Raw genomic sequence first — 50,436 nt, forward strand, 5'->3', positions numbered from 1 at the left:
GATCTGCACCGCCCACAACCTCTGCAAACTGGCCAAGGCCGCAACATGAGCCAGAACATCCCGCTGAACCCATTGCACAAATGCAACAAAAATCAGATTATCCAGACAGGCTCCTAGAGAGGCGCGCAGTCGAGTGAGATCAGTCCGCATAATTTGCTCCCTCCCGGCCGTCATTCCGGCGAATGCCGGAATCCAGCTTTCTTTCAACGCGTGCTGACGCAAAGCGGGATTCCGGCCTTCGCCGGAATGACGGCATAAGAGGAGCATAAACGGTATTCTGATTTCAGTTGAACGCCCGATGCTCCAGCAATTTGAACATGTCGTCATATCCCAAGATGGAGCGTGACGGAATCGGACGCTCCATGCGCAACAATGCATAGGAACAGAAATCAACCAACTGAATGAAATAGGAATCCTTCGAATCCTTGAAGATCGGATCCTCTACAATGCGTGTGACAGGTATGTTGCGCGTAGGCGTGTCACTCTCTTGCCATCCCCCGCGGTTGCTTGGGATGGGGTTGTGAATGCGCATTCTCCGGATGCGTCGGGTGAACTCCACCTCTTGACCCTCGTCACAGAAAAGCAGCACATGCTCCCCGTGCGCTTCCGCTGTCCTGTTGATGCGGTTAACGAGTCGTTCAAAGGCATAAAGCTCGTTGGAATTTATGCTGGCGAAGAGCCTAAACTTCCCACACCCCGCGACAAAGACAAGTACCTCACGAAAAATCGCAGCACGCTGCGACTTGGACAGCGGCCGGTCGGCAATCTGACCCTTTCCGGAGGCAAACTTCCAAGCATGCAACTCCTGAGACAAAAAGATCCCGTAGTCTTTGCGCAATCGCCTGCGAAAGTCCCTTACGGCAGAGAAAACAGTCGGCCAGCGTTCTCCCCTGAGTATCAGGGCAGAGTAGATGAATACACTGTTCTGTTCTTTGGATTCATCGATATAGGCAAACCACATTGGCTTGGTCCTGACAGCCTGGGGGAGTCAGGAAAAGTGCCGCAAGGGCGCCTGTCAACTCCGTATTCGAATACAGCCCTCAAGAAATTTCACAATGGCCGACGCGCCCGGATGGCCTGCGTGAGTGTGCCTTCGTCGAGATAGTCCAGCTCACCGCCCACCGGCACGCCATGGGCCAATCGTGATGCGGCGATGCCCAGCGTCTTCACGCGCTCGGTGATGTAATGCGCGGTGGTCTGGCCCTCGACGGTGGCGTTCAGCGCCAGCACGACCTCCTTCACCTGCGCCTGACCCGCACGCTCGATGAGGGAGCCAATGGCGAGGTCCTCCGGCCGGACACCCTCGATCGCCGACAGCGTGCCGCCGAGCACATGATAGAGGCCTGACCACGCGCCCGCGCGTTCCAGCGCCCAGAGATCGCCAACCTCTTCCACCACGCAGATGGTGGTGCGGTCGCGCCGCGCGTCGGTGCACAGCGTGCAGGGGTCAACGGTGTCGACATTGCCGCACTCGGTGCAGACCGTCACCTTCTCCCGCGCCTCCGCCATGGCCAGCGCCATGGGGGCCAGAAGCCGCTCGCGGTTCTTGATCAGGAACAGCGCCGCGCGGCGGGCCGAGCGGGGGCCGAGCCCCGGCAGTTTCGCCAGCAGCTGGATCAGCCTCTCGATTTCGGGTCCCGTCGTGCGGCGCGACATCAGAAGGGCAGCTTGAAGCCGGGCGGCAGCGGCAGCCCGCCCGTCACCGACTTCATCTCTTCCGCCATCATGGCTTCAGACTTGTTCCTGGCGTCAGTGTGCGCGGCGAGGATAAGGTCCTCGAGGATGTCCTTCTCCTCCGGCTTCATCAGCGACGGGTCGATCGACAGCGCGGTCATGGCGCCCTTGCCGGAGAGCGTCACCTTGACGAGGCCGCCGCCGGACTGGCCGGTGACGGCCGCCTGCTCCAGCCTGGTCTGCATCTCGGACATGCGGGACTGCATGGCCTGGACCTGTTTCATCATATCACCGAGGTTCTTCATCGCTCTCACTCATGCCGGGGGGCGGAGGGCTGTCATCGGGCAGCTTGACGTCGATGATTTCCGCCCCCGGGAAACGCTTCAGCACCGCCTGCACGTCCGGGTGTTCGCGCGCGGTGAAAAACAGATTGTCCCTGGCCTCCTGGCGCTGGCGGGAGACGGGCTTGTCGCCGCCGTCCTTCGCCACCATCACGATCCAGCGCATGCCGGTGAAGGCCTCGAGCTTGCGGCCGATCTCGTTGGCGAGCCCCGCATGCGCGCCCGGTTCAAGCGCCAGCTCAAACTGGCCCGGCGCCACGCGGATCGGGCGGATCAGGGTTTCAAGATCGGTTTTCAGCTTGATGTCACGCTTCTCGGTGGCGAGCGCCACCAGATCCCCGAAGCTCGTGAAGGCGCGTGTCTCGGTGGGCGCGGGGACCTGCGGCTTGACCGCCAGCGCCCCTCGCGACTCGACTGGAGCCCCGGACGTATCGCGAAGGAGTTCGCGGGCGCTCACCGGCGCCACGCGCTCGGAGGACTGCGGCTGCTTGACGATCTTGGCGAGTTCCTCGCCACCGGGAAGGTCCGCCGCGTGGCACAGGCGGATCAGCACCATTTCGGCCGCCATCAGCGGGTCGGAGTGAAGCTCCGCCTCGCGGATGCCCTTCAGCAGCATGGACCAGGCGCGCGTCAGATGCGCGATGCCGCATGTCTGCGCATGACCGGCGCCGCGGGTTTTCTCCGCCTCAGTGCGCGAGGAATCCGCGAGAGCGCCCTCCTTCACCACCTTCAGGCGGGTGACCCAGTGAACGTAATCGGCAAGGTCGCCAAGGATGGTCGCCGGGTCGCCGCCGTCCCGGTGCTGCGCCTCGATCTCCCCGATCGCCCCCTTGGCATCGCCCGCCATCACCGTCTCGAAAAGGCCGATAATGCGGGAGCGGTCCATGAGGCCCAGCATGGCGGCAACATCCGCCGCCTTCACCTTGCCCTCGCCATAGGCGATGGCCTGGTCGAGCAGCGACAGGCCGTCACGCACCGAGCCTTCCGCCGCGCGCGCGATCATGGCCAGCGCATCGGCTTCCGCCTCAACACCCTCCCTCACCGCGATGGCGCCGTAGTGCGACGCGAGCAGGGCGGCGTCCAGCCGCTTCAGGTCAAAGCGCTGGCAGCGGGAGAGGATGGTGACGGGAACCTTGTTGATCTCGGTGGTGGCGAAGATGAACTTCACATGCGGCGGCGGCTCTTCCAGCGTTTTCAGCAGCGCGTTGAAGGCGTTCTTCGAGAGCATGTGCACTTCGTCGATGATGTAGACCTTGTAGCGCGCGTGGACGGGCGCATAGCGCACGCTGTCAATGATCTCGCGCATGTTGTCGACGCCGGTGTTGGACGCGGCGTCCATCTCGATCACGTCCATGTGGCGCGATTCGAGGATGGGCTCGCAGTGCGGGCCCATCTCCGGCATGTCGATGGCCGGCCGGCCGCCATAGTTCAGCGCGCGGGCGATCAGGCGGGCGGTCGTGGTCTTGCCCACGCCGCGGACACCCGTCAGCATGAAGCCCTGGGCGATGCGGCCCGACGCGAAGGCATTGGTGAGGGTGCGCACCATCGCCTCCTGGCCGATGAGGTCAGGGAAGGTGCGCGGGCGGTATTTGCGGGCAAGAACGCGATACCCTGCCGCGTTCGCGCCGCTCTGAGTGTCATCCATGGCGGGCTTCCGCGGGGCAGCTTACATCTGGCCTATTCTTGCCGTCAAAGTGCATTCCACCTTAACGGAATATGCCATGAGGGTGGGAGGCTGGACGGGCAACCCGTTCCTGTCTCGTTGGGGCTGCTTCCTTCCGGACCTGACCCGGTTGGCGAGCGGCACGTCCGCCGCCAACCTCCCGCGCCCCATATGGGCGCTTGGGGAACAAAAGGCAAGCACTGCGCTTGCAAAGCGCCCGGCGCGGCGGCATTCTGTGGTTTCTTCAGCGTCCCCGCCCGGCGGGGATTTCAGGGAGTGTTTCCGCCATGTTCAGGAAGATCCTCGCCCCACTTCTGGGCCTCCTTGGCCTCGCCGCTCTGTCGATCAACGCCTCGGCCTCCGACCCCTATGGCACGGACAAGGACGGGGTGAAGGTCTGGAAGCCCTATGTGGTCGAGAAAAACTGCGCCGACGGGCTGTTTGAGTGTACGGCCCGGATCGACTATGCCCCCTTCCAGCGCTCCATGGTGGCCCGTTCCGGCAGCTACTGGTACCAGAAACCCTTCCTGGTCCACCGCTATGGCGATTTCCGCCCGCAGGCCGGTTCGAGCCATGATGCATGGTGCAGCGCGCGCTACCGCACCTATGACCCGGCCACCGGCACCTATGTGGGCCGCGGCTACAAGCGCCATCGCTGCATCAGCCCCTGAGCGCCAGGCGACCAGGCGTGATTGACCGGCGGCCACGGCCTGACCGGAACATGCGCCAGATCAAAAGCTTGAGCATGATCCTGTCGCAAAAGCGGTTCCACTTCTGCGGATCATGCTCTATCTCTTTGCCTGGTCGCATTTTCGACGGTCAACCTGTCAACTTGACCTGAAAATGCTTTATGAGACGGCCATGCCGCTGCTGCCCATCATAACCCTTCCCGACGAGAAGACGCTCCGCGAGGTGTCGAAGCCCGTGGCAGCCATCGATTCCCATGTGAAGAAGCTGTGGGACGACATGCTGGAAACCATGTACCGCGCCCCCGGCATCGGCCTTGCCGCCATCCAGGTGGGCGTGGCGCAGCGCCTCCTCGTGATTGACCTGGCCAAGGACGGCGAGCCCAGGGCGCCGGTCTTCGTCGCCAATCCGGAGATCATCTGGTCAAGCGAGCAGAAGAGCGACTATGAGGAAGGCTGCCTCTCCATTCCCGAATACTACGAGATGGTCACCAGACCCGCCGAGATCAAGCTACGCTACCTCAACCGCCAGGGCGAGCCGAACGAGATGCACGCCACCGGGCTGATGGCCACCTGCCTGCAGCACGAGATCGACCACTTGAACGGCATCCTGTTCATCGACCATATCTCGCGGCTGAAGCGCGAGCGGGTGATCAAGAAATTCCAGAAGGCCCAGAAGCTCGGAAAGCTCTGAGCATGCGCCTCGTCTTCATGGGCACGCCGGACTTCGCGGTGGAAACGCTGAAGACCCTGATCGCCGCCGGGCATGACATCGCCTGCGTCTATTCCCAGCCGCCGCGCCCGGCGGGCCGCGGCATGGCGGAACGGCCCTCGCCGGTGCAGGCTTTCGCGGCAGCACGGGGCCTCGGGGTGCGCACGCCCGCATCATTGAAGTCCGCCGGGGAACAGGCCCGCTTCGCCGCGCTCGATGCGGATGCCGCGGTCGTCGTTGCCTATGGCCTGCTGCTGCCCAAGCCCGTGCTCGATGCGCCGCGGCTCGGCTGCTTCAACGTCCATGCCTCGCTGCTGCCGCGCTGGCGCGGGGCCGCGCCCATCCAGCGCGCCATCATGTCGGGCGACAAGGAGTCCGGCGTCACCATCATGCGCATGGAAGAGGCATTGGACACCGGGCCGATGTGCAAGGTGGGAAGACTCGCGATCACGCCCATGACAACGGCCCAGACGCTGCATGATGATCTCGCGGCGCTTGGCGCGCGGCTGATGGCCGACGTGCTGGCGCAGCCGGACATCACCTCCGCGCCGCAGCCCGCCGGGGGCGTGACCTATGCGAAGAAGATCGACAAGGCCGAAGCCCGCATCGACTTCACGAGAAGCGCGCAGGAGGTGAGGAACCAAATCCACGGCCTATCGCCCTTTCCCGGCGCCTGGTTTGCCGTGAAGGGCACGCGCATCAAGGCGCTGCTCTGCGAAGTGACCGGCGGCAGCGGCACGCCCGGCACCTTCATTGACGAGGCGCTCACCATCGCCTGCGGCTCTCGCGCCATCCGCCTCCTCAAGCTGCAGCGCGAAGGCAAGGGCGCGATGGAGGCCGCGGATTTCCTGCGTGGCTTTCCCATCGCTGCAGGAACGGAGGCCGCCTGATGCCGCGCTATCGCCTCACCATCGAATATGACGGAGGGCCCTTCACCGGCTGGCAATCCCAGGCAGGCGGCACATCGGTTCAGGACGTGCTGGAGCGCGCCGTCGCCACCATCAACGGCGGGCATTCCATGGTCTATGGCGCGGGCCGCACCGATGCGGGCGTTCACGCGCTGGCGCAGGTGGCGCATGTGGACCTTGGCAAACCGTGGGACACATTCAAGCTCCGCAATGCGCTGAACGGCAACATCCGCGGGATGCCGGTGAGCGTGCTCGAAGCCGAGGAGGTGCCGGAGGATTTCCACGCGCGCTTCTCCGCCACGAGGCGCCATTATCTCTACCGCATCCTGAACCGCCGCGCGCCGCCCGCGCTTGACCGCGGCAAGGCGTGGTGGCTGCCGGTGGACCTCGACGCGGATGCCATGCATGAGGCCGCCCAGCACCTTGTCGGCAAGCATGACTTCACCACTTTCCGCGCCGCGCAGTGCCAGGCCAATTCGCCGGTGAAGACGCTCGACCATTTCGAAGTCGCCCGCTATGGCGAGCTGATCGAGATCAGGGCCGACGCCCGCTCCTTCCTGCACAATCAGGTGCGCTCCATGGTGGGCTCGCTGCGCCTCGTCGGCGAAGGCAAGTGGACGCCGCGCGACGTGAAACGCGCGCTCGACGCCGCTGACCGCGCGGCCTGCGGCCCGGTGGCCCCGCCGGACGGCCTTTACCTGCTCCGCGTCGGCTACAATTCCGCCGAGAAATAATCCGCGATGATGCGGCCGTAGATCGCCTGCGTGGCGCGCAGCTCGCCGATGGCGATGCGCTCATCCGTCTGGTGGATCGTCGCGTTGGTGGGGCCGAATTCCAGCACCGGGCAATAATCCTTCACGAAACGCGCGTCCGACGTGCCGCCGCTGGTCGAGAGCCTGGGCAGCAGGCCCGTCTCGTGCAGCACCGCATCCTGAACGAGGCCCACGAAGCGGCCGGGCTCGGTGATGAAGGCATCGGCACCCTCGGTGGCCGACACCGACCACGTGCCGCCCATCCCGGATTTCACCACCGCGATCTGCCCCTCCACCCATTGTTTCAGCGAGGCGAAACTGTGCTCGGTCGAGAAGCGGATGTTGAACTTGGCCGTGGCGCGCGACGGGATGACATTGCCCGCCGGATTGCCCACATCGAAGGTCGTCACCGCCAGCGTCGAGGGATCGAATCGATCGTTGCCCTCGTCCAGCCTCGCCGCCGCGATGCGGTCAATGAAGCGGGCGAGCTTGGGGATGGGGTTGTCGGCCTTGTGCGGATAGGCGGCGTGGCCCTGCTTGCCCTCGACCGTCACCGTAAAGCTCAGGGAGCCGCGGCGGCCGATCTTGATGGTGTCGCCAAGCCTGTCCACGCAGCTCGGCTCGCCCACGAGGCAATGGTCCGGGATATGGCCGTTCTCACGCATCCATTGCAGCACCTTCACCGTGCCGTTGATGGCGGGACCCTCCTCGTCGCCGGTGATGAGAAAGGAGAGCGAGCCCCTGAACTTGCCCGCCGTGCGCACGAAATCGATGGCGGCGCCGACAAAGGCCGCGACCGAGCCCTTCATGTCGGTGGCGCCGCGGCCATAGACGAAGCCATCGGCAATGTCGGCGGCAAAGGGCTGATGCGTCCAGCTCTCCACGATGCCTTCCGGCACCACGTCGGTGTGGCCGGCAAGGCAGAGATGCGGGTTGCCCGTGCCAATGCGCGCGAAGAGGTTCTCCACATCTGGCGTGCCCGCCTCGCGGAAGATCAGCCGCTGGCAGACGAAGCCGTGCATCGACAGCTGGTTCTCGAGGTAGGTGAGCGCACCGCCCTCGGCGGGCGTCACGGACTTGCAGCGGATGAGGTCCTGCAGCAGCGGAACGGGATCGGTGGGGGTGTTCTTCATGGGGGATTTTTGAGCATCGCAGGCATGGAAAGAAGCTGCGGCTTCAGTCGCGCAGCAATTCGTTGATCGAGGTCTTGGAGCGGGTCTTCTCGTCCACCCGCTTGACGATCACCGCGCAGTAGAGCGATGGGGACGGCGAGCCGTCGGCATAGGGCTTCTGCGGCAGCGAGCCCGAAACCACCACGGAATAGGGCGGCACCTTGCCCATGTGAACCTTGCCGGTGTCGCGCTCGATGATCTTGGTCGACTGGCCGATGAACACGCCCATGGAGATGACCGAGCCCTCGCCCACGACGACGCCTTCAACGACTTCCGAGCGCGCGCCGATGAAGCAATTGTCCTCGATGATGGTGGGGCCGGCCTGCATCGGCTCCAGCACGCCGCCGACGCCGACGCCGCCCGAGAGATGCACGTTCTTGCCGATCTGGGCGCAGGAGCCGACCGTGACCCAGGTGTCCACCATTGTGCCCGTGTCGACATAGGCGCCGAGGTTGACGAAGGACGGCATGAGGATGGCGCCGGGCGCCACATAAGCCGACTTGCGGACGACTGAGTTGGGCACCGCGCGGAAACCCGCGGCCCGGAAGTCCTTCTCCACCCAGCCGTCGAACTTGGAGGGCACCTTGTCCCACCAGCTGGAGCCGCCGGGACCGCCCGAAATCATCGCCATGTCATTGAGGCGGAAGGAGAGCAGGACAGCCTTCTTCAGCCACTGGTTCACGCGCCACTCGCCGTCCTGCTTCTCGGCGACGCGGGCCGTGCCGGAATCGAGCAGTTCAAGCGCGGCCACCACAGCGTCGCGCACCGCGCCCTTGGTCTCGAGGTTGACCTTGTCACGGGCCTCCCAGGCCTGTTCGATGGTGCTCTGAAGATCGGTCATGGCTGTACCCCTTCGGTCCTGGCTTGGTCTGTCGCGGTGGCTTTCGCCAAAAAGACTTGCGCGGTCAAGGCCGGCTTTTGCGGTCGCCCGCCAATCCCGCCAAAAAGCTGGCGAGGTCGTCGGTGACGTGGTGAATGTGCTCCTGCGCCGTGCCGCCGGTCTGCATGTTCAGGTGCTCGGCGTCCTTGTTCCCGGGGCTCACCACCAGCACAGTCGCCATGCCCAGCGCATGCGGGGCCTCCAAATTGCGGGCAATGTCCTCAAACATGGCGGAGGCCGTGGGGTCGATGCCGGTCTGGCCGATGAACTTGAGGTAGGGCTCCATCTCGGGCTTGGGGATGAAGTCCGAATGCACGATGTCGAAGATGCCGCCGAAATGACGCGTGATGCCGATGCGGGCCAGCACCTTTTCGGCATGGGCCACCGTGCCGTTGGTGAAGATCAGCTTGCGGCCGGGCAGCGCATGCAGCGCCTCGTCCAGCGCCTTGTTGGGCGGCACCGGCGAATGGTCGATGTCATGCACGTAATCGAGGAAGTCATCCGGCGTGATGCCGTGCTCGGTCATCAGCCCACGGAGCGTGGTGCCGTACTTATAGAACATCTCCTTCTGGCGCCGCCTGGCCTCGGCGTGGCCGATGTTGAGCAGCTTGGCTAAGAAGTTTCCCATCCTCACGTCGATCTGGTCGAACAGCCGGCAGGAGGCCGGGTAGAGCGTGTTGTCGAGGTCGAAGACCCAAGTATCTACATGAGAAAAACCGTCGACGCCGGCGAAGCCCCTCATGCGCCGGTCCGCGAAATGCGCGTTCCCACGCCATGAGGCGTCAAGAGTTCGAGCAGCACCGAATGCGGCACGCGGCCATCGAGGATGATGACGCCTTCAACGCCGGACCTCACCACATCCGCCGCGCTCTCAACCTTGGGGATCATGCCGCCGGTGATGGCGCCATTGGCGATGAGCTCCAGCAGGTCCCCCACCTTCAGCTCGCTGATCAGGTTCTTGCCCTTGTCGAGCACGCCGGCGACATCGGTGAGGAGGAGCAGGCGCTTGGCATGAGTCGCCGCGGCGATGGCGCCCGCCGCCGTATCGGCATTGACGTTGAGGGTCTCGCCGTCGATGCCAACTCCCACGGGCGCGATCACCGGAATGGCGTCGGACTTCATGATCGTCTCGAGAATGCCGGTGTTGATCTTGACCGGCTCGCCGACGAAGCCGAAGTCGATCTCGACCGTTGTGCCGGTGGCGGGATCGGTCTTCTCCCTGGTGAGTTTCCGGGCGATCATCAGATTGCCGTCCTTGCCGGAGATGCCCACGGCACGGCCGCCCGCCTGCTGGATGGAGGCCACGATCGACTTGTTGATGGAGCCCGACAGCACCATTTCGACGACCGACATGGTGGCCTCGTCGGTCACCCGCAGCCCCTCGCGGAACTCGGGCTGAACGTCCAGCTTGTCGAGCATCTTGTTGATCTGCGGTCCGCCGCCGTGGACGACAATGGGGTTGAGGCCGCAGACCTTCAGCATCACCATGTCGCGCGCGAACTGATGCGCGAGCTTCGGATCCACCATGGCGTGGCCGCCATATTTCACCACGATGATCTGGTCATCGTAACGCTGCAGAAAGGGCAGCGCCTCGGAAAGGATGCGGGCCGTCGTGGCGATTTCGTCCATGGAATTTCCCCGTCAGTCCCGCAGCGTCCTACAGGACATTCATTCCGGTTTCAAAGGCCTAAAGCAGCCCCGCGATCTCCGCCCGGAGCTCCGGGATGCCGAAGCCCTTTTCGCTGGAGGTGGCGTGGATTTCCGGGAAGGCCGCGGGGTGCTTCTTCACCGCGGCGGCAACCATATCCTTGACCTTGCCGAGCTCGGCCGGCTTGATCTTGTCGGTCTTGGTCAGCACCACCTGGTATGTGACGGCGGCCTCGTCGAGAAGGCCGAACATCTCCTCATCGGCCTTCAGGATGCCGTGCCGGCTGTCGATCAGCACGAAGGCGCGTGTCAGGCCGGGGCGGCCGCGGAGATAGCCCCTCAGCACCGCCTGCCACTGCTTCACCTCGTGCTTCGGCGCCTTGGCATAGCCATAGCCCGGCATGTCGACCAGCGTCAGCGCCTCGTTCACCTCGAAGAAGTTCAGTTCACGGGTTCGGCCTGGCGTGTTGGAGGCGCGGGCAAGGCCGTTGACGCCCGTCAGCGCATTGATCAGCGACGACTTGCCGACATTGGAGCGCCCGGCGAAGGCGATCTCGACGCTCTTGCCGGCAGGCAGCTGTTCGAGCTTCGCAACACCCAGCAGGAAGCGCGACGGGCCGCCGAACAAACGGCGGCCCGCGTCGATCTGGGCATCGGCGAAGGCCCCGCTCAACTTTCGGCCTTCTTCTTAAGGAAGGGCAGACTGTTCCTCACATTGCCGAAGAAGTCGATCTCGACGCCATGGCGCTTCATGATGAAGGACTGCTGCAGGATGGAGAGCGTGTTGCTCCACGCCCAGTAGATGACGAGGCCGGCCGGGAAGGTGCCGAGCATGAAGGTGAACATCACCGGCATCCAGTTGAACAGGCTGGCCTGCACCGGGTCCGGCGGCATGGGATTGAGGCGCATCTGCAGCCACATGGTGATGCCCATGATGATCGGCCACACGCCGATCATCAGCATATGCGGCGGCGTCCAGGGAATGAGGCCGAAGAGATTGAACAGACTCGTCGGATCGGGTGCCGAAAGATCGCGAATCCAGCCGAAGAACGGCGCATGCCTGAGTTCGATCGAGGTGAGGATGACCTTATAGAGCGCGAAGAAGATCGGAATCTGCACGACAACGGGCAGGCAGCCCGACAGCGGCGAAACCTTCTCGCGCTTGTAGAGCGCCATCATCTCCTGCTGCTGCTTCATCTTGTCGTCGGGATATTCCTTCTTCAGCCGCTCCATCTCGGGCTGCAGCTTCTTCATCTTGCTCATCGAGGCATAGGACTTGTTGGCAAGCGGGAAGACCGCCGCCTTGACAAGCACGGTGGCGATGAGGATGGCGACGCCGAAATTGCCGACGAGACCCTTGATCCAGTCGAGCAAATGGAAGAACGGCTTGGTCAGGAAGTAGAACCAGCCCCAGTCGATGATGTAACTGAAGCCCTGTATCTGGTGAAGGTTCTCGATCGCGTTGATGGTGCGCACCACCTTGGCGCCGGCGAAGAGCAGGCTGGTCGAGGAGGCGGACTTGCCCGGCTCGACCACCATCGCAGTCCTGGCGAGATAGTCCGTCTGGTAAAGGTCGCGGTTGTCGAACTTGGTGTGGATGAAGCTCGCCGTCACCGGCATCGTCTGGTCGGGGATTGCGGCGGCAGCCCAGTACTTGTCGGTGAAGCCGATCCAGCCGCCCGTGGTGTCGCGGCGGTCGGGCTCGGTCTGGCCGTTGACGTCACTATAGTGGACTTCGTGCAGGCTGCCGTCGAGCCAGCCGAGCATGCCTTCGAAGAACACCCAATAGCCCGAGACATGCGGCGTGTCCTGGCGCTGGATGCGGGCATAGGGAATCATGGCGACGGGGGCGCCGGACATGTTCTCCACCGTCTGTTCGACGGTGAAGAGATACTCGTCGCTCAGCTGGATCTTGCGGGCGAACTTCAGGCCCGCGCCATTGTCCCAGGTGAGCGTGACAGGGTTGTTCTCGCTCAGCACGGCGGAGGCGGGCGCAGTCCACACCGTGTTCGAGTCGGGAAGCCTCGCGGTCGTCCCGGTGGCGGGAACGACCCCCTGCTCGGCGAACAGCGCACCCGGCGTTCCGGATGGCGAGAGGAAGGTGATTGTCGGGCTCTCCGGATCGATGGTCTCGCGATAGCGGAGCAGGTGGAGATCGTCGATCATCGCGCCCTTCAGGTTGATCGAGCCCGATACATAGTCGGACTTGATGGCCAGGCGCGGCGACTTGGCGAGCGCTTCCTCACGCGAGGCGGCGATCGCCTCCGGCGTCATGCCGGGAACCGACCCGCCGACGGCGGGCGCGGCGGCTTGCTGCGTCTGCGCCGTCTGGGTCTGCGCCGCCAGCTTCTGCTGCAGGGGCGCCGCATAGAAATACTGCCAGCCGAAGATGATCAGCATCGACAGCACGATCGCGAGGATGAAATTCTTGTTGTCGAAGTTCATGGTGTTCCCTTATCCGCCGGAGGATGGGCGGTGCGATGCAGCCTCTTCAGAGCGGCGCTGAGATCATTCTCGAGGTCGGGGAAGGCGCGCTCCGGGGTGGGCGCGCGGCCGATCAGCACATAATCATGGCCGGGGCGGGCTTCCGCCGAAAGCCCCAGCCGCGCCAGCTCGCGGAGCCGGCGCTTCACGCGGTTGCGAACCACCGCATTGCCGATCTTCTTCGTCGCGGTGAAGCCAACCCGCGGCGGGGCCCCGTCACCGCGGGCACGCATCTGCACCACAAGGCCCGGCATGGCGGCATAATGCGCCCGGGCGGCGGCAACGAAATCCTGCCGACGCTTCAGGCGCTCCATTGTCCGACAGTCCGGCGCTCAGGCCGAAAGGCGCTTGCGGCCCTTGGCGCGGCGGCGGGCGAGGACGTTGCGGCCGCCAACCGTTGCCATGCGGGCGCGGAAGCCATGGCGGCGCTTGCGGACGAGCTTGGACGGCTGGTAGGTGCGCTTCACGTTGCTAACTCCATTTCGGCTTGTTCAGCCAATCATATCAAAAACATGTCCGGACATGCCAGATAGATCCCGGCAGCCGTCCCAGCGGCCTCGGGAAGTTGGTCCGGGCTTATGGGGGAAAAGCCGCGCGAAGTCAACGAGGCGCGCGGCATGTTGGACGCAGGCGCAGATACCTGCCGGCGCGACCCCCCTTCCGCTCGGCAGGCTGATGGTTCAAGCATGTCGGCATGATGATGTCGCCCGCCAGCCGCCCCCAGCCGGATGATAGCCTGCCCACCCCCGCCCCTGCCCGGGTCCGGCGCTGGCTGCCGGTGGCCGTGCTGCTGTGCCTGGTGACGCTGGTCTTCGGGCTCGGCGTGCAGAACCAGCTCTCGCTCGCCGCGCTGATCGAACATCGCGACGCCATCCGCAGCTGGGTCGATGGCCATTTCGCCCTGGCGCTGGCCGCTTTCGGCCTGCTCTATGTCACCGTCGTCGCCCTGTCGTTACCTGCGGCGGCGGCGATGAGCCTCACCGGTGGCTTTCTGTTCGGCTGGGCGGTCAGCGCCCCCATCGCCACGCTGGCCGCAACGGCAGGTGCGGCCATCGTCTTCGAGATCGTCAAGACCTCGTTTGGGGCGGTCCTGGCGGAACGTTCCGGTCCCTTCCTCACACGGCTGTCACGCGGCTTTGCCGAAAATGGCTTCAGCCTGCTCCTGTTCCTGCGTCTCACACCCGTTTTCCCCTTTTGGGCGGTGAATGCCGTGGCGGGGTTGAGCCGCATGCCGCTGTCCACCTTTCTCGCGGCCACGGCAATCGGCATTATTCCCGGCGCGATTGCCTTCGCGCTGGTGGGTTCCGGCCTCGACACGCTTGTCGACGACCAGGCGCTGGCCTTCAAGGTCTGCGCCGCGCAGAACGGGGCGGAGAACTGCCAGGTCTCGCTCAGCCCCGTGGCTCTGATCTCGCCGGAGCTGCTGTGGGGCCTCGCCGGGCTTGGCATCATCGCGCTGGCGCCCATGCTGGTGAAACTGTGGAAAGGCCACAAGCCATGAGCACCAGGAGTTTCGACATCGCGGTGATCGGCGCAGGCTCCGGCGGCCTCTATTTCGCGGCCGCCGCCGTGCAATTCGGGCAGCGCGTGGTGCTGTTCGAAAAGGCCGAGATGGGCGGCGAGTGCCTCAACACCGGCTGTGTGCCCTCCAAGGCCTTGCTCGCCGCCGCGAAGCAGGCCCAGGCGATGCGCGATGCGGCGCGCGTGGGCATCACGCCGGTGGAGCCGCAGATCGACTTCGCCGCGGTTAGCGCCCATGTGCAGGGCGCCATCGCCGCCATTGCGCATCATGACAGCCAGCAGCGCTTCGAAGCTCTCGGCGTCACCGTCATCCGCGCCGCGGCCCGTTTCATCGACGGCCGCAGTCTCGAAGCCGGGGGTGAGCGCTACAGCGCGCGCCGCACCGTCATCGCCACCGGCTCGCACCCCGCCATACCGCCCATCCCGGGACTGGGCGGCGTCCCCTACCTCACCAACGAGACGCTGTTTGCCAACGCAACTCTGCCCTCGCACCTCCTTGTCCTCGGCGGCGGCCCCATCGGCATGGAGATGGCGCAGGCGCACCGGCGGCTTGGCGCGCGCGTCACCGTCATCGAAGCCGCCACGCCGCTGGCGCAGGATGACCCTGAACTCGCGGCGACAGTGCTTGCGCGGCTTGCGAAGGAAGGCGTCAGCATCGCCGCATCGACCGCCGTCACCCGCGTCACCCGCGCTGACGGGGGCATCGCACTCGAAGCCGGCGGCCGCACCTTCACCGGCTCGCACCTGCTGGTCGCCACCGGCCGCAAGCCCAATATCGAAGGTCTCGGGCTCGACGCGGCGGGGATCGCCTTCACGCCGCAGGGCATCACGGTCGATAAGGGCCTGCGCACGACCAACCGCCGGGTCTATGCCATCGGCGATGTGGCGGGCGGGCGCTTCACCCACGAGGCGGGCTATCAGTCCGGCGTCGTCATCCGCAACGCGCTCTTCGGCCTTCCCGCCAGGGCGACGGCCGCAATCCCGCATGTCACCTACACCGATCCCGAGCTTGCGCAGATCGGCCTCACCGAGGCGCAAGCGCGCGCCGCCCACGGCGACGCCATCCGCGTGCTGCGCGCGCCCTTCAGCGGCAATGACCGCGCCATTGCCGAAGGCCACGCCGAGGGCCTCGTCAAGATAATCACCACCCGCCGCGGCCGCATCCTCGGCGCCGGCATTGTGGGGCCGGGCGCTGGCGATCTCCTGCAGCCCTGGGTTCTGGCGCTGGAGCGCGGCCTCAGGATCGGCTCGCTCGCCTCCACCATCCTGCCATACCCCACCCGCGGCGAGGCCTCGCGGCGCGCCGCCATCGGATATTTTGCGGATTTCGCATCCCATCGGCTCGTCCGCGGCGCAATCGGGCTGATGAGCAGGATCAGGCCATGACGGGCGGCGCGGCGCGGCATGAGGGGCCGGGCCTCCTGCGGGGGCTGTCCGGCAAGGTGCTGGCGATGACCGTTGTCTTCGTCATGCTGGGCGAAGTGCTGATCTTCCTGCCCTCCATCGCCAATTTCCGCATCCAGTGGCTGAAGGGCCGCATCGCCCAGGCCGAAATCGCGGCGCTCGCGGCGGAAGCCGCCCCCGACCGCATTCTCTCGCCCGACCTGCGCACCGAAATCCTGAAGGGGGCGGGCGTGCTCGTCGTTTCCCTCACCCGCGGCGAAACGCGCAGGCTGATGCTGAGGAGCGAGACCGATCACATGATCGATGCGTCCTATGATCTGCGCGGCGTCTCGTGGCCCGTGGCCATCGCCGATGCCTTCGCCGTTCTGCTGCAGCCCGCCGGCCGCGTTATCGGCGTCATCGACAAGCCGCCCAACATGTCGGGCGACGTGATCGAGGTGGCGCTTTTCGAAAAACCGCTGCGCGAGGCGATGCTGCGCTCGGGCCTCAATATCTTCCTGCTTTCCGTCGTGCTCTCCGCCATCGTCGCGGGCCTCGTCTATCTGGCGCTCAACATCGTGCTTATCCGCCCGATGAAACGGCTGACGCGCAACATGACGGTCTTCGCGCAGAACCCGGAGGACCGCTCGCGCATCATCGTTCCCTCGGCGCGCCAGGACGAGATCGGCATCGCCGAGCGCGAGCTCCATGACATGCAGTCGGAACTCACCGCCATGCTGCAGCAGAAGAGCCGTCTTGCGGCTTTGGGCCTTGCGGCGGCGAAGGTGAGCCACGATCTGCGCAACATGCTCTCCTCCGCCCATGTGATCTCCGACCGCCTGTCGATGGCGGAGGATCCGACCGTGAAGCGCTTTGCGCCCAAACTCATCGTCAGCCTCGACCGCGCCATTTCCTTCCTCACCGCCACGCTGAAATTCGGCCGCGCCGACGAACCGCCGCCGGTGCGCGAACGGCTGCCGCTGAAGGACATCGCCGAAGAGGTGATCGACACCGCCGTGCTGCAGGCGTCCTCGCGCGTCGTGCTGTTCAACCACGTGCCGCCCGGCCTCGAGATCGACGCCGACCGCGAACACCTGAACCGCGTGCTCACCAACCTGCTGCGCAACGCCATCCAGGCGCTGGAACATCAGGAGGAGGAGGCCGATGGCCGTGTCATCCTCTCCGCCTGGCGCGAGGGCGCGGTGGTGGTGATCGAGGTGAGGGACAATGGCCCGGGCATTCCGGAGCGGGTGCGCCCGAAACTGTTCGAGGCCTTCCAGAGCGCCGCCAGGCCGGGCGGCGTTGGCCTGGGCCTGGCCATCGCGGCGGAGCTGATCCGGTCCCATGGCGGCGAGATCAGGCTCAGGGAAACCGGGCCGGAGGGAACCGTCTTCCACGTGGTGGTGCCGGACGCCGTGGTGGAACTGCGCCCTGGCCGAAGAGGCGCCCGCAACCGGGCATGAACCTTGTCCTTTCCGCGCTTGACGGGGGCGCCTCATTCAATGTCTATAGCGTTCGCAACCGAACCACAGGGGGTGGAGAAATGTCAGGCCCCCGAACACAGGAGCTCAAGACCACTTGCCAATGCCACCCAGGAGGCCGTCACTCAGCCGCGGAGCCGCCCCCCCGCAAAAGGAAGAAGGACACAGGATCAACCACCGCATCGACGCCCGCGACGTGCGTCTGATCGGCGCCGATGGCGCGAATGTCGGCGTCGTGCCGATCCGCCAGGCCATCATGATGGCCGAGGAAGCGAACCTCGACCTGGTCGAAATTTCACCGGACGCCAAGCCCCCGGTCTGCAAGATCCTCGACTACGGTAAGTTCAAGTTTCAGGAACAGAAAAAGGCCGCCGAGGCCCGCAAGAAGCAGAAGGTCATCGAGATCAAGGAGATCAAGATGCGCCCGATGATCGACGATCACGATTACGACGTGAAGATGAAGGCGATCAGGCGCTTCTTCGAGGAAGGCGACAAGGTCAAGATCACGCTCCGCTTCCGCGGCCGCGAAATGGCCCACCAGGAATTGGGCCAGCAGCTTCTCGACCGTGTCAAGAAAGACGTCGTCGAGACCGCCAAGGTCGAATCCGAACCCCGCTTCGAAGGCCGCCAGATCGTCATGGTCCTGGCGCCCAAGTAGCGGGCGCCAGTTCCGCCGGTCAGGTCATTCCGCCGCCTGGCGGAGAAGGGTGCGCGCCGTGGCCGCCATCGCCCTGGTGGCGGCGACGCAGTCCGCCGCAGCATACCAGTAGCGCTGCTTCAGCTCGATGTTGAACACCACACCCTGCGGGAACGCGCAGGCGGCCATCAGATCGGCCCAGGGAATGTCGCCCCAGCCCACGGGCAAGTGCAGGTCGCCATGGCCGAAAGCCAGGCGTTCGCCTTCGGTGAACATCCAGATGTCGTCCTGGCGGCCGAAGCTGTCATGGATGTGCAGGTGCTGCGCGAAGGGGGCCAGCGCCGCCACTTCGGCGATATAGTCGGCGCGGCGGCCCTCGACGTCGAGCCTGAGGTAGGAATGGCTGAAGTCGATGGTGGCCCGCACCGCCGGGTGGCCGATGGCCGCCAGTTCCCGCGCCAGGCGGGCGGGCGCCGGGGTATGCGTGCGGGCATCGTCGGTGAACAGCGTCTCGACGCAGATTGTCAGCCCGCGCGCCGCGGCAAGATCACCCGCCCGGGAGAGCCATTCGCGCTGGCGGTCATAGGCGCTTTCGAGGCCCTGCGCCTGCTCCGTGGGAGTGACCCCGGCATGCAGCACATAATTGCCTGCGCCCACCGCGGCGGCGACGTCGAGCGAGGCTTCCAGCACCTCGAAATGGCGCGGCAGCCGCCACGCCGCATCCATGAAATTGAGGGCCAGCGGCCCATGCACGGTGAAGGCCACGCCGCGCCCGGCGCAGGCGCGCTTGACTGCCGCCAGCTGCGGCGGGCGGATGCGGCCGCCCACCACGATGTCCATGTCATAGGTGGGCAATTCGATCGATTCGACGCCCAGTTCCTCGATCATGTCGAGTTCGCTGGCAAGGTCCGAGAGGTCGTCGGCGCGTTTGTGGGCGGAGATACCCGTCCCGGCAATTCCGTTCGGCAACATGGCTGATGATCCTGATGCGGCGGCACCGCGCCGCCTCCGGTCGAAAACTAGTGCGGCGCGGTGAAGGTGCCGTGACGATTTGGCGGCGGACAGCGCCAAGCCCCCTCTTTTATGTGACAGCAAATCTTCGCAATATCGTCATTCGAACTTCATGAAAGGGTGGGTTGCGATGAAAATTCTGGTTTTTGCGGTGTCCATGCTGCTGTGCGCAAGCGCCCCGGCGGCCGAACTGGCGGGGCCGGACCTGCGGGCAGCCCTGATCGGCCAGACCATCCAGTGGTGGGAGGACGGCGGCTGGCATGCCGGCAACCTGTCGCTTCTGCCGGACGGCCGCGCCGAAATCACCATCGAATCGCCGCGCCCGCAGCGCGATGCCGGGCGCTGGAGCATCAGCGGCAACCGGCTCTGCACCGCGTGGTCCAGCCTGCGTGGCCGCGAGACCAAGTGCTATTCGCTGGAGCGCGCCGGTCCGGACCGCTTTGTGACCAGCGGCGGCAACGTCTTCGTCATCATCTCCGCCGGAGTCTGAAGTTCCGTCATCGCTCCGACGCAGCGCGTTCATACGGTTGTCGGCGTTTTGTCATGGCGCGGCCGCATGGCTATCGTCCCGGCGAGCGAGAACCTCGCCGCAACTCGGAGGTAACACATGAACCGTCTTCTTCTTGCGGCCGCTTCGCTGGGCGCTCTCGCCCTTGCTGCCGCGCCCGCCCATGCGGACCGCATCAAGTTCGATTTCTGGTATGGCAACACCGGCGCCATCGCCGAAGTGGTGCAGAAGCACTGCGATCTTTTCAACGCCTCGCAGGACAAATATGAGGCCGTGTGCACCGGCCAGGGCGGCTATGACAAGGCGGAGCAGAACACCATTGCCGCCTACCGCGCCAACCAGCAGCCCGCCATCGTGCAGATCTATGACGCCGGCACCGTGAACTTCATGCTGTCCGGCGCCATCGTTCCGGCGGTGCAGTTCGCCAAGGACCATGGCATCAACGTCGACTGGGATTCCTATTTCGGCGGCATCAAGAACTATTATGCCACCTCGAAGGGCGAGATGTGGTCCTTCCCCTACAATTCCTCGACCGCCATGTTCTACTGGAACAAGGACGCCTGGGCCAAGATCGGCAAGACCGAGGCGCCCAAGACCTGGAGCGAATATGCCGCCGACCTGAAGGCCCTGAAGGCGGCCGGCGTCTCCTGCGGCCTGGCGCTCGACTATGACACCTGGACCGGCCTCGAGCAGTTCTCGGCCGCCAACGACCTGCCCATCGCCTCGATGAACAATGGCTATGACGGGCTGGGCGCCGAACTCCTGTTCAACAAGACCGCCTTTGTCGACCACATGAAGGACTACAAGGCGTGGCTCGACGCCGGCTATGCCGAACTCCACACCGAGCAGACCGGCAAGGACATCGACCAGGCCTTCGCCGACGGCACCTGCGCCTCGATCTTCGAATCGATCGCCGACTTCCGCAACTTCAAGAAGACGGCGACGGGCTTCAACTGGGGCGTGGCCATGCTGCCGCTGCTCGACGGCAAGGAGCGCAAGAACACGCTCGTCGGCGGCGCCTCGCTGTGGGTGATGAAGGGCAAGACCGACCAGGAATATGAGGCGGCAGCGGCCTTCCTCAACTACGTCACCGCGCCCGGGACCGGCCAGAAATACATCGTCGAGAACACCGGCTACATCCCGGTGCGCGCCGACGGTCTCGAACTGCTCAACCAGGAGGGCTTCTACCAGAAGCCGGAAAACGCCGGCCGCGAACTGGCCATCGCCTCGCTGACCGCCTCCAACGGCACGCCCGTCACCCGCGGCATCCGGCTCGGCAATTACACTTCGATCCGCAAGGCGCTGAAGTCGGAACTCGAAGCCGCCTTCGCCGGCCAGAAGGACGTGCAGGTGGCGATCGACGACGCCGTGAAGAACGGCAACGAGATCCTGCGCCGCTACGAGCAGACCTTCCAGGGCGCCCAGCTGCCCTGATCCGGCGCCGATCGTGGGGCGGGGTGGCCAAGGGCCGCCCCGCCCATTCTCCCACCTGCCGAAAGCCACCCCGTGACAAGACATGCCGCCTTCACCAACATCTGGCTTGCGACACTGCTGGTGTTGCCGCAGCTGCTGCTGGTGTTCGTCTTCTTCTACTGGCCAACGGCGGAGGCGCTGTACTGGGCCTTCACGCTGGAGCAGCCCTTCGGCGGCAGCAACCAGTGGGTTGGCCTGCTGAACTTCACCACCGTGTTCCGGGACCCCAAATACTGGAACTCGGTCACCGTGTCGGTGATCTTCGCGCTGGCCACCACCGCGCTCATCCTCGCCGTGTCGCTCGGGCTGGCCCTGTTGGTCGACCGCCGCCTGCCCGGCCACCAGATCTATTCCTTCGGCTATTTCATTCCCTATGCCATGGCAGCACCGGCCGCCGGCCTCGCCTTCCGCTTTATCTTTTCGCCCAATGCCGGCTTCGTGGCGGCGATCAACACGTGGTTTCCCAATCTGTGGAACCCCGCCACCGACGGCGTCGACGCGATGATCCTCATCATCCTCTGCCAGGCATGGAAATCAATCGGCTACAGCTTCGTGTTCTTTCTCGCGGCCCTGCAGTCGATCCCGCGGCCGCTGCTGGAAGCGAGCGCCATGGACGGCGCCGGCATCCTGCGCCGCATGCGCGACGTGCAGGTGCCGCTCGTCATGCCCACGCTGTTCTTCCTCATCATCATCAACCTGACGGACAGTTTCGTCGACAGCTTCGGCATTGTCGACATCACCACCCATGGCGGACCGGCGCGCGCCACCGATCTCATGGTCTACAAGATCTATTTCGACGGCTTCAAGGCGCAGGACTATTCGCTGGCGGCGGCCGAATCGATCGTGCTCATGGTCCTCGTCGTCGGCCTCACCTTCATCCAGTTCCGCTATATCGAGCGGCGCGTGCATTACACCTGAGACGGCGATGATCGAGCGCACCCCCATTCTCAACGCCGTGACGCAGGTCATCCTCGCCGTCATGCTGTTTGTGATCCTCATCCCCTTCTGGATGGTTTTCGCGGCCGCCAGCCATGACTTTGTGACCGTCAACCGCGTTCCGATGCCGCTGTGGCCCGGCGGCCACCTTTACGAGAACCTGGCCGAGGTGTGGGTCAAGGGCAATTTCGGCACGGCTCTCGTCAACTCCTTCATCTCCTCCGTGCTGGTGACTGTTGGCAAGGTGTTCCTCGCCTCGATCACCGCCTTCTCCATCGTGTTCTTCCGCTACCGGGCGCGCATGCTGGTGTTCTGGGCGATCTTCGTCACCCTCATGCTGCCGCTCGAGGTGCGGATCGTGCCGACCTATGCGGTGGCCGCCAATGTGCTTACTCCGTTCCAGCAGATCCTCGACTTCGCGCATATCCGCGTCGTGCTGCCGGAATGGAACCTGCTCAACACCTATCCGGGCCTGGTGCTGCCGCTGGTGGCCACCGCCACCGGCACCTTCCTCTACCGCCAGTTCTACATGACGGTTCCCAACGAGCTTGCCGAGGCGGCGAAGATGGACGGCGCGGGGCCCTTGCGCTTCTACTGGCAAATCCTCATGCCGCTGTCGCGCTCCAACATGGCGGCGCTGGCCGCCATCATGTTCGTCTATGCGTGGAACCAGTATCTCTGGCCGCTGCTGGTCATCACCGACCAGCAGCATTTTGCCACCGCCACCATGCAGCTCCAGAAGATGGTGCCGGAAGGCTTTGGCGAGCCGCCGGTGTGGAACACCGCAATGGCCGCCAACCTCATCGTGCTGTTGCCGCCCGCCATCGTCTCCATCCTGCTGCAGCGCTTGATCGTGCGCGGCCTCATCGTCACGGAGAAATAAGCCCATGTCCGCCATTACGCTGCGGGATGTGAAGAAAAGCTATGGCCGCAACCAGGTTGTCCATGGCGTGAATCTCGCCGTGGAAGAAGGCGAGCTGGTGGTCATTCTCGGCCCCTCGGGCTGCGGCAAGTCCACCCTGCTGCGCATGGTGGCGGGTCTCGAGGCGGTGACGGCGGGCGACATCGGCATTGGCGGCAGGCGGGTCAACGATCTTGAGCCGCGTGAGCGCGGCTGCGCCATGGTGTTCCAGAACTATGCGCTCTATCCGCACATGAGTGTCGCGCAGAACATCGGATACTCGCTCAAAATCGCACGGGTGCCCAGGGCGGAGCGCGAGGCGCGGGTGAAGACGGTGGCGGAAACCCTTGGCCTTGGCGAATTCCTCGCCCGCAAGCCCGGGCAATTGTCCGGCGGCCAGCGCCAGCGCGTCGCCATGGGCCGCGCCATGATCCGCGAGCCCAAGGTGTTTCTCTATGATGAGCCGCTCTCCAATCTCGACGCCAAGTTGCGCGTCGCCATGCGCGTCGAAATCCGCCGCCTGCACCAGCGCCTTGGCGCCACCACACTGTTCGTCACCCATGACCAGGTCGAGGCCATGACGCTGGCTGACCGCATCGTGGTGATGAACAAGGGCATGATCGAGCAGGTCGGAACGCCTGCCGAGGTCTACCACCGCCCGCAGTCGACCTATGTCGCCTCCTTCATCGGGGCGCCCGGCATGAACCTTTTGAAAGCCAGCCTCAACCGCAGGGCGTCGCGCCTCGAACTCGCGGGCGGCCAGTCTCTGCCGCTGGCCAATGTCGGCGCACTCGATGGCCAGGACACGGTGGAGGTCGGGGTGCGGGCGGAGTCGATCGCCCTGGCGCCACCCGGCGCGGGCGGCCTGCGGGCGACCGTGCAGTTCGTCGAGGAGCTGGGCGCCTCGCAGCTCCTCCACACGGAGCTTGGCGGCGCCCCGCTGGTCGTCGCGGCGCGCGACGGCATGGCGGCGCGAGCCGGGGCCGATGTCGAGCTGGCGGTGGACCCCGCGAGCCTGCATTTCTTCGATCCCGGCAGCGGCCGGCGCATCGGGGCGTGAGACTTCAGGAGAGCCACACCCTTGCAATTCCTGCCCCATTTTGCTTAAACCCGCCCGTTCTAGCCGCCTGGCCTGTAACGGGCATGCCATGGCGGCTTTATATCGCTTTGAAAGGATTAAGCAAAATGCCCAAGATGAAGACCAAGTCCTCGGCCAAGAAGCGGTTCAAGGTCACCGCTTCCGGCAAGATCAAGGCGGGTCAGGCCGGCAAGCGCCATGGCATGATCAAGCGGACCAACAAGCAGATCCGCAACCAGCGCGGCACCATGGTTCTGGCGGCAGGCGATGAGCGCCTCGTCAAGATCCATATGCCTTATCTCGCCAAGTAAGCCCGGGGAGTAGAGAACCATGCCACGTTCAAAGGGCGGCACCGTCGCCCGCAAGTCCCACAAGAAGGTGATCAAGGCGGCGAAGGGCTATTTCTCCCGCCGCAAGAACATCTTCCGCGTCGCCGTTCAGGCCGTCGAGAAGGCCGAGCAATATGCCTACCGCGACCGCCGCACCAAGAAGCGCAATTTCCGCGCCCTGTGGATCCAGCGCATCAACGCCGGAACGCGTGAACTCGGCCTCACCTATGGCCGATTTATCCATGGCCTGGCCAAGGCCGGGATCGAGGTGGACCGCAAGGTCCTGGCCGATCTCGCCGTGCATGATCAGGCCGCCTTCGCCGCTCTTGTCGAGAAGGCCAAGGCCGCGCAGGCTTAATCAGACCTCGCTGATCGCCACGTCGAATTCCGATTGCCTTGACCGGGCCACAGCGTGTCTTTCGCGGCACCTGTGCCCGGTCATGCCGTTTCCAGGGGAACATGCTGAATGAGTCTCGCCACTCTCGAACAGTCAATACTCGCGGAGATCGCAGCCGCCGGCGATGAGGCTTCGCTCGAAGCCGTGCGCGTCTCGGCGCTGGGCAAGAAGGGCTCGATCTCCGAGCGCATGAAGGGCTTGGGCGCCATGAGCCCCGAGGCGCGCAAGGAGGCGGGCGCCACGCTCAACGTGCTCAAGGACAAGCTGTCCGACGCGCTCTCAGCCCGCAAGGCCGCGCTGCAGGAAGCAGCACTCGAAGCGAGGCTGGCCTCCGAGAAAATCGACGTCACGCTGCCCGTGCGGCCGCAGGTGACGGGCACGGTCCACCCCGTGTCCCAGGTGTGGGAAGAAGTGGTGCAGATCTTCGGCGACCTCGGCTTCTCCGTGGCGGAAGGCCCGCACATCGAGGACGACTTCCACAATTTCGATGCGCTGAACATTCCCCCCGAACACCCCGCGCGGCAGGAACATGACACCTTCTTCTTCAGCGAGAAGGCGGACGGTTCGCGCATGCTGCTGAGGACGCACACGAGCCCGGTGCAGATCCGCACCATGCTGGCCTCGAAGCCGCCCATCCGCATCATCGCGCCCGGCCGCACCTTCCGCTGCGATTCGGACATGACGCACACGCCCATGTTCAACCAGGTCGAGGGCCTCGTCATCGACGGGACGACGACGCTCGCCAATCTCAAATGGGTCTTGACCGAATTCTGCAAGGCCTTCTTCGAGGTCGATGATGTGAGGATGCGCTTCCGCGCCTCGCACTTTCCCTTCACCGAGCCGTCGATGGAAGTCGATATCCAGTATTCGCGCGAGGGCGGGCAACTGAAGATCGGCGCCGGCGACAAGTGGCTGGAGATTCTGGGCTCCGGAATGGTGCACCCGAATGTCATCCGCAGCGGAGGCATGGACCCTGACCAAGTCCAGGGCTGGGCCTTCGGCGTGGGGCTGGACCGCATCGCCATGCTGAAATACGGCATCCCCGATCTCCGCGCCTTCTTCGAAGCCGACCTGCGCTGGCTTCGCCACTATGGATTCAGGGCACTCCAGGCGCCGACCCTGGCGGGAGGGTTGTCGTGACTTCCCCTCACTTGCTCCGCGAACGGAACCTTCTCTCCCGCTGCGCGGGCGAGATTGAACGGCACGTTTTCAACCTCTCCCGCGTAGCGGGAGAGGACATAAGGAAGCACTCCCATGAAATTCACCCTCTCCTGGCTCAAGGACTGTCTCGACACCACCGCGCCGCTTGAGGAGAGGTCGAGGAGGTCACCGACACGGCCAAGCTGTTCGCCTCTTCGTCTTCTCCCGCACGGCGGGAGAAGAAGGGGACCCATTGCGCAGCAATGGGGGAGATGAGGGGACGCTGATGCGCGAAGGCCAGAAAACCTTCACGGCAAGACGCCTGCGCAAGGACGAGACGCTTGCCGAGAAGCGCCTGTGGGAGCAGCTGCGCAGCCGCACGCTGGACGGCTGCAAGTTCGTGCGCCAGTCTCCCATCGGACCGTACATCGCGGACTTCATATGCCGCGAGCATAAGCTGATCGTCGAAGCGGACGGCGCGACCCATTCGACTGCAGCACAGCTTGAGCATGATCGCCTGCGCACGCAGGACCTGGAAGCGGAGGGATTTCGCGTCCTGCGCTTCCAGAACGATGAACTTCTCAACGGCATGGATGAAGTGCTGACCATCATCCGCAGCGCTCTCGCCCGTGTCCCCTCACCTCCCCCGTCGCTGCGCGACGGGTCCCCTTCCTCTCCCGCAGGCGGGAGAGGACATAAGGAAGCACTCCCATGAAATTCACCCTCTCCTGGCTCAAGGACTATCTCGACACCACCGCCACCCTCGATGAAATCTGCGAGGGCCTGGTCGGCGTCGGCCTTGAGGTGGAAGAGGCCACCGACAAGACCAAGCTGCTCGCCGACTTCACCGTGGCCCACGTCATGCTGGCCGAGAAGCACCCCAATGCCGACAAGCTGCGCCTGTGCGCGGTGGAGACGAAGGACGGCACGAAGCAGGTGGTCTGCGGCGCCCCCAATGCGCGCACCGGCATCAAGGCGATCATCGCATTGCCCGGCGTCACCATTCCGGCGACGGGTGCGGTGTTCGCGCCCGCCACGATCCGCGGTGTCGAATCCCAGGCCATGCTGTGCTCGGAGCGCGAGCTGCTGATCTCGGATGAGCACGACGGCATCATCGAGGTCGAAGGCGACTGGCCGGTGGGAACGCCTGCGGCGAAGGCGCTGGGCCTCGACGACCCGATGATCTACGTCAAGGTCACGCCCAACCGCCCCGATGCGCTCGGCATCTATGGCATCGCGCGCGATCTGGCGGCGAAGGGCTTGGGGACACTGAGGCCGCTCGACGCCGGGAAGGTGGAGGGCACGTTCGACTCCCCCATCAAGGTCTCTCTCGACTTCCCCGATGGCGATACGAGGCCCTGCCCGCTGTTCGTCGGGCGTTACATCAGGGGCATGAAGAACGGCCCCTCGCCCGAATGGCTGCAGCGCCGCCTGAAGGCCATCGGCCTGCGCCCGATCTCGACACTCGTCGATGTCACCAACTACATCACCTTCGCCTATGGCCGCCCGCTGCATGTGTTCGATGCGGACAAGGTGAAGGGCGCGGTCCGCGCGCGGCCAGCGAAGGACGGCGAGATGCTGGAGGCGCTCGACAACAAGACCTACACGCTGTCCGAAGGCATGACGGTGATCGCGGATGACGCTGGCCTCGAGGCCATCGCCGGCATCATCGGCGGCATTCCGTCGAGCTGCACGGATGACACCGTGAACGTCTTCCTCGAAGCCGCCTATTTCGATCCGCTGCGCACCGCCGCCACGGGCCGCAGGCTCGGCATCACCTCGGATGCGCGCTACCGCTTCGAGCGCGGCGTGGACCCGGCCTTTACACCGGTGGGTTCCGAGATCGCCACGCGCATGATCCTCGATCTCTGCGGCGGCGAAGCCTCGCATGTCGTCGTTGTAGGCGCGGTGCCCGATACTTCGCGCAGTTACACGCTGCGCAAGACCCGCGTTGCCTCGCTGGCGGGCGTGGAGATTCCCGTGGCGCGCCAGAAGGAGATCCTCGCGGCGCTGGGCTATGGCGTCACCGAGACGGCCGATGCCCTCACCTGCTCGGCGCCCTCGTGGCGGCCCGACATCCATGGCGAGGCCGATCTCGTGGAGGAGGTCATCCGCATCTGGGGCCTCGACAACATTCCCGCCCGGCCGATGGAGCGCGCCAGCGCCATTGCGAAGCCGGTGCTGAACCCGCTGCAGAAGCGCATGCTGGGGGCGCGGCGGGCGCTCGCGTCGCGCGGCTTCAACGAGGCGATCACCTGGGCCTTCCTGTCCGAGGAGCACGCCAGGCTCTTCGGCGGCGGCCAGCCGGAGCTGAAGCTCGCCAATCCGATCTCCTCGGAACTCTCCGACATGCGCCCCTCGCTGCTGCCGAACCTGATCGCGGCGGCGGGCCGCAACATGGACCGCGGCTTCGCCGACATGATGCTGGCCGAAGTGGGCCACGCCTATGCCGGCGACCAGCCGAAGGATGAGACGCTGCGCGCCGCCGGCCTCCGCCGCGGCGCCTTCACCGGGCGCAACGTGCACGGGGGCGCCCGCGCCGTCGATGCCTTCGATGCCAAGGCCGATGCGCTGGCCGTGCTCGAAGCGGCAGGCGCAGCCGTGGCGACACTGCAGGTCGTCGCCGGCGCCCCCGCCTGGTTCCACCCGGGCCGGTCCGGCGCCATCCAGATGGGCCCGCAGAACAAGCTGGGCTTCTTCGGCGAGATCCATCCACGCGTGCTCGGCCAGATGGACGTGAAGGGTCCGCTTGTGGCGTTCGAGATCATCCTCACCGCCATCCCCGGCTCGAAGTCCAGGGGCGCCACGCGTGCCGCCCTGGTCATCTCCGATCTCATGCCGCTGTCGCGCGACTTCGCCTTCGTGGTGGACGACGCGGTGGAGGCCGACAAGCTGGTGAAGGCCGCGAAGGGTGCGGACAAGGCGCTGATCGCCGACGTCACCGTCTTCGATCTCTACAAGCTGGAGGGGGGTAAGAAATCGCTCGCCATCGAGGTGACGCTGCAGCCCAAGGACAAGACGCTGACCGAACCGGAGATCGAAGCCGTCTCGCAGAAGATCGTGCAGGCCGTGACCAAGGCCACCGGCGGGACATTGAGGAGCTGACATGGCAAAGGCCGACAGCCGCAAAGTACTTGCAGACCTGAAGGCCCACCGCAAAAAGGGCGCGCCCGCCAGCATGCGGCGCGCCTTCGAGCGTGATCCCAACCGCTTCGCGGAGTTTTCCGCCACGGCGGACGCGATGCTGCTCGACTATTCCAAATGCGCGGTCAACAGCCGCACCATGAAGCAGCTGGCCCAGCTCGCGAAGGCCTGCGACATCGAAGCCAAGCGCGACGACATGTTTGAAGGCGCCATCATCAACACCACCGAGCAGCGCGCCGTCCTTCACACGGCGCTGCGCAACCGCGCCAATACGCCGGTTCTGGTCGATGGTAGGGACGTGATGCCGGACGTCAATGCCGTGCTCGCCGCCATGGCCGCTTTCGCACGGCAAGTGCGCCGCTCGAACATCACCGATGTCGTTAACATCGGGATCGGCGGCTCCGACCTCGGCCCCGCCATGACCACGCTGGCACTCGCCCCTTATCACGACGGGCCGCGGCTCCATTATGTCTCCAACGTCGACGGCGCCCATATCGCCGACACGCTCAAGCTCTTGAAGCCCGAGACCACCCTCTTCGTCATCGCGTCCAAGACCTTCACCACCATTGAGACCATGACCAACGCGAAGGCCGCGCGTGCATGGATCGCGGAGAAGCTGGGCGAGTCCCACGTCGGAGAGCATTTCGCCGCGATCTCCACCGCCATTCCCAAGGTCAAGGCCTTCGGCATTCCGGAAGACCGCATCTTCGGCTTCTGGGACTGGGTGGGCGGGCGCTACTCCATCTGGTCGGCCATCGGCCTGCCCTTGATGATCGCCATCGGGCCCGAGCGCTTCATCGAGTTCCTTGAGGGCGGCCATGCGATGGACCGCCACTTCCGCGAAGCCCCGGCGCTCCAGAACCTGCCCATGCTGATGGGCCTTCTCGGTGTGTGGCACCGCAACATCTGCGGCTATCCCTCGCGCGCCATCATTCCTTATGACCAGCGCCTGTCGCGCTTTCCCGCCTATCTGCAGCAGCTCGACATGGAATCGAACGGCAAGCGCGTGACGAAATCGGGCAGGCCCGTGAAGGGCGACACCGGACCGATCGTCTGGGGCGAGCCCGGCACCAATGGCCAGCATGCCTTCTTCCAGCTCCTGCACCAGGGCACCGGCATCGTCCCCGTCGAGTTCCTCATCGCGGCGGACCCGCACGAGGACAAGGCCATGCGCGAGCACCATGCGCTGCTCGAGGCCAATTGCCTCGCCCAGTCACAGGCGCTGATGCGCGGCCGCACCGAAACGGAAGCGCTGGAACAGCTTCTCGCCATGGGCAAAAGCAAGGCGGAGGCCAGGGCTCTCGCCCCCCACCGCGTTTTCACCGGCAACCGGCCTTCCGTGACGCTCGCCTACAAGCGCCTCGACCCCTTCACGCTCGGCCGCCTCATCGCGCTCTACGAACACCGCGTCTTCGTCGAGGCCGCGATCTGGAACATCAACGCCTTCGACCAGTGGGGCGTGGAACTCGGCAAGGAACTGGCAACAGGGCTGCAGCCGGTGGTGGAAGGCAAGAAGAGCGCCGAGGGGCTTGATTCATCGACGGCAGGGCTCGTCAAGTTCCTGCGCGGTTTCTGAGAGCGCTCAGAACATCGCCTGATCCATCTCCATCTCCATCACCGGCCCCGCGCCAGCGAGGATCTTCGCATGCAGTGCCGCCGAATGCCCTGCCCGCCATGTTCAGGCGCGGCGGTCAGCGCGGGCCAGCCGCCGGCGACGAGCTGCGCATAGGCCTCGCGGAACCCCTTGGGCGTTCTCACCGTGCCATCGTCGAAATGCACGCCCTCCTCGTCGGCGCTGCGATGCAGCGGATACAGAACCTCGGACGAGAACCGCGCCGACTGCTCCAGCACCGCCTCGATCACATCGCGCGTGCAATGGCCGAAACCGGGCAGCTTCGTGTGCGCCTCGAAGCCGAGAAGCTCGTAGAGGGTGAAGAGGTGGTCGGCGAGCGGCGGCGCAAAGACGGGCATGGCCCAGATTCAGCACTCCACAACGTTCACCGCAAGTCCGCCGGTGGAGGTCTCTTTGTACCGCTCGCTCATGTCGAGGCCCGTCTGGCGCATGGTCTCCACACAGGTGTCGAGCGGCACGAGATGCGTGCCATCGCCGCGCAGGGCGAGCGATGCCGCCGTCACCGCCTTCACCGCGCCGAAGGCATTGCGCTCGATGCAGGGCACCTGCACGAGGCCACCCACCGGATCGCAGGTCATGCCGAGGTGATGCTCGAGCGCGATCTCGGCGGCATTCTCCACCTGCCCGTTCGAACCGCCCAGCGCCGCGCACAGTCCCGCGGACGCCATGGCGGACGCCGAACCGACCTCGCCCTGGCACCCCACTTCAGCGCCCGAGATCGAGGCATTGTGCTTGATAAGCCCGCCGATCGCCGCCGCGGCGAGCAGGAAGGTGCGGATGCCCTGCTGGTCAGCGCCCAGGCAATGATCAAGGTAATAGCGGATCGTCGCGGGGATGACGCCCGCCGCCCCATTGGTGGGCGCGGTGACCACCTTGCCGCCCGCCGCATTCTCCTCGTTCACTGCCATGGCATAGACCGAGAGCCAGTCCATCAGCTGGTGCGGCTGGATGGCGTTGTTGCCCTTCTCTTCCATCAGCCGCCGGTGGATATCCGCCGCGCGCCGCTTCACTTTCAGGCCGCCCGGCAGCGTGCCGGTCTGGCGCAGGCCGCGGTTCATGCAGTCGCGCATGGCGGCCCAGATGCGGTCGAGATCGGCGTCAAGCTGGTCCGCCGTCTGCGCCACCTGCTCGTTCGCCCGCTTCATCTCGACGATCGAAAGACCGGAGCGCTGGCCCATCTCCAGCATTTCGGCGGCGGTGCGGAAGGGATAGGGCACATCGACCATGGGCTTCTCGGCCTTGCCCGCGGCAAGGCTCGCGGCGCGCTCAGCCCCGGTCTGCACGAAGCCGCCGCCGATCGAGAAATAGGTTTCCGACAGGAGCGTGTTGTTGTCATCGTCGAGGATGCGGAACACCATGCCATTGGCATGGCCCTTCAGCGCCGGCCCGAAGTCGAAGATCACGTCAGCCGTGGGGTTGAAGGCCACGGCGAAATCATCGCCGATGGCAATGCTGCCGCGCTCCGCCATCTGGCGCAGCACATCGTCCACCCGGTCGGGGTCCATGGTCTGCGGCTTCTCGCCGGCAAGCCCGAGGATCACCGCGCGGTCGGTGCCATGCCCCTTGCCGGTGAAGGCAAGCGAGCCATGGAGCGTGACCGTCAGCCGTCCGGTGTGCGGCAGCGAGGCTCCGGAGGCGAGCGCCAGGAACCGCGCGGCCGCCACCATCGGCCCCACCGTATGGGAGGAGGACGGCCCGATGCCGATTTTGAAGATGTCGAAGACGGAGAGGAACATGGCAACCAAAAATCATTGTCAGGGAGGATCATCATAGCCAGTTCTGCCGCTTTTTGCGCCATAAACCTCCGGCTGACCGCCATCCCGTCGCCCCGCTCCCCCGTTCCCCGGCTGACATTTGATCCGGGCGGCGCGACCCGGAAACTGCCGCATGACGGCGACTTTGAGGACGCGGCGGCCCACGTTATGGAATGCTGTCGCCCGCCGGGTTGCGCGCCGCCGCCAGCAGGTCGGCCAGCAGCGGATTGGGAAAGCGCCGCTCCCGCGTCACCGCCAGGAAATGCTCGCGGATGCCGTCGATCTGGGCCACTTCGACGAGAAGGCCGGAGGTGATCTCGTCGCGCACCACGATGGGCGGGATGACGGCAAGCCCAGCATCCTCGCGCGCCAGCAGCCGCAGCATGGCCATGTCGTCGGCCTCGGCCGCGATGTGCGGGGTGACGCCATAACGCGCCGCAAGTGCGTCGAACGCGGCGCGCAGGGCGGAGTCCTTTGTGGGCAGCACCAGCGCCTCGTCGCGCAGCAGCTCCCGCATGTCCCGCGTGCCGATGCGCGCCGGCGTGCCGATGAGGCTCACCGGCTGCTCGCCGATCTGGTGCACGAGCCAGGGCGTGTCCGCCGCGCGCGGGGGTGCGAGGTTGGTGAGAACCACGTCGAGGGCAAGCGAGTCCAGTTCGCGCAGCAGCTCGGCCTGGCTGCCGGAGCGCAGGATCACCTCAACGTCGCGGCGGCCCAGCAGCGGGCGCAGGAACCCGATCTGGAAATTGCGCGACAGGGTGGCAAGCGCGCCGACACGCAGCGCGCGGCGGGCCGCCCCGGTCTCGCGCATCACGGCGGCGAGGTCGTCGGCCGTTCGGAAAATCGCATCCGCATGGTCAAGCGCGATGCGACCGGCCTCGGTGAGGACGAGGCTCCTCCCCTTGCGCTCGAACAGCTCATGGCCGAGCGAAGCCTCCAGCGCCTTGATCTGGGTGGAGAGGGCCGATTGCGAAAGGTTCAGCCGCCGGGCGGCCCCGGAAAGGGTGCCGTCAACGGCCACGGCGCGGAACAGACGAAGATGGTGCAGGTTCATGATTCTTCCATAAAACAGAACGATCTTCGTTAAAAGATGTAATTTTATAGAAGAGGAAATGTGTCTATCCCTCCGTCCATCCTTGGACCGGAGCTGAGCCATGACCACCCTTCCCCCGTTGACCGTCTTCGCCCCCCTGCTGCTGCTGGGATTCTCCGCCCTGTCGCTGGTCAACCCGGGCCGCCGCCCGGGGGCCTTTCCGCGCCTCGCCGAGGCTGCGGCCCTTGGAGCCATGGGCTTCGCCATCGCGGCGCTGGTGCAGTTGCTGTGGACCGGACCGGCGATCCTGAGCTTCGGCGGCGGCGCCTTGCTGCTGGCCTTCCGGCTCGATGCGGTGAGTGTCTCCATGGCGGTGCTCGTCAGCTTCGTCGGCTGGATCGTGGTGCGCTATTCGCGGAGCTACCTGGACGGCGAGGCGCGCGAAGGGCGTTTTCATGGGCTGATGCTGGCCACGCTCGCGGCGGTGCTGGCGCTGGTGCAGGCGGGCAGCCTCGCTGTGGTGGCGCTGGGCTTTATCGCCATCGGCGTGGTGCTGCGGCAGCTCTTGCTGTTTTACCCCGAACGCGCCGAGGCGCGGCGGGCGGCGGCGAAGTTCTCGCTCGTCTGGGGCGCGGGCGATGCCGCGCTGGTCATTGCATCGCTGCTGATCGGCTGGAGCCTCGGCACCGCGAGCCTGGCGGAGATCGGCGCCAAGGCGGCGCAAGGCCTGCCCCCCGCCGCCGGGATCGGCGTGGCGCTGCTGGTGCTCGCGGCGGCGCTCAAGACCGCGGCCTTCCCGCTCCATGGCTGGCTGACCGAGGTCATGGAGGCGCCGACGCCGGTCTCCGCCCTCTTGCATGCCGGCATCATCAACTCCGGCGGCGTGCTGCTTATTGCCCTTGCGCCGCTGGTTCAGGCGAGCACCGGGGCGATGGCCGCGCTCGTGATGATCGGCGGCCTCACCGCGCTGTTCGGCGCCGCCGTGATGCTGACGCAGAGTGCGGTGAAGACGGCGCTCGCCTGGTCCACGGTCGCGCAGATGGGCTTCATGCTTCTGCAATGCGGCCTGGGACTGTGGACGCTGGCGCTGCTGCACATCGTGGCGCACTCGCTTTACAAGGCGCATGCCTTCCTCTCGTCCGGCGGTGCGGTGCGCGCCGTCGCGGCGGTGAAGCGGCCGGGACCCGTCGCGGTGCCCGGTGTCGCGGCGGTGGCCAAGGCCTTCCTTGTGGCGCTGGCGCTGTTCGCCATCGTGGCCAGCCTGTTCTCGCTTGCCGTGACGAAGTCGCCGCAGTCGCTGGCGTTGGGCGCGATCCTGATCTTCGGCGTCGCCTATCTGGTGGCGCAGGGCCTCGCCGACGCGGCACCGCGCGCGCTCACCCTGCGCACGGCGCTTGCATCCACGGCGGCGGCCATCTCCTACTTCAGCTTCCAGCTCATGGCCCAGGCGCTGTGGGGGGCCAGCCTGCCGCAGCCGCCGGAGGCCGGTCCGCTGGAATGGGCGCTGATCGTGCTGGCGCTCCTCTCCTTCGGCATCGTCGCGGTGGCGCAGGCGCTGTTTCCGCTCTGGGCCCATCACCCGGCGACCGCCGGCCTGCGCGTCCACCTCGCCAACGGACTTTACCTCAATGCGCTGCTCGACCGGGCGACCGGCGGCTTCCGCTCCTCCCACACGGCCTGACACAGGAGACGATCCATGTTCATGATGCATCCGCAGTTTCCCGCCGCCCGGGTCTCCGGCCTGCTGAAGGCGGCCGAGAGCGCCGCCCGGGCGATCCCGCCCGCCTTCCCGCTCACCGCCACGGTGGCGGTGAACCCTTTCCTCGGCCAGACGGGCCAGGACCTCGCCACCACTGCGGCACTGCTGGCGCGCGTCGCCGGCACGAAGGTCACGCCGCCGCGCAGCAGCTTTGCCGCGAAGCTTCGCGCGGGCGAGATCGAGGACGCCGATCTCGCGGCGGCGCTCGAGGCTTCCGCCGCGCCGCTGAAGCCCAGGGACGTAACGGCCCTGAAGGCGCTGCTTGCCGTGGAACGGCCCGCCCCGCAGGCGCTGCCCACCGTGGCCGAGCTTGCGGCCCGGGCCGACGGCACGGACTGGCCGGGCGTCATCGCGCGTGCCTTCGGCCTGTGGGCGGCGGGCCACTTCGACCGCGGCCAGGCCCTGTGGTCGCCCGCCGCCGGCCGCAGCACCTATGATGCCTGGCGGGCCTGGGCGGTGCATGATCTCACACCGGAGATCGCCGGCCTCACCGGCTTCTGCTCGCATGTGGCGGAAGCTCCCGACACGGCGGAGCGCGCCATCCTGCGCGCTTCGGAGGCGCTGGGCCTGAGCGAGGCCGCCGCCGGCACCGCCTTCCACCGGCTGATGATCGACCTCGGCGGCTGGGCGCAGCATGCGCGCTGGCTGCTGTGGGAAGCGGAGCTCACGGGCGGGACGGACGCGACGCTCACCGACCTGCTCGCCATCCGGTTGACCTGGGAAGAGGCGCTGCTGGCGCACCGGCCCTGTCTCGCCGGCAGCTGGCAGCAGGTGACGGAGGCGCATTCAGCACCCGTGATGGCCTCCGCCGAGGATATTGCCGACGCCATCCTGCAGGAGGCAGCCGAGCGGGGGCAGCAGCGGAAGCTGGCGCTGAAGCTGGTGAGCGGCCACACACCGGAGGGACGTCCCAGCCTGCAGGCGGCCTTCTGCATCGACGTGCGCTCGGAGGTGTTCCGCCGCGCGCTGGAGGCGGCTGACCCAACCGTCGAGACCGTCGGCTTTGCCGGCTTCTTCGGCCTGACCGTGAAGCACCGGCCGCATGGCACGGAGATGACCGAGGCGCATCTTCCCGTGCTGCTCAACCCCGCACTGACATCGACGGGGCATGAGAGCGCCAGGTCCGAAGAGGACGCGCGCATCGCGGCGCGCACGGTCAGGGCCTGGGGCCGCTTCCGGCAGGCGGCGGTGTCTTCCTTCGCCTTCGTCGAGGCGGCGGGGCCGGGCTATGCGCTGAAGCTGGTCAAGGACGCACTCGCCCTCGTCAGCAAGCCGGCCACGCCGGAGCCCGCGCCGCGCATCGAGGGCGGCATGACGGCGCAGGCCAAGGCCGCGACCGCCGCCGCGGTGCTGAAGGCGATGAGCATGACCGCGGGCCACGCGCCGCTGGTGCTGCTGCTGGGCCACGGCGCGCATGTCACCAACAATCCGCATGAGAGCGCCTATCACTGCGGCGCCTGCGGCGGGCATACGGGCGAAGTCTCCGCGAGGCTGCTGGCGCAACTGCTGAACGACCCGGAGACGAGGAGCGGCCTCGCGCAGCATGGCATCAGCCTGCCGCAGGACACGCTTTTCGTGGCCGGCCTTCACGAAACCACCACGGACGAGGTGACGCTCTATGAGGATGGCTTCCCGCCGGAGCAGTGCGCAAGGCTCGCCGTCACGCGGCAGCTGCTCCGGCGCGCCGCCCGGATGACGCGCGCCGAGCGGGCGCTGCGGCTGCCCGGCGCCACCGCCTTCGCCATCACGCAGCGCGCGCTGAACTGGGCCGAGGTGCGGCCCGAATGGGGGCTCGCCGGCTGTTCCGCCTTCATCGCCGCGCCGCGCCGCGTGACCGCGCAAGCCGATCTCGGCGGCAGGTGTTTCCTGCACAGCTATGACTGGAGGGCCGACGCGGGCTTCGGCACGCTGGAGCTGATCATCACCGCGCCCGTCGTCGTCGCCAGCTGGATCAGCCTGCAGTATTACGGTTCGGCGGTGGCGCCCGAGGTGTTCGGCGGCGGCAACAAGCTGATCCATAATGTGGTGGGCGGCATCGGCGTGCTTCAGGGCAATGGCGGCACGCTGCGCGCGGGCCTGCCCTGGCAGGCGGTGCATGACGGGACCAGGCTGGTGCACGAACCGCTGCGCCTGACCGTGATGATCGAGGCGCCGCGGGAGGCGATCGGCGCCGTGCTGGCCAGGCACCCGCAGGTGGCCGCGCTCTTCGAAAACGGCTGGCTGCACCTTCTCGCCCTCGAAGATGGCGCGGTGAGCGCCCGCTACCGCCCCGGCGGCAGCTGGGAGCAGCTCACCCAAACGCGCCGGGCGGCATGAGCTACCGCGGGCGGATGGCGGCGCTGGGGACCCGGCACGCGAAGGAGCGCGTTATCGCGCCCGCCTTCGCGGAGCGGCTGGGGCTTGCCGTGCAGGCCCCCGCGGGCATCGACACCGATGCGCTGGGAACCTTCACCGGCGAGACGCCGCGCGCGGGCTCGATGCGCGATGCCGCGCGGGCCAAGGCGCGGCTGGGCATGGAGGCCGCCGGCCTGCCCATCGGCATGGCCAGCGAGGGCAGCTTCGGGCCGCATCCCTTCATGCCTTTCATCGCTTCAGGCCGCGAGATGATGCTCTTGATCGACGATGCGCGCGGGCTTGAGATTGTGGAGGAATGCGTTTCCGAAAGGACCAACTTCGCCGCGCTGGACCTGACGGAGGGCGCCGATGTCGGGGCTTTTCTCGGGCGCGCCGGCTTCCCCTCGCATGCGCTGGTGCTGCGCCGCGGCGGGCGCATCACGAAGGGCATCAACGATCGCGCCGCGCTCGAAAGCCTGCTCTCCGCGGGCCGGGGCGAAGGGCAACTCGAGACCGACATGCGGGCCCATGTGAACCCCACGCGCATGGCCGAGATCGGGAAGCTGGCAGCAAGGCTCGCGGCGCGCATCGCAACGGCCTGCCCCGCCTGCGCGGCGCCCGGCTTCGGCACGGTCCGCAGCGAAGCGGGATTGCCCTGCGCGGCGTGCGAAACGCCAACCGCGCTGGTGCGCAGCCTGGTTGCCGGCTGCGCGCTGTGCGGATACGAGAAACGGTCACCGAGAACCGACGGCCGCATGGCCGCAAGCCCCGCCGAATGCCCGGAGTGCAATCCATGAGCCTGTCCCACCTCGACCGTCTCGAAGCCGAGGCGATCCACATCATTCGCGAGACGGCGGCGCAGTTCAGAAGACCCGTGCTGCTTTATTCGATCGGCAAGGACTCGACCACGCTGTTGCACCTCTGCGCCAAGGCCTTCCATCCGGGAAAGCCGCCCTTTCCGCTGCTGCACATCGACTCGACCTGGGAGTTCCGCGATGCGCTGGCCTTCCGCGACTGGGTGGTGAGGCGCTATGGCGTGGAGCTTGTGGTCTATCGCAACGAGGATGGCGTTCAGAAGAACATCAACCCTTTCGACCATGGTTCGAGCCTCTATACCGAGATCATGCGCACCGTGCCGCTGAAGCAGGCCATCACCGAACTGGGCTTCGATGCGGCGATGGGCGGGGCACGGCGCGACGAGGAGAAGTCGCGCGCCAAGGAACGCGTGTTCTCGGTGCGCGACGCGAACCATGGCTGGAACCCCAAGAACCAGCGGCCCGAACTGTGGGACAATTACAACGGCCGCCTTGCGCCCGGCCAGACGATGCGCGTGTTCCCGATCTCCAACTGGACGGAGATCGACGTCTGGCTCTATATCCTGCGCGAGGAGATTCCGCTGCCGCCGGTCTATTTCGCGGCCGAGCGGCCGGTGGTGCGGCGCGACGGGCAGATCATCCTCGTCGATGACGCGCGCATGCGCCTTCGCCCCGGTGAGGAGCCGGAAATGCTGCCGGTGCGCTTCCGCACCTGCGGCTGCTATCCGCTTACGGGCGGCATGGTGTCATCGGCGAAAGACGTGCGCGGGGTGATCCTCGAAACGGTCCAGGCGTCCGGCTCCGAGCGCGCCGGACGCATGATCGACAAGGACGGCGCTTCCGCCATGGAGGACAAGAAGCGGCAGGGTTATTTCTGAGGCGCGCCATAGCGCGCATTGCCGCCGCCATACCGCGCGCCATACCGCGCCGCGGGCAGCGCGCGCAGTCCGGGGCCATCTGACCGTGGTTCCCCGTCAGCCGTTGGGCCTGATGCGGTAGATCTGGCCGAAGAAGCTGACCAGCAACGCAGTGGACCAGCTCAGGCAGAACACGCCCGACATGGAGATCATCGGCGCCAGCATGCGCCAGCGGTCATCGACATCGACCCGCGTCAGGCCCAGCGCGGTATAGTTCTCGAGGGAATAGTAGACGCCCTCGCGATAGGTCGGCAGGGCGCCTGCCGCATGCATGAACAGGCCCCACGCGAAATTGGTCATCATGTGAAGGCCGAACAGCAGCATCATCGCCGCAAGGATGACGATCATCGCCCGGTGCTGGGGCAGCGAATGAATGTTCCCGACGTTGAATTTCATGTGGAACAGCCGGATCGAGACGTGAAGACCCACCAGGTGGAGCGCCACAATCGCCACGAAGGCAAGCACGCACAAGCCGAAGGATTCGAGCACGAGGGTTTCGGGAGCGGATAACATGGAGATTCCTTACAGCATCGGCCGGGCAAGCGGAATTGCCCGCGGCGCAAGACTTTCTCCAGGGCGCGACGGTTTGGCGCTTTGCCCAGCTGTTCGGGCGCCGTGATTGATGATTAAACGGGATCCCCGACGTTTGAACCGGACCCTGTGATGAAACATCGTCTGCCAGCCCTGATCATGGCCCTGATCGCGGTGCAAGTCATTTGCGCCATTGTCTTTTTTGTTGACGTCATGCGGGACGCGGCCGACCTTGGCGGGGTCGGCTGGGGTCTGCTGCCGGAAGCCCTGGCGAGCCTCGCCCTTTTCGTCGGCATTGCCTTCGAAGCGGCCTGCCTCGCGCACCTGCTGCGGCGAAAGGCAAGCCTGGAGCGCAGCGTGGGGCTGGCCTCCTCGGCGCTGCAAGGGGTGATCGAGAACCATTTCGACGCATGGAAGCTTACCGCCAGCGAGCGCGACGTGGCGGCCCTCATGGTGAAGGGCCTGTCCATTTCCGAGATCGCGGGGGTCCGCGGCTCGGCGGAGGGCACCGTCAAGGCTCACCTCAACGCCATCTACCGCAAGGCCGACGCACGCAACCGTGCGGAGGTGCTGAGCCATATCATGGATACGCTCATCGACAGGCCGCTGCTGTCCGGCGGGGAGCGCCCGCCCGCGGGAACGCGCAGAGCCGTCAACTGAAGGATTGTGCCGCTGATCTTCGAGCGCGGGCGCGGAAGGTGCGCGGGCTGACCGACGGATGGCGAACCTTGCGCGTCGGCCCCGGGCGGCCCCGGCCGCTCAGGCGGCGGTGATGCGCAGCTTCCGGTCTCGCGCGCGCAGGATGTACCACACGAGGATGACGCCAACCCCCTTGGACGCCATTTCCGTGAGGAAGGCGGCGGGCGTCAGGTAGCCTGCGAGATACTGGAAGGCCAGCGTGTCCAGCGGCACGGCGAACATCGCGGAAATCAGGATGCGCTGGGAGAGCGGTTTGCGCAGGAAGGAATAAACACCCCAGTCCGCCGTTTCCGACAGGATGAAGGCGGTGATGGAGGCCACCGCGATGGCCGGGTCCACCATGAACCAGGTGAGAACCCCCGCCGCGGCGGTGGCGAAGAGGATAGAGTGGCCGATCTCGCGCTGGGCATAATCGCGCAGCACGAAGATGAAGCCGACCACCACATTGGCGAGATAGAGGTCGCCCAGCGGCGTCTGCCATGGTGCGATCGCCGTGAACATCCAGTTCACGGCGACGATGGCGGCGACGTAGAAGGCGACCCACATTGGCCTGGTTCCCTAGCCGACGATCTCCTCAGGCTTGAACACCTGCGCGATCTCGATCCCCGCGTTTTCGGGCGAGTCAGACCCGTGCACAGAATTGGCCTCGATCGACAAGGCGAACTCCTTGCGGATGGTGCCGGGCGCGGCATTGGCCGGGTTGGTGGCGCCCATCACTTCGCGGTACTTCGCCACCGCGTTCTCGCCCTCCAGCACCTGGACGACGACGGGACCCGAAATCATGAAGGCCACGAGGTCGTTGAAGAAGGGGCGCTCCTTATGGACGGCGTAGAAAGCCTCGGCCTCCGCCTTGCCCCACCTGACGCGCTTCTGGCCGACGATGCGCAAGCCGGCACCCTCGATCCTGGCGTTGATGGCGCCCGTCAGGTTGCGGCTGGTCGCGTCCGGCTTGATGATCGAGAAGGTGCGTTCGATGGCCATGAAAGTCCTCGTTTCCGTGCATGTCTGCGTGAGGGGAAGGGCCGCCGTATAGCGGCGGCGCGGCCTGCTGGCAAGCGCAGCCTCCGCCGCCGGGGCGGACGGTCAGAGCCGGCCGGCCTCAATGATGCGCCTGAGGAAGGCGCGGGTGCGCTCCTGCTTCGGGGCGCCGAAGATTTGCGCGGGCGGGCCCTCCTCGTGCACCACGCCCTCGAAGAGGAAGCAGACCTTGGAGCCAACCTCCCTGGCAAACCCCATCTCATGCGTCGCCAGAAGCATGGTCATGCCCTGGGCGGCGAGATCGCGCACGATGTTGAGCACTTCCGAGACGAGTTCGGGGTCGAGCGCGGAAGTGATCTCGTCGAGCAGCATCACCTTCGGTTCCATGGCCAGCGCGCGCACGATGGCGACGCGCTGCTGCTGGCCGCCGGAGAGCCGGTCGGGATATTCCGCCGCCTTGGCCTCAAGCCCGATGCGCTTCAACAGCGCCATGGCCCTCGCCTCGGCCTCCGCCCTGTCCACCTTCAGAACCTTCAGCGGCGCCAGCGTCACGTTCTCCAGCACGCTCATGTGCGGGAAGAGGTTGAAGCTCTGGAATACGATGCCCACATCCCGGCGAAGGCGGTTGACGTCAACGCCGGGCCCCGAGACGCGATCGTTCATCAGCCGGATCTCGCCGGCCTGGATCCTCTCCAGCCCGTTGATGCAGCGGAGCAGCGTGGACTTGCCGCAGCCCGAGGCCCCAATGAGGCAGACGACCTGGTGCTCGTCCACCGACAGGTTGACGCCGCGCAGCACCTTCACGGGGCCGAATTCCTTCTCGACGTTCACGATCTCGAGGAAGGACATGTTCAGCCCCCGGCCCGCATGCGGGCATTGTCGCGCTCGATCATCCTGTCGACGAAGCGGGCCTGCGGTATGGTGATGAGGACGAAGAGGATGGCCACCACGGTGACGGCCGACAGGTTGAAGGCATTGGCCGCAATGATGCGCGACTGGTTGAAGGCGTCGATGACGCCGACCACCTGCACGAGTGCGGTGTCCTTCTGCAGCCCGATGAAGTCATTGAGCAGCGGAGCGACGATGCGGCGCACCGCCTGCGGCACGACGACATAACGCATGGTCTGCATGTAGGACAGGCCCAGCGAGCGCGCGGCGGATATCTGGCTCCAGTGGATCGACTCGATGCCGGCGCGGTAGACCTCGGCGACATAGGCGCCATAGGTCAGCGTCAGCGCCAGGATGCACCACCAGATGACGGGGATTCGGGTGAGCGAGCGCTGCTCGGCCACCGACATGGAGGAGAGGTCGACGAACCAGCCCACGATGTGCGGCACGATCATCTCCGGCAGGCCGGAGGTGGGGATGCCGAAGCCGATGAGATAGAGCGTCACCACGGCCGGGAGCCCGCGGAAAATGTCGCAGTAGAGGATGGCAAGCGCGCGGATCGGCTGGCCGGCCTTGCCCGGCATCAGGCGGGCCAGCGCCACGATCAGGCCCCACACCAGCACGAGAATTTCCGCCACCACGAAGATGAAGATGTTGGTGAGGAGGAATTGCCTCGTCACCAGCCACCACTTCTGCTGCATCAGCGGCAGGTAGAAGAAGGTCTTGCCCACGGCGACGTCGTTCATCATCACAAAGACGGCGAAGCCGAGCGCCATCAGCGCGAAGGCCCCCCAGCCGAAGGTGACCCAGGCATTCTCGCGCGAGGCGGCGGTCTGGATGCGGGCTTCGGCGATGTCACCGGCGGCGAGCGCCGCGGCAGCCTTGCGCGATCCACCCAAGGCGCGGAGCGCCGGAATGAACAGCAGCGCCGTGCCAGCAATGGCGGTCCAGAACACCGCCTGCCAGAAGCCGTTCATCACGCCGAGGAATTCGAGCGAGGAGCGGATGAGGGTGGCGGCGCCATAGGCTGCGAGCGTGCTGAGCGCGGCAAAGAGCAGTGCTGCAAGCGCCAGGCCATCGGCGCGCTGCGGCAGCGGATGAGGAGCGGGCTTCTTCACGTGAGGATGGCAATGCCCCCGCCACCTTCAGCAGCGGGGGCAGTGACCTCAGTGGTTGAAATAGGGGACGGTGGCCGGGTCCCTGCCCCAGGCGGCCGCCAGATACCTGGCGCCGAGCTTCTTGACGGTGCCGTCGTCGATCATCGACTGGATGATCTTGTCGAGAGTGGCGTTGTTGGCGTTGCCCTTGGGATAGATGGCGCCATAGGACTCGCCCGTCCTGTACTGGCCGACGACGTCCACCTTGTCCGGGTTGGCCACCACTTCGGCGAGCACGATCGAGGTGTCGGTCACGGCCACGTCGGTCTGGCCGGCGCGCAGGGCCGCGAACATGTCGCCCTGGTCCGGATAGACCTGCACGTCGGTGATGCCGAGCTTGTCCTGGACGAAGGCTGCACCCGTGGTCGCCTGCTGCACGCCGATCCTGGCGGACTTGATCGACGTCTCGTCGACGGGTGCATCCTTGCGCACCAGCACGCCGATGTCGGAACTGAAATAGGGCACCGAGAAGTCATGAACCTTCTTGCGCTCTTCGGTGATGGAGATTTGAGACATGGCGAGGTCGAAGTCATGGGTCTGGCCGGCGATCAGCGCGTCCCAGCCGACATTGACGACTTCAAGCTTATCGTAGCCGGCGCGCCAGGCGATCTCGGCGGCCATGCAATATTCCATGCCGTCCTTGATGGCTTCCGGCGTATCGCCGTTCCACCAGATGGGGGCGGGGAGAGACACTTCGACGGTCAACTGGCCGGGCCTGGCCGGGTTGGCGATGGGGATCGACCCCTTCTCGCCCGTCACTTCGCAATTGCCGATCATGTTGGCGGCGGATGCGGGAATGCCGAAGGCCAGCAGCGCCGCCGCGGCGAGAAGCACGCGTTTCGAGATTGCCATGGTGTGATTGCTCCCTGTGCTTTTTCTTTAGGGCTGAATAAACGGGAAAAGGCGCTGCAGGGCAAGGGGCAAGACAGCTGAGAAAAATCAAGGATCGGCATCGCGGGCGGCAATTTCGATTTCCGCATCACCGGCCACCTGGCGTCGCCGCGGCCCGGCAATTCGGGCATGATCCGCAAGAGTCCGTTCCACTCCTGCGGTTGATGCTCAGGCTTTTGATCTGGCGCATGTTCCGTCCAGGCGATTCCGCGTGAACGGAACATGCGCTGGAGATTATGAAAACCGGGGGCTGATCAGCCGGTCCAGCCCAGGCCCGCCGCCACGCAGTTCATGGTCATCAGCAGCGGCATCATCAGATTTTCGCCGCCCTTGCCGCGGCGCGTCTGCTTCAGCAGCTGCACCTGCCAGCGGTTGGCCTGGTCAACCATCGGCCGCACCCGTTCGAAGCGGCGCTGCAGGCCCTCGAAGCGTTCGCACAGGCGCGTCTCGCCGGTGAGATCCAGGATGGTGCGGGCCGTCCGGCCATGCTCGTGGCGGATCAGCGCGAAGAGGCGCTCGGCCGAGGCGCGGTCGGTGACGAGTTCGGCATATTGCTCGGCCACGCCCATGTCCGCGAGGTAGAGCGACTTTTCGACCTCGTCCACCGCCAGCCGGAAACCGCGCGAGCGGTTGAACATGTCGCGCAGCAGGCGCATGCCGTCAGCCCCGCGCGGCACGAGGAAGTCGTCGAAGGCATAGCCAAGCCCATACCAGCCGGTGAGCAGATGGCGGTTCTGGCTCCACGCGAAGACCCAGGGAATGGCGCGCAGATCGCCGATGCCCTTGGCGCCGAAGCGCCGGGCCGGGCGCGAGCCGAGCTTGAGGTTGGCCAGCTCCTCAACCGGCGAAGCCTGGTGAAAATAGTCGAGCAGGCCCTTGTCCTCCGCGAGCTTGCGGTAGTGCCGGAAGGAGGCCTGGGCGATCCATTCCACCGCCTTCTGGTGCTCCGGGTTCACCTTGAGTTCGGGCTCGTCGATGGACTTGAGCGAATGCACGAAGACCGAGGCTGCGAGGATTTCCAGATTGTGCTGCGCCGTGCCGCGGTTGGCGAATTTGGAGGAGACGACCTCGCCCTGCTCCGTCACGCGCATATGGCCGTTGATGGTGCCCGCGGGCTGCGCGGCAATGGCGCGGCCCGTCGGCGCTCCGCCGCGACTCACCGAACCGCCGCGGCCGTGAAAGAAGCTGATCGACACGCCGGCGTCACGGCCGACGCGGATCAGCCGGCGCTGCGCTTCGAACAATTCGAAGCTGGCGCAGAAGAAACCGCCGTCCTTGTTGGAATCGGAGTAGCCGAGCATCACTTCCTGGCGGCCGCCGTGGAAGGCCACGGAGGTTTTCACCACGGGGTGCGCCAGAAGCTCCGTCATGATCGCCGGCGCGGCGCGCAGGTCGTCGATGGTTTCGAACAGCGGCACCACGCGGATGCGGCAGGTTTCGCGGGCGTTCTCATCGGCGAAGAGGCCGGCGAACTTGGCGAGGAGATAGAGGCCAAGTACGTCCGCGGCGCTCTGCGTCATCGACAGGATGAAGGCGCCGATGGCCTGCGGGTCCGGCCCGTCGATGGTGTCGCGGATCAGTTCGAGGAGGCCCAGCAGTTCGCGCGCCTCGTCCGACACGCCGCGGAACTGCGGCAGGAAGCCCAGGGGCTTCGCAAGCTCCGCTTCGATCCAGGCCTGCCATCCGGCGGAGCCGGCCTCCGGGCCTCCGCCCGGTTCGAGCGGGTTCAGCTTGCGCCAGATTTCCTTCAGCACGCGGTTGATGACGGTGGTGTTCTGGCGGATGTCGAGGCTGACTGTGCGGAAGCCGAAAGTTTCCACCTCCCAGCGCACCGGCCGCGCCAGCGTCGCGGCGAGCGAGACGGAGTGCATCTGCGCCAGCGCCTCCTCGGCGGCAAGCAGTTCGGCGATCAGTTCGCCGGTGTCGATGGGCCGGAAGCCAGCGCCCTTTGGCCCCCCGGAAAAGGTCTTGGCCAGCCGCACCTTCAGCGCGGTGAAGAAACGCCGGAACGGCTCGTGCATGTTGCGGCTGCCGATGGCATCGGCATCGCCGGTGAGTTCAACCTGCTTCTGGACGCGGCCGAGGAACTCCTCCGGGAACACGATCTCCTGTGTCGACAGCGAGACGAGCTGCGCCAGATCGTTCAGCCGCTGCTCCAGCCGCGCCACGATGGCATTGCGGTTTTCCGTCAGCGCAAAGCGCGTCACGTCGACAGTGACGAAGGGGTTGCCGTCCCTGTCGCCGCCGATCCAGGAGGAATAGCGCAGCGGCGGACGCACGCGGTGCGGCGTCTCCGGGTAATGGCGCTGGAGCGCGGCCTCCAGAAGGTCGCAGAGGCTCACCGTGCGGTCGAACAGCGTCTCGCGGAAAAAGTGCAGGCCCCAGTGAATCTCCTGCTCCACGGTCGGCTTCTCCAGGCGGATTTCGCCGGTGAGCCAGAGGAGATCGATCTCGTTGCGGAGCAGCTTGAGCAGGTGAACGCGCTCGCGCGGCGTCCAGCGCGGGCTCTCGAGTTCATAGAGCTTCAGGTAAATGCGGCGGTGGATTTCAAGAACGGTGACGCGCTTGGCCTCCGTCGGATGCGCTGTGATGGTGGGTTGCACGTCGATGGTGTCGAGGGCGGTCTGCACCGCCTCGGGCGGGACATTGGCGGCCGCCACCGTGGCGAAGGCGTGGGAGAAGGAGCCCGGCACCTGGTCCGGCCCGCTGCGCGTTTCCATCTGGCGGCGGTTCCTCATCGCCGCGTTTTCTTCCGCGATATTGAGGAGCTGCAGCCACATGCCGATGACCTGCAGCGCCGGCCCGATCAGTTCGGGCGCGAGCGCGGAGGCATTGGCGGGCTCGTCGATAATGGCCAGCACGCGCGGCTCGCGGACGCGGATGACCTGCCGCAGCAGGTCGCGCAGCATCATGGTGGTTTCATCGAGATAGGCGCTGTCGACCGGCCCGGTGCTGGCGGCTCTGGCGAAAGCTGCGTTCGACACGTGATGTACGCTCCTCAAATCCCCCCATTTGTAGTGCGGTGCAACACGAAAAGAGTCAACGCTATTTCAGCGCGACTGGCCATAGGTGCATGAACCGCAAAAGTGCAACCCGCTTTTGCGACAGGATCATGCTCCAGCATATGATCCGGCGCATGACATTTGGGCGGTCCGCCGCTACAAGGCGCCCGCCATGCTGCACATCAATGGACTGACTTACAGGATCGGCGGCCGCCTGCTGCTCGAAGAGGCCTCGGTCGCGGTGCCCGAAAGCCACAAGGTGGGAATTGTCGGGCGCAACGGCGTGGGCAAGTCCACCCTGTTCAAGCTGATCCTCGGCGAGCTTCCCGCGGAGAGCGGCTCCGTCACCTTGCCCCGAAACGCGCGGATCGGCACCGTGGCGCAGGAAGCCCCGGGCGGCCCCGAAAGCCTGCTTGCCACCGTGATGGCGGGGGACTGGGAATTGACGGCGCTCACAGCCGAGGCCGGGACCGCAACCGACCCCCACCGCATCGCCGAGATCCAGACGCGGCTCGCCGACATGGACGCCCATTCGGCGGAGGCGCGCGCCGCCACCATCCTTTCCGGCCTCGGCTTTTCCGGCGAGACGCAGCAGGGCCCCTGCTCGGCCCTTTCCGGCGGCTGGCGCATGCGCGTTGCCCTGGCCGCGGCCCTCTTTGCGAGGCCCGACGTGCTGCTGCTCGACGAGCCCACCAACTATCTCGACCTCGAAGGCGCCATCTGGCTCAAGAGCTTCATCCGCGACTATCCGCACACCATCGTGCTGATCAGCCATGACCGCGACCTGCTGAACGAGGCGGTGGGCTTCATCCTGCACCTCGAGCGCGGCAAGCTCACACTCTACCAGGGCAACTATGACTCCTTCGAGCGCCAGCGCCGCGAGAAGCAGGCGCTGACCGTGAAGCTCCAGAAGAAGCAGGAAGACCAGCGCAAGCACATGATGGCCTTCGTCGAGCGTTTCCGCTACAAGGCCTCGAAGGCGCGGCAGGCGCAGAGCCGCCTCAAGGCGCTGTCGAAGCTTGAGCCCATCGCCGAGCTGGTCGAGGACCGCGTCGCGCCCTTCTTTTTCCCGAACCCCGGCAAGACCATCGCGCCCCCGCTTGTGACGTGGGACAGGGTGAGCGTGGGCTACACGGAAAACAAGCCGGTGCTGCGGAACATCACGCTCCGCCTCGATCCGGACGACCGCATCGCGCTGCTGGGCTCCAACGGCAACGGCAAGTCCACCTTCGCCAAGCTGCTCTGCGGCAAGCTCGAGGCGATGGCGGGCGACATGAAAGTGCCGGCGCGGCTGACGGTGGGCTATTTCGCCCAGCACCAGCTGGACGAGATCTCGGCCGGGCGCACGCCTTATTCCTACTTCGCCGGGCTGATGCCGGACGAACCGGAGTCGAAACGCCGCGCCAGGCTGGGCGCCTGCGGCTTCGGCGCCAGTCTCGCGGATTCGCCCTGCTCGACGCTCTCGGGCGGCGAGAAGGCGCGTCTGCTGTTTGCGCTTGCCGCCTTCCACGGGCCGCACATCCTGGTGCTGGACGAGCCCACGAACCACCTCGACGTCGACAGCCGCGAGGCCCTGATCATGGCGATCAACGATTATGAGGGCGCCGTCATCCTCATCAGCCACGACCGCCACATCATCGAGACCTGCGCGGATGAACTCTGGCTGGTGCATGACGGCACGGTGAAGCGCTTCGATGGCGACATGGAGGACTATACCCGGCTGGTGCTGGAGCGCGCCCGCGCCGTCCGCCGCGCGGAGCGGGCGGCGAAGGAGCCCGCCGCCGAACCATCACGCCAGCCCGCCAAACCCTCCGCCTCCACTGTCCAGAAGGCAGTGGAAAAACTCGACAGGCGCATGGAGGAGATCCGCGGCAAGATCGGGATCCTCGACAAGGCGCTCTCGGACCCCGCGATCTACAGCGAGGAGCCGAAGAAGGCTGGCGACTTCACCAAGCTGCGCGCCAAGCTGGCAACGGATCTCGAAGACCTGGAGAACCAGTGGCTCGAAGCCCAGATGGGCTGAGCCTCACCTGGAGCATGATCCGCAAAAGTGGAACCGGTTTTGCGATTAAGATCATGCTCAAGTTTTTTGATCTGGCGCATGATCCGCAAAAGTGGAACCGGTTTGGCGATTAAGATCATGCTCAAGTTTTTTGATCTGGCGCATGATCTTTTCGTTCAGGCGGGTCCGCCTGACCGGATCATGCGCCGGCGGCGGCGCGGTTCTGCCAGCGGCCCTGCCCGTCCTGCTGCCAGTAGCTCACCTCGTGGCCCGCGGCCCTGAAGCGTTTCCATCCTTCGCGCGCGGCTTCCACCGCCGCGGCATCATTGCCGTCGAACATAATCACCGCCCGGGTGAGGCCGCCGATCTCACCCACCGCCGCGCCATCGACATAAAAGCGGACATTGGCGTTGTTCGGGTTCTCGTTCTCCGCCGTCAGCCACACCGGCTGCAGGTCCGCACAGCCGTCCGCCTTTGTGCCATGGGGCAGGAAACTGTTGTCCTCGAAACTCCACAACTGGGCGGCGAGCGCTTCCGCGCGCTCTTCGCTTCCGGCCTGAACCACCACCCGCCATCCCCGTTCAAGGCTCATGCCGAGAAGCCTCGGCAGCACCGAATCCAGAGGCTGGCGCTCCAGATGATAAAAGAAAACCGGCGTCATCGGCTCCATTCAGCAAGGCTCCCACCCCCGGTCAAGTCCGCCCGCCCGCATTTCATGCTGGCAAAGTTACCATATTGCAGCATGGGACCCCTGTGGAGAATTATTCATGGGTTTGTTACATCGCCGAGTCGGCAAAAGCGGAGTCAGACGTGAGACGGACTGATCGTGACGAGCGGGCTCCCTCCCTCACCGAAGCCCCAACGGCCGCCAGCCTTTACTGCCTTGCGGCCATGGTGGCGGATGAGGCGTCGTTGGCCGGGCACCGGGACTTTTCCAAGGCCATAGAGACCGCCATGGACGGCTTTCTCGCCACCCTGCCGCCGGACCAGCAGGCCAATGCCCTCACCCTGTCATACGAGATCGCCATGAACTGCGCTGGTGACAGCGAAGAACCCACAAAGCCCCGCCTGCGCCTGGTCTATTCCCGCTAAAGCGCCGGGCGGTCATGCAGAATCGGGGTCTTTTCCCTCCCCCTTGTGGGGAGGCGAATCACATATGGCGGCGGCGTGTCTTGTGCCATGTCA

At 65.8% G+C, this 50,436-nt stretch carries 51 protein-coding genes and 1 other RNA gene; 26 read left to right on the top strand and 26 right to left on the bottom strand.

Features of this window, described 5'->3' with window-relative positions:
* The 6 genes from IOC69_RS08485 to ffs form a co-directional block, all read right to left on the bottom strand.
* A partial coding sequence (locus IOC69_RS08485) for a hypothetical protein (protein WP_290543111.1) occupies positions 1 to 222 on the bottom strand: 222 nt, incomplete at its 3' end.
* Positions 223 to 283: 61 nt separating this feature from the next.
* A complete protein-coding gene (locus IOC69_RS08490) occupies positions 284 to 961 on the bottom strand; it encodes a DUF3800 domain-containing protein (protein WP_290543112.1) in 678 nt (225 codons plus the stop codon).
* An 89-nt stretch (positions 962 to 1,050) separates the two neighbouring features.
* Positions 1,051 to 1,656, bottom strand: coding sequence for a recombination mediator RecR (gene recR / locus IOC69_RS08495; protein ID WP_290543113.1), 606 nt, complete (start codon positions 1,654 to 1,656; stop codon positions 1,051 to 1,053).
* Positions 1,656 to 1,979, bottom strand: a complete 324-nt coding sequence (locus IOC69_RS08500; protein ID WP_290543114.1) for a YbaB/EbfC family nucleoid-associated protein — start codon at positions 1,977 to 1,979, stop codon at positions 1,656 to 1,658. Before IOC69_RS08500 ends, recR begins: the two co-directional genes overlap by 1 nt.
* Positions 1,963 to 3,660 carry a DNA polymerase III subunit gamma/tau gene (locus IOC69_RS08505; protein ID WP_290543115.1) on the bottom strand — a complete coding sequence of 566 codons (1,698 nt, stop codon included), beginning with the start codon at positions 3,658 to 3,660 and terminating at the stop codon, positions 1,963 to 1,965. Before IOC69_RS08505 ends, IOC69_RS08500 begins: the two co-directional genes overlap by 17 nt.
* Before the next feature lie 82 nt (positions 3,661 to 3,742).
* Positions 3,743 to 3,839, bottom strand: an RNA gene (gene ffs, locus IOC69_RS08510) — signal recognition particle sRNA small type.
* 126 nt (positions 3,840 to 3,965) lie between these two features.
* Between ffs and IOC69_RS08515 the strand changes: the two genes are divergently transcribed.
* The 4 genes from IOC69_RS08515 to truA all read left to right on the top strand — a co-directional run bounded on the left by IOC69_RS08515 (position 3,966) and on the right by truA (position 6,718).
* A complete protein-coding gene (locus IOC69_RS08515) occupies positions 3,966 to 4,349 on the top strand; it encodes a BA14K family protein (protein ID WP_290543116.1) in 384 nt (127 codons plus the stop codon).
* A gap of 190 nt (positions 4,350 to 4,539) precedes the next feature.
* The gene (gene def / locus IOC69_RS08520) at positions 4,540 to 5,058 is read left to right on the top strand and encodes a peptide deformylase (RefSeq protein WP_290543159.1); all 519 of its coding nucleotides are present in this window, start codon (positions 4,540 to 4,542) and stop codon (positions 5,056 to 5,058) included.
* Positions 5,055 to 5,966, top strand: coding sequence for a methionyl-tRNA formyltransferase (gene fmt, locus IOC69_RS08525; RefSeq protein ID WP_290543160.1), 912 nt, complete (start codon positions 5,055 to 5,057; stop codon positions 5,964 to 5,966). The genes def and fmt overlap by 4 nt, the downstream gene beginning before the upstream one ends.
* Entirely contained in the window at positions 5,966 to 6,718 is a 753-nt protein-coding gene (gene truA / locus IOC69_RS08530) for a tRNA pseudouridine(38-40) synthase TruA (RefSeq protein WP_290543117.1), read from the top strand. The genes fmt and truA overlap by 1 nt, the downstream gene beginning before the upstream one ends.
* Here the strand turns inward: truA and dapE are convergent.
* From dapE to rpmH, 8 genes are all read right to left on the bottom strand, one after another.
* Complete coding sequence (gene dapE / locus IOC69_RS08535; RefSeq protein ID WP_290543118.1) at positions 6,697 to 7,869, bottom strand: succinyl-diaminopimelate desuccinylase; 1,173 nt, start codon at positions 7,867 to 7,869, stop codon at positions 6,697 to 6,699. The genes truA and dapE overlap by 22 nt on opposite strands.
* Before the next feature lie 43 nt (positions 7,870 to 7,912).
* Complete coding sequence (gene dapD / locus IOC69_RS08540) at positions 7,913 to 8,749, bottom strand: 2,3,4,5-tetrahydropyridine-2,6-dicarboxylate N-succinyltransferase (protein WP_290543119.1); 837 nt, start codon at positions 8,747 to 8,749, stop codon at positions 7,913 to 7,915.
* Between the two features lie 64 nt (positions 8,750 to 8,813).
* Complete coding sequence (locus IOC69_RS08545) at positions 8,814 to 9,530, bottom strand: pyrimidine 5'-nucleotidase (protein WP_290543120.1); 717 nt, start codon at positions 9,528 to 9,530, stop codon at positions 8,814 to 8,816.
* Positions 9,527 to 10,417: an acetylglutamate kinase gene (argB, locus tag IOC69_RS08550; protein ID WP_290543121.1), complete on the bottom strand. Its 891-nt coding sequence runs from the start codon at positions 10,415 to 10,417 to the stop codon at positions 9,527 to 9,529. The genes IOC69_RS08545 and argB overlap by 4 nt, the downstream gene beginning before the upstream one ends.
* A gap of 58 nt (positions 10,418 to 10,475) precedes the next feature.
* Positions 10,476 to 11,108 (bottom strand): ribosome biogenesis GTP-binding protein YihA/YsxC, encoded by a 633-nt coding sequence (yihA, locus tag IOC69_RS08555; protein WP_290543122.1) that lies wholly within the window; start codon positions 11,106 to 11,108, stop codon positions 10,476 to 10,478.
* The gene (gene yidC / locus IOC69_RS08560) at positions 11,105 to 12,880 is read right to left on the bottom strand and encodes a membrane protein insertase YidC (RefSeq protein ID WP_290543123.1); all 1,776 of its coding nucleotides are present in this window, start codon (positions 12,878 to 12,880) and stop codon (positions 11,105 to 11,107) included. Before yidC ends, yihA begins: the two co-directional genes overlap by 4 nt.
* Positions 12,877 to 13,233, bottom strand: a complete 357-nt coding sequence (rnpA, locus tag IOC69_RS08565) for a ribonuclease P protein component (RefSeq protein WP_290543124.1) — start codon at positions 13,231 to 13,233, stop codon at positions 12,877 to 12,879. The genes yidC and rnpA overlap by 4 nt, the downstream gene beginning before the upstream one ends.
* A gap of 18 nt (positions 13,234 to 13,251) precedes the next feature.
* Complete coding sequence (gene rpmH, locus IOC69_RS08570; RefSeq protein ID WP_111198758.1) at positions 13,252 to 13,386, bottom strand: 50S ribosomal protein L34; 135 nt, start codon at positions 13,384 to 13,386, stop codon at positions 13,252 to 13,254.
* Positions 13,387 to 13,613: 227 nt separating this feature from the next.
* Between rpmH and IOC69_RS08575 the strand changes: the two genes are divergently transcribed.
* From IOC69_RS08575 to infC, 4 genes are all read left to right on the top strand, one after another.
* Positions 13,614 to 14,420: a VTT domain-containing protein gene (locus IOC69_RS08575; RefSeq protein WP_290543125.1), complete on the top strand. Its 807-nt coding sequence runs from the start codon at positions 13,614 to 13,616 to the stop codon at positions 14,418 to 14,420.
* Positions 14,417 to 15,826 (top strand): FAD-dependent oxidoreductase, encoded by a 1,410-nt coding sequence (locus IOC69_RS08580; RefSeq protein WP_290543126.1) that lies wholly within the window; start codon positions 14,417 to 14,419, stop codon positions 15,824 to 15,826. The genes IOC69_RS08575 and IOC69_RS08580 overlap by 4 nt, the downstream gene beginning before the upstream one ends.
* Positions 15,823 to 17,286, top strand: a complete 1,464-nt coding sequence (locus IOC69_RS08585) for a HAMP domain-containing sensor histidine kinase (RefSeq protein WP_290543127.1) — start codon at positions 15,823 to 15,825, stop codon at positions 17,284 to 17,286. The genes IOC69_RS08580 and IOC69_RS08585 overlap by 4 nt, the downstream gene beginning before the upstream one ends.
* Positions 17,287 to 17,407: 121 nt before the next feature.
* On the top strand, positions 17,408 to 17,962 hold the full coding sequence (infC, locus tag IOC69_RS08590; RefSeq protein ID WP_290543128.1) for a translation initiation factor IF-3: 555 nt from the start codon (positions 17,408 to 17,410) through the stop codon (positions 17,960 to 17,962).
* 24 nt (positions 17,963 to 17,986) lie between these two features.
* On the opposite strand, the gene IOC69_RS08595 is transcribed toward infC, so the two are convergent.
* On the bottom strand, positions 17,987 to 18,913 hold the full coding sequence (locus IOC69_RS08595) for a sugar phosphate isomerase/epimerase (RefSeq protein WP_290543129.1): 927 nt from the start codon (positions 18,911 to 18,913) through the stop codon (positions 17,987 to 17,989).
* Positions 18,914 to 19,082: 169 nt separating this feature from the next.
* On the opposite strand from IOC69_RS08595, the gene IOC69_RS08600 reads away from it, so the two are divergent.
* The 11 genes from IOC69_RS08600 (at position 19,083) to pgi (ending at position 30,434) form a co-directional block, all read left to right on the top strand.
* Positions 19,083 to 19,442, top strand: a complete 360-nt coding sequence (locus IOC69_RS08600) for a hypothetical protein (protein ID WP_290543130.1) — start codon at positions 19,083 to 19,085, stop codon at positions 19,440 to 19,442.
* Positions 19,443 to 19,559: 117 nt separating this feature from the next.
* Positions 19,560 to 20,894 carry an extracellular solute-binding protein gene (locus tag IOC69_RS08605; RefSeq protein WP_290543131.1) on the top strand — a complete coding sequence of 445 codons (1,335 nt, stop codon included), beginning with the start codon at positions 19,560 to 19,562 and terminating at the stop codon, positions 20,892 to 20,894.
* Between the two features lie 72 nt (positions 20,895 to 20,966).
* Positions 20,967 to 21,851, top strand: a complete 885-nt coding sequence (locus IOC69_RS08610; protein ID WP_290543132.1) for an ABC transporter permease subunit — start codon at positions 20,967 to 20,969, stop codon at positions 21,849 to 21,851.
* Positions 21,852 to 21,858: 7 nt separating this feature from the next.
* Complete coding sequence (locus tag IOC69_RS08615; protein ID WP_290543133.1) at positions 21,859 to 22,752, top strand: ABC transporter permease subunit; 894 nt, start codon at positions 21,859 to 21,861, stop codon at positions 22,750 to 22,752.
* A 4-nt stretch (positions 22,753 to 22,756) separates the two neighbouring features.
* Complete coding sequence (ugpC, locus tag IOC69_RS08620) at positions 22,757 to 23,830, top strand: sn-glycerol-3-phosphate ABC transporter ATP-binding protein UgpC (RefSeq protein ID WP_290543134.1); 1,074 nt, start codon at positions 22,757 to 22,759, stop codon at positions 23,828 to 23,830.
* A gap of 125 nt (positions 23,831 to 23,955) precedes the next feature.
* Positions 23,956 to 24,159, top strand: coding sequence for a 50S ribosomal protein L35 (gene rpmI, locus IOC69_RS08625; protein WP_290543135.1), 204 nt, complete (start codon positions 23,956 to 23,958; stop codon positions 24,157 to 24,159).
* Positions 24,160 to 24,178: 19 nt separating this feature from the next.
* Positions 24,179 to 24,535 (top strand): 50S ribosomal protein L20, encoded by a 357-nt coding sequence (rplT, locus tag IOC69_RS08630; RefSeq protein WP_290543136.1) that lies wholly within the window; start codon positions 24,179 to 24,181, stop codon positions 24,533 to 24,535.
* Positions 24,536 to 24,643: 108 nt separating this feature from the next.
* Complete coding sequence (gene pheS, locus IOC69_RS08635; RefSeq protein ID WP_290543137.1) at positions 24,644 to 25,714, top strand: phenylalanine--tRNA ligase subunit alpha; 1,071 nt, start codon at positions 24,644 to 24,646, stop codon at positions 25,712 to 25,714.
* A 286-nt stretch (positions 25,715 to 26,000) separates the two neighbouring features.
* Positions 26,001 to 26,429: an endonuclease domain-containing protein gene (locus IOC69_RS08640; protein ID WP_290543138.1), complete on the top strand. Its 429-nt coding sequence runs from the start codon at positions 26,001 to 26,003 to the stop codon at positions 26,427 to 26,429.
* A complete protein-coding gene (gene pheT / locus IOC69_RS08645) occupies positions 26,426 to 28,819 on the top strand; it encodes a phenylalanine--tRNA ligase subunit beta (protein ID WP_290543139.1) in 2,394 nt (797 codons plus the stop codon). The genes IOC69_RS08640 and pheT overlap by 4 nt, the downstream gene beginning before the upstream one ends.
* 1 nt (position 28,820) lies before the next feature.
* Positions 28,821 to 30,434: a glucose-6-phosphate isomerase gene (gene pgi, locus IOC69_RS08650; RefSeq protein ID WP_290543140.1), complete on the top strand. Its 1,614-nt coding sequence runs from the start codon at positions 28,821 to 28,823 to the stop codon at positions 30,432 to 30,434.
* A 38-nt stretch (positions 30,435 to 30,472) separates the two neighbouring features.
* Here the strand turns inward: pgi and IOC69_RS08655 are convergent, their stop codons facing one another.
* The 3 genes from IOC69_RS08655 to IOC69_RS08665 form a co-directional block, all read right to left on the bottom strand.
* Positions 30,473 to 30,829 carry an acyl-CoA dehydrogenase N-terminal domain-containing protein gene (locus tag IOC69_RS08655; protein ID WP_290543141.1) on the bottom strand — a complete coding sequence of 119 codons (357 nt, stop codon included), beginning with the start codon at positions 30,827 to 30,829 and terminating at the stop codon, positions 30,473 to 30,475.
* Between the two features lie 9 nt (positions 30,830 to 30,838).
* A complete protein-coding gene (locus IOC69_RS08660; RefSeq protein WP_290543142.1) occupies positions 30,839 to 32,227 on the bottom strand; it encodes an L-serine ammonia-lyase in 1,389 nt (462 codons plus the stop codon).
* Positions 32,228 to 32,411: 184 nt separating this feature from the next.
* A complete protein-coding gene (locus IOC69_RS08665; RefSeq protein WP_290543143.1) occupies positions 32,412 to 33,299 on the bottom strand; it encodes a LysR family transcriptional regulator in 888 nt (295 codons plus the stop codon).
* 100 nt (positions 33,300 to 33,399) lie between these two features.
* Here IOC69_RS08665 and IOC69_RS08670 point away from each other — a divergent pair, with 100 nt between their 5' ends.
* From IOC69_RS08670 to cysD, 4 genes are read left to right on the top strand one after another with little or no spacing between them, the layout of a single operon-like run.
* Positions 33,400 to 34,959: a proton-conducting transporter membrane subunit gene (locus tag IOC69_RS08670; protein WP_290543144.1), complete on the top strand. Its 1,560-nt coding sequence runs from the start codon at positions 33,400 to 33,402 to the stop codon at positions 34,957 to 34,959.
* Positions 34,960 to 34,974: 15 nt separating this feature from the next.
* Positions 34,975 to 37,353, top strand: a complete 2,379-nt coding sequence (locus IOC69_RS08675) for a YbcC family protein (RefSeq protein WP_290543145.1) — start codon at positions 34,975 to 34,977, stop codon at positions 37,351 to 37,353.
* Positions 37,350 to 38,168 (top strand): DUF6671 family protein, encoded by an 819-nt coding sequence (locus tag IOC69_RS08680; RefSeq protein ID WP_290543146.1) that lies wholly within the window; start codon positions 37,350 to 37,352, stop codon positions 38,166 to 38,168. Before IOC69_RS08675 ends, IOC69_RS08680 begins: the two co-directional genes overlap by 4 nt.
* A complete protein-coding gene (gene cysD / locus IOC69_RS08685; protein WP_366935508.1) occupies positions 38,165 to 39,064 on the top strand; it encodes a sulfate adenylyltransferase subunit CysD in 900 nt (299 codons plus the stop codon). Before IOC69_RS08680 ends, cysD begins: the two co-directional genes overlap by 4 nt.
* A gap of 96 nt (positions 39,065 to 39,160) precedes the next feature.
* Here cysD and IOC69_RS08690 read toward each other — a convergent pair whose 3' ends face one another.
* Positions 39,161 to 39,616 (bottom strand): hypothetical protein, encoded by a 456-nt coding sequence (locus tag IOC69_RS08690; protein WP_290543148.1) that lies wholly within the window; start codon positions 39,614 to 39,616, stop codon positions 39,161 to 39,163.
* Between the two features lie 150 nt (positions 39,617 to 39,766).
* Between IOC69_RS08690 and IOC69_RS08695 the strand changes: the two genes are divergently transcribed.
* Positions 39,767 to 40,294, top strand: coding sequence for a helix-turn-helix transcriptional regulator (locus IOC69_RS08695; protein WP_290543149.1), 528 nt, complete (start codon positions 39,767 to 39,769; stop codon positions 40,292 to 40,294).
* Between the two features lie 99 nt (positions 40,295 to 40,393).
* Here IOC69_RS08695 and IOC69_RS08700 read toward each other — a convergent pair whose 3' ends face one another.
* From IOC69_RS08700 to IOC69_RS08725, 6 genes are all read right to left on the bottom strand, one after another.
* Positions 40,394 to 40,879 (bottom strand): VUT family protein, encoded by a 486-nt coding sequence (locus tag IOC69_RS08700; RefSeq protein WP_290543150.1) that lies wholly within the window; start codon positions 40,877 to 40,879, stop codon positions 40,394 to 40,396.
* Between the two features lie 12 nt (positions 40,880 to 40,891).
* A complete protein-coding gene (gene ndk / locus IOC69_RS08705) occupies positions 40,892 to 41,314 on the bottom strand; it encodes a nucleoside-diphosphate kinase (protein ID WP_290543151.1) in 423 nt (140 codons plus the stop codon).
* Positions 41,315 to 41,416: 102 nt separating this feature from the next.
* Positions 41,417 to 42,160, bottom strand: coding sequence for an amino acid ABC transporter ATP-binding protein (locus IOC69_RS08710; RefSeq protein ID WP_290543152.1), 744 nt, complete (start codon positions 42,158 to 42,160; stop codon positions 41,417 to 41,419).
* 2 nt (positions 42,161 to 42,162) lie between these two features.
* Positions 42,163 to 43,317, bottom strand: a complete 1,155-nt coding sequence (locus tag IOC69_RS08715) for an amino acid ABC transporter permease (protein WP_290543153.1) — start codon at positions 43,315 to 43,317, stop codon at positions 42,163 to 42,165.
* Between the two features lie 48 nt (positions 43,318 to 43,365).
* Positions 43,366 to 44,208 (bottom strand): ABC transporter substrate-binding protein, encoded by an 843-nt coding sequence (locus IOC69_RS08720; RefSeq protein ID WP_290543154.1) that lies wholly within the window; start codon positions 44,206 to 44,208, stop codon positions 43,366 to 43,368.
* A 293-nt stretch (positions 44,209 to 44,501) separates the two neighbouring features.
* Complete coding sequence (locus IOC69_RS08725; RefSeq protein WP_290543155.1) at positions 44,502 to 47,231, bottom strand: phosphoenolpyruvate carboxylase; 2,730 nt, start codon at positions 47,229 to 47,231, stop codon at positions 44,502 to 44,504.
* Between the two features lie 190 nt (positions 47,232 to 47,421).
* On the opposite strand from IOC69_RS08725, the gene IOC69_RS08730 reads away from it, so the two are divergent.
* Positions 47,422 to 49,272, top strand: a complete 1,851-nt coding sequence (locus IOC69_RS08730) for an ABC-F family ATP-binding cassette domain-containing protein (RefSeq protein WP_290543156.1) — start codon at positions 47,422 to 47,424, stop codon at positions 49,270 to 49,272.
* A gap of 178 nt (positions 49,273 to 49,450) precedes the next feature.
* Here IOC69_RS08730 and IOC69_RS08735 read toward each other — a convergent pair whose 3' ends face one another.
* Entirely contained in the window at positions 49,451 to 49,912 is a 462-nt protein-coding gene (locus tag IOC69_RS08735) for a DNA polymerase III subunit chi (RefSeq protein WP_290543157.1), read from the bottom strand.
* A gap of 149 nt (positions 49,913 to 50,061) precedes the next feature.
* Between IOC69_RS08735 and IOC69_RS08740 the strand changes: the two genes are divergently transcribed.
* The gene (locus IOC69_RS08740) at positions 50,062 to 50,343 is read left to right on the top strand and encodes a hypothetical protein (RefSeq protein WP_290543158.1); all 282 of its coding nucleotides are present in this window, start codon (positions 50,062 to 50,064) and stop codon (positions 50,341 to 50,343) included.
* The last annotated feature ends 93 nt before the right edge of the window (positions 50,344 to 50,436 follow it).

This window comes from Aestuariivirga sp. (genome assembly GCF_020252405.1).
Lineage (GTDB): Bacteria > Pseudomonadota > Alphaproteobacteria > Rhizobiales > Aestuariivirgaceae > Aestuariivirga.

Excerpts from the sequence above, each read along its gene's own strand:
- IOC69_RS08490 (WP_290543112.1), bottom strand. The coding sequence starts at position 961 with ATGTGGTTTGCCTATATCGATGAATCCAAAGAACAGAACAGTGTATTC.
- recR (WP_290543113.1), bottom strand. The coding sequence starts at position 1,656 with ATGTCGCGCCGCACGACGGGACCCGAAATCGAGAGGCTGATCCAGCTG.
- IOC69_RS08500 (WP_290543114.1), bottom strand. The coding sequence starts at position 1,979 with ATGAAGAACCTCGGTGATATGATGAAACAGGTCCAGGCCATGCAGTCC.
- IOC69_RS08505 (WP_290543115.1), bottom strand. The coding sequence starts at position 3,660 with ATGGATGACACTCAGAGCGGCGCGAACGCGGCAGGGTATCGCGTTCTT.
- IOC69_RS08515 (WP_290543116.1), top strand. The coding sequence starts at position 3,966 with ATGTTCAGGAAGATCCTCGCCCCACTTCTGGGCCTCCTTGGCCTCGCC.
- def (WP_290543159.1), top strand. The coding sequence starts at position 4,540 with ATGCCGCTGCTGCCCATCATAACCCTTCCCGACGAGAAGACGCTCCGC.
- truA (WP_290543117.1), top strand. The coding sequence starts at position 5,966 with ATGCCGCGCTATCGCCTCACCATCGAATATGACGGAGGGCCCTTCACC.
- dapE (WP_290543118.1), bottom strand. The coding sequence starts at position 7,869 with ATGAAGAACACCCCCACCGATCCCGTTCCGCTGCTGCAGGACCTCATC.
- dapD (WP_290543119.1), bottom strand. The coding sequence starts at position 8,749 with ATGACCGATCTTCAGAGCACCATCGAACAGGCCTGGGAGGCCCGTGAC.
- IOC69_RS08545 (WP_290543120.1), bottom strand. The coding sequence starts at position 9,530 with ATGAGGGGCTTCGCCGGCGTCGACGGTTTTTCTCATGTAGATACTTGG.
- argB (WP_290543121.1), bottom strand. The coding sequence starts at position 10,417 with ATGGACGAAATCGCCACGACGGCCCGCATCCTTTCCGAGGCGCTGCCC.
- yidC (WP_290543123.1), bottom strand. The coding sequence starts at position 12,880 with ATGAACTTCGACAACAAGAATTTCATCCTCGCGATCGTGCTGTCGATG.
- rnpA (WP_290543124.1), bottom strand. The coding sequence starts at position 13,233 with ATGGAGCGCCTGAAGCGTCGGCAGGATTTCGTTGCCGCCGCCCGGGCG.
- IOC69_RS08575 (WP_290543125.1), top strand. The coding sequence starts at position 13,614 with ATGATGATGTCGCCCGCCAGCCGCCCCCAGCCGGATGATAGCCTGCCC.
- IOC69_RS08580 (WP_290543126.1), top strand. The coding sequence starts at position 14,417 with ATGAGCACCAGGAGTTTCGACATCGCGGTGATCGGCGCAGGCTCCGGC.
- IOC69_RS08585 (WP_290543127.1), top strand. The coding sequence starts at position 15,823 with ATGACGGGCGGCGCGGCGCGGCATGAGGGGCCGGGCCTCCTGCGGGGG.
- infC (WP_290543128.1), top strand. The coding sequence starts at position 17,408 with ATGCCACCCAGGAGGCCGTCACTCAGCCGCGGAGCCGCCCCCCCGCAA.
- IOC69_RS08595 (WP_290543129.1), bottom strand. The coding sequence starts at position 18,913 with ATGTTGCCGAACGGAATTGCCGGGACGGGTATCTCCGCCCACAAACGC.
- IOC69_RS08600 (WP_290543130.1), top strand. The coding sequence starts at position 19,083 with ATGAAAATTCTGGTTTTTGCGGTGTCCATGCTGCTGTGCGCAAGCGCC.
- IOC69_RS08605 (WP_290543131.1), top strand. The coding sequence starts at position 19,560 with ATGAACCGTCTTCTTCTTGCGGCCGCTTCGCTGGGCGCTCTCGCCCTT.
- IOC69_RS08615 (WP_290543133.1), top strand. The coding sequence starts at position 21,859 with ATGATCGAGCGCACCCCCATTCTCAACGCCGTGACGCAGGTCATCCTC.
- ugpC (WP_290543134.1), top strand. The coding sequence starts at position 22,757 with ATGTCCGCCATTACGCTGCGGGATGTGAAGAAAAGCTATGGCCGCAAC.
- rpmI (WP_290543135.1), top strand. The coding sequence starts at position 23,956 with ATGCCCAAGATGAAGACCAAGTCCTCGGCCAAGAAGCGGTTCAAGGTC.
- rplT (WP_290543136.1), top strand. The coding sequence starts at position 24,179 with ATGCCACGTTCAAAGGGCGGCACCGTCGCCCGCAAGTCCCACAAGAAG.
- pheS (WP_290543137.1), top strand. The coding sequence starts at position 24,644 with ATGAGTCTCGCCACTCTCGAACAGTCAATACTCGCGGAGATCGCAGCC.
- IOC69_RS08640 (WP_290543138.1), top strand. The coding sequence starts at position 26,001 with ATGCGCGAAGGCCAGAAAACCTTCACGGCAAGACGCCTGCGCAAGGAC.
- pheT (WP_290543139.1), top strand. The coding sequence starts at position 26,426 with ATGAAATTCACCCTCTCCTGGCTCAAGGACTATCTCGACACCACCGCC.
- pgi (WP_290543140.1), top strand. The coding sequence starts at position 28,821 with ATGGCAAAGGCCGACAGCCGCAAAGTACTTGCAGACCTGAAGGCCCAC.
- IOC69_RS08655 (WP_290543141.1), bottom strand. The coding sequence starts at position 30,829 with ATGCCCGTCTTTGCGCCGCCGCTCGCCGACCACCTCTTCACCCTCTAC.
- IOC69_RS08660 (WP_290543142.1), bottom strand. The coding sequence starts at position 32,227 with ATGTTCCTCTCCGTCTTCGACATCTTCAAAATCGGCATCGGGCCGTCC.
- IOC69_RS08665 (WP_290543143.1), bottom strand. The coding sequence starts at position 33,299 with ATGAACCTGCACCATCTTCGTCTGTTCCGCGCCGTGGCCGTTGACGGC.
- IOC69_RS08670 (WP_290543144.1), top strand. The coding sequence starts at position 33,400 with ATGACCACCCTTCCCCCGTTGACCGTCTTCGCCCCCCTGCTGCTGCTG.
- IOC69_RS08675 (WP_290543145.1), top strand. The coding sequence starts at position 34,975 with ATGTTCATGATGCATCCGCAGTTTCCCGCCGCCCGGGTCTCCGGCCTG.
- IOC69_RS08680 (WP_290543146.1), top strand. The coding sequence starts at position 37,350 with ATGAGCTACCGCGGGCGGATGGCGGCGCTGGGGACCCGGCACGCGAAG.
- cysD (WP_366935508.1), top strand. The coding sequence starts at position 38,165 with ATGAGCCTGTCCCACCTCGACCGTCTCGAAGCCGAGGCGATCCACATC.
- IOC69_RS08690 (WP_290543148.1), bottom strand. The coding sequence starts at position 39,616 with ATGTTATCCGCTCCCGAAACCCTCGTGCTCGAATCCTTCGGCTTGTGC.
- IOC69_RS08695 (WP_290543149.1), top strand. The coding sequence starts at position 39,767 with ATGAAACATCGTCTGCCAGCCCTGATCATGGCCCTGATCGCGGTGCAA.
- IOC69_RS08700 (WP_290543150.1), bottom strand. The coding sequence starts at position 40,879 with ATGTGGGTCGCCTTCTACGTCGCCGCCATCGTCGCCGTGAACTGGATG.
- ndk (WP_290543151.1), bottom strand. The coding sequence starts at position 41,314 with ATGGCCATCGAACGCACCTTCTCGATCATCAAGCCGGACGCGACCAGC.
- IOC69_RS08710 (WP_290543152.1), bottom strand. The coding sequence starts at position 42,160 with ATGTCCTTCCTCGAGATCGTGAACGTCGAGAAGGAATTCGGCCCCGTG.
- IOC69_RS08720 (WP_290543154.1), bottom strand. The coding sequence starts at position 44,208 with ATGGCAATCTCGAAACGCGTGCTTCTCGCCGCGGCGGCGCTGCTGGCC.
- IOC69_RS08730 (WP_290543156.1), top strand. The coding sequence starts at position 47,422 with ATGCTGCACATCAATGGACTGACTTACAGGATCGGCGGCCGCCTGCTG.
- IOC69_RS08735 (WP_290543157.1), bottom strand. The coding sequence starts at position 49,912 with ATGACGCCGGTTTTCTTTTATCATCTGGAGCGCCAGCCTCTGGATTCG.